Origin of the sequence: Streptomyces sp. NPDC059009, from assembly GCF_042740175.1 — a bacterium.
GTDB lineage: Bacteria > Actinomycetota > Actinomycetes > Streptomycetales > Streptomycetaceae > Streptomyces.
This window is the reverse complement of record NZ_JBHYJB010000060.1, coordinates 1-54387: the sequence shown is the minus strand read 5'-3', so window position 1 is coordinate 54387 and position 54387 is coordinate 1. Positions and strand designations below refer to the sequence as shown.

General features: G+C 73.6%; 53 protein-coding genes and 2 pseudogenes (1 of these 55 only partly in view). 38 read left to right on the top strand and 17 right to left on the bottom strand.

Annotation, left to right across the window (positions count from 1 at the left end):
* Positions 1-419: the 3' portion of an OsmC family protein gene (locus ACFWYM_RS40865; RefSeq protein ID WP_384849417.1), read on the top strand. The gene continues 16 nt to the left of window position 1, outside the view; only the last 419 of its 435 coding nucleotides appear in the window; the start codon falls outside the window, past its left edge; the stop codon is at positions 417-419.
* Between the two features lie 31 nt (positions 420-450).
* On the opposite strand, the gene ACFWYM_RS40860 is transcribed toward ACFWYM_RS40865, so the two are convergent.
* Positions 451-1113: a TetR/AcrR family transcriptional regulator gene (locus ACFWYM_RS40860; protein WP_384849414.1), complete on the bottom strand. Its 663-nt coding sequence runs from the start codon at positions 1111-1113 to the stop codon at positions 451-453.
* Positions 1114-1240: 127 nt separating this feature from the next.
* Between ACFWYM_RS40860 and ACFWYM_RS40855 the strand changes: the two genes are divergently transcribed.
* Complete coding sequence (locus ACFWYM_RS40855; RefSeq protein WP_384849411.1) at positions 1241-2749, top strand: cytochrome P450; 1509 nt, start codon at positions 1241-1243, stop codon at positions 2747-2749.
* Here the strand turns inward: ACFWYM_RS40855 and ACFWYM_RS40850 are convergent.
* Together ACFWYM_RS40850 and ACFWYM_RS40845 are read right to left on the bottom strand one after the other, a co-directional pair.
* Complete coding sequence (locus tag ACFWYM_RS40850; RefSeq protein ID WP_384849408.1) at positions 2746-4236, bottom strand: amidase; 1491 nt, start codon at positions 4234-4236, stop codon at positions 2746-2748. The genes ACFWYM_RS40855 and ACFWYM_RS40850 overlap by 4 nt on opposite strands.
* Positions 4237-4312: 76 nt before the next feature.
* Positions 4313-5059 carry an AraC family transcriptional regulator gene (locus tag ACFWYM_RS40845; RefSeq protein WP_384849405.1) on the bottom strand — a complete coding sequence of 249 codons (747 nt, stop codon included), beginning with the start codon at positions 5057-5059 and terminating at the stop codon, positions 4313-4315.
* A 168-nt stretch (positions 5060-5227) separates the two neighbouring features.
* Here ACFWYM_RS40845 and ACFWYM_RS40840 point away from each other — a divergent pair, with 168 nt between their 5' ends.
* Positions 5228-6478 (top strand): MFS transporter, encoded by a 1251-nt coding sequence (locus tag ACFWYM_RS40840; RefSeq protein ID WP_384849432.1) that lies wholly within the window; start codon positions 5228-5230, stop codon positions 6476-6478.
* Here ACFWYM_RS40840 and ACFWYM_RS40835 read toward each other — a convergent pair.
* A complete protein-coding gene (locus ACFWYM_RS40835; RefSeq protein ID WP_384849402.1) occupies positions 6447-7319 on the bottom strand; it encodes an LLM class flavin-dependent oxidoreductase in 873 nt (290 codons plus the stop codon). The genes ACFWYM_RS40840 and ACFWYM_RS40835 overlap by 32 nt on opposite strands.
* Before the next feature lie 143 nt (positions 7320-7462).
* On the opposite strand from ACFWYM_RS40835, the gene ACFWYM_RS40830 reads away from it, so the two are divergent.
* The 10 genes from ACFWYM_RS40830 to ACFWYM_RS40785 all read left to right on the top strand — a co-directional run bounded on the left by ACFWYM_RS40830 (position 7463) and on the right by ACFWYM_RS40785 (position 19384).
* A complete protein-coding gene (locus tag ACFWYM_RS40830; RefSeq protein ID WP_384849399.1) occupies positions 7463-7969 on the top strand; it encodes a DUF6325 family protein in 507 nt (168 codons plus the stop codon).
* Positions 7970-7973: 4 nt separating this feature from the next.
* Positions 7974-8381, top strand: a complete 408-nt coding sequence (locus ACFWYM_RS40825) for an SHOCT domain-containing protein (protein ID WP_384849396.1) — start codon at positions 7974-7976, stop codon at positions 8379-8381.
* A gap of 175 nt (positions 8382-8556) precedes the next feature.
* On the top strand, positions 8557-9903 hold the full coding sequence (locus tag ACFWYM_RS40820) for an ABC transporter substrate-binding protein (RefSeq protein WP_384849393.1): 1347 nt from the start codon (positions 8557-8559) through the stop codon (positions 9901-9903).
* Positions 9900-10877, top strand: coding sequence for a carbohydrate ABC transporter permease (locus ACFWYM_RS40815; protein WP_384849390.1), 978 nt, complete (start codon positions 9900-9902; stop codon positions 10875-10877). The genes ACFWYM_RS40820 and ACFWYM_RS40815 overlap by 4 nt, the downstream gene beginning before the upstream one ends.
* Positions 10878-10889: 12 nt before the next feature.
* Complete coding sequence (locus ACFWYM_RS40810) at positions 10890-11702, top strand: carbohydrate ABC transporter permease (protein ID WP_384849387.1); 813 nt, start codon at positions 10890-10892, stop codon at positions 11700-11702.
* Between the two features lie 28 nt (positions 11703-11730).
* Positions 11731-14919 carry a glycoside hydrolase family 38 C-terminal domain-containing protein gene (locus ACFWYM_RS40805; protein WP_384849384.1) on the top strand — a complete coding sequence of 1063 codons (3189 nt, stop codon included), beginning with the start codon at positions 11731-11733 and terminating at the stop codon, positions 14917-14919.
* A gap of 35 nt (positions 14920-14954) precedes the next feature.
* Positions 14955-16661: a class I mannose-6-phosphate isomerase gene (locus tag ACFWYM_RS40800; RefSeq protein ID WP_384849381.1), complete on the top strand. Its 1707-nt coding sequence runs from the start codon at positions 14955-14957 to the stop codon at positions 16659-16661.
* On the top strand, positions 16658-17527 hold the full coding sequence (locus ACFWYM_RS40795; protein ID WP_384849378.1) for an ROK family protein: 870 nt from the start codon (positions 16658-16660) through the stop codon (positions 17525-17527). Before ACFWYM_RS40800 ends, ACFWYM_RS40795 begins: the two co-directional genes overlap by 4 nt.
* A gap of 266 nt (positions 17528-17793) precedes the next feature.
* Positions 17794-18795: a LacI family DNA-binding transcriptional regulator gene (locus ACFWYM_RS40790; RefSeq protein ID WP_384849429.1), complete on the top strand. Its 1002-nt coding sequence runs from the start codon at positions 17794-17796 to the stop codon at positions 18793-18795.
* Positions 18796-18931: 136 nt separating this feature from the next.
* Positions 18932-19384 carry a nuclear transport factor 2 family protein gene (locus ACFWYM_RS40785; RefSeq protein ID WP_384849375.1) on the top strand — a complete coding sequence of 151 codons (453 nt, stop codon included), beginning with the start codon at positions 18932-18934 and terminating at the stop codon, positions 19382-19384.
* Here ACFWYM_RS40785 and ACFWYM_RS40780 read toward each other — a convergent pair.
* Positions 19379-19519: a hypothetical protein gene (locus ACFWYM_RS40780; protein ID WP_384849372.1), complete on the bottom strand. Its 141-nt coding sequence runs from the start codon at positions 19517-19519 to the stop codon at positions 19379-19381. The two genes, ACFWYM_RS40785 and ACFWYM_RS40780, sit on opposite strands and share 6 nt — an antisense overlap.
* Before the next feature lie 245 nt (positions 19520-19764).
* Between ACFWYM_RS40780 and ACFWYM_RS40775 the strand changes: the two genes are divergently transcribed.
* A complete protein-coding gene (locus ACFWYM_RS40775) occupies positions 19765-20028 on the top strand; it encodes a hypothetical protein (protein ID WP_384849369.1) in 264 nt (87 codons plus the stop codon).
* A gap of 84 nt (positions 20029-20112) precedes the next feature.
* Here ACFWYM_RS40775 and ACFWYM_RS40770 read toward each other — a convergent pair whose 3' ends face one another.
* The gene (locus ACFWYM_RS40770; protein ID WP_384849366.1) at positions 20113-20523 is read right to left on the bottom strand and encodes an ANTAR domain-containing protein; all 411 of its coding nucleotides are present in this window, start codon (positions 20521-20523) and stop codon (positions 20113-20115) included.
* Positions 20524-20655: 132 nt separating this feature from the next.
* Here ACFWYM_RS40770 and ACFWYM_RS40765 point away from each other — a divergent pair, with 132 nt between their 5' ends.
* The 7 genes and pseudogenes from ACFWYM_RS40765 to ACFWYM_RS40735 all read left to right on the top strand — a co-directional run bounded on the left by ACFWYM_RS40765 (position 20656) and on the right by ACFWYM_RS40735 (position 26153).
* Positions 20656-21027, top strand: coding sequence for a helix-turn-helix transcriptional regulator (locus ACFWYM_RS40765; RefSeq protein WP_384849363.1), 372 nt, complete (start codon positions 20656-20658; stop codon positions 21025-21027).
* 125 nt (positions 21028-21152) lie between these two features.
* Positions 21153-21260 (top strand): annotated as a pseudogene (locus ACFWYM_RS40760) (2-keto-4-pentenoate hydratase); the annotation flags it as partial.
* Positions 21261-21405: 145 nt separating this feature from the next.
* On the top strand, positions 21406-22443 hold the full coding sequence (locus tag ACFWYM_RS40755) for a YihY/virulence factor BrkB family protein (RefSeq protein WP_384849361.1): 1038 nt from the start codon (positions 21406-21408) through the stop codon (positions 22441-22443).
* A gap of 127 nt (positions 22444-22570) precedes the next feature.
* Positions 22571-22990, top strand: coding sequence for a phage holin family protein (locus tag ACFWYM_RS40750; protein WP_384849358.1), 420 nt, complete (start codon positions 22571-22573; stop codon positions 22988-22990).
* Positions 22987-23469: a DUF3618 domain-containing protein gene (locus ACFWYM_RS40745; protein WP_384849355.1), complete on the top strand. Its 483-nt coding sequence runs from the start codon at positions 22987-22989 to the stop codon at positions 23467-23469. Before ACFWYM_RS40750 ends, ACFWYM_RS40745 begins: the two co-directional genes overlap by 4 nt.
* A 141-nt stretch (positions 23470-23610) precedes the next feature.
* Positions 23611-25251 carry a N,N-dimethylformamidase beta subunit family domain-containing protein gene (locus ACFWYM_RS40740; RefSeq protein ID WP_384849352.1) on the top strand — a complete coding sequence of 547 codons (1641 nt, stop codon included), beginning with the start codon at positions 23611-23613 and terminating at the stop codon, positions 25249-25251.
* Positions 25252-25376: 125 nt separating this feature from the next.
* Positions 25377-26153: an alpha/beta fold hydrolase gene (locus ACFWYM_RS40735; protein ID WP_384849349.1), complete on the top strand. Its 777-nt coding sequence runs from the start codon at positions 25377-25379 to the stop codon at positions 26151-26153.
* 61 nt (positions 26154-26214) lie between these two features.
* On the opposite strand, the gene ACFWYM_RS40730 is transcribed toward ACFWYM_RS40735, so the two are convergent.
* Positions 26215-26448: a WhiB family transcriptional regulator gene (locus ACFWYM_RS40730; RefSeq protein WP_384849346.1), complete on the bottom strand. Its 234-nt coding sequence runs from the start codon at positions 26446-26448 to the stop codon at positions 26215-26217.
* A gap of 105 nt (positions 26449-26553) precedes the next feature.
* Positions 26554-28104, bottom strand: coding sequence for a tetratricopeptide repeat protein (locus ACFWYM_RS40725; RefSeq protein WP_384849343.1), 1551 nt, complete (start codon positions 28102-28104; stop codon positions 26554-26556).
* A gap of 198 nt (positions 28105-28302) precedes the next feature.
* On the opposite strand from ACFWYM_RS40725, the gene ACFWYM_RS40720 reads away from it, so the two are divergent.
* From ACFWYM_RS40720 to ACFWYM_RS40710, 3 genes are all read left to right on the top strand, one after another.
* Positions 28303-29628: a M64 family metallopeptidase gene (locus ACFWYM_RS40720; RefSeq protein WP_384849340.1), complete on the top strand. Its 1326-nt coding sequence runs from the start codon at positions 28303-28305 to the stop codon at positions 29626-29628.
* Between the two features lie 162 nt (positions 29629-29790).
* Positions 29791-30603, top strand: coding sequence for a radical SAM protein (locus tag ACFWYM_RS40715; protein ID WP_384849338.1), 813 nt, complete (start codon positions 29791-29793; stop codon positions 30601-30603).
* Positions 30604-30718: 115 nt separating this feature from the next.
* A complete protein-coding gene (locus ACFWYM_RS40710) occupies positions 30719-31411 on the top strand; it encodes a hypothetical protein (RefSeq protein ID WP_384849335.1) in 693 nt (230 codons plus the stop codon).
* 19 nt (positions 31412-31430) lie between these two features.
* On the opposite strand, the gene ACFWYM_RS40705 is transcribed toward ACFWYM_RS40710, so the two are convergent.
* Positions 31431-31988 (bottom strand): DUF2165 domain-containing protein, encoded by a 558-nt coding sequence (locus ACFWYM_RS40705; RefSeq protein ID WP_384849332.1) that lies wholly within the window; start codon positions 31986-31988, stop codon positions 31431-31433.
* Positions 31989-32071: 83 nt separating this feature from the next.
* Here ACFWYM_RS40705 and ACFWYM_RS40700 point away from each other — a divergent pair, with 83 nt between their 5' ends.
* From ACFWYM_RS40700 to ACFWYM_RS40670, 7 genes are all read left to right on the top strand, one after another.
* The gene (locus ACFWYM_RS40700; RefSeq protein ID WP_384849329.1) at positions 32072-32701 is read left to right on the top strand and encodes a VOC family protein; all 630 of its coding nucleotides are present in this window, start codon (positions 32072-32074) and stop codon (positions 32699-32701) included.
* A 70-nt stretch (positions 32702-32771) separates the two neighbouring features.
* Positions 32772-33698, top strand: coding sequence for a TIGR03564 family F420-dependent LLM class oxidoreductase (locus ACFWYM_RS40695; protein ID WP_384849326.1), 927 nt, complete (start codon positions 32772-32774; stop codon positions 33696-33698).
* A gap of 277 nt (positions 33699-33975) precedes the next feature.
* Complete coding sequence (locus ACFWYM_RS40690) at positions 33976-34989, top strand: glycosyltransferase family 2 protein (protein WP_384849426.1); 1014 nt, start codon at positions 33976-33978, stop codon at positions 34987-34989.
* Complete coding sequence (locus ACFWYM_RS40685; RefSeq protein ID WP_384849323.1) at positions 34986-36356, top strand: polysialyltransferase family glycosyltransferase; 1371 nt, start codon at positions 34986-34988, stop codon at positions 36354-36356. The genes ACFWYM_RS40690 and ACFWYM_RS40685 overlap by 4 nt, the downstream gene beginning before the upstream one ends.
* A complete protein-coding gene (locus ACFWYM_RS40680; protein WP_384849320.1) occupies positions 36353-37312 on the top strand; it encodes a class I SAM-dependent methyltransferase in 960 nt (319 codons plus the stop codon). The genes ACFWYM_RS40685 and ACFWYM_RS40680 overlap by 4 nt, the downstream gene beginning before the upstream one ends.
* Positions 37313-37442: 130 nt before the next feature.
* On the top strand, positions 37443-37838 hold the full coding sequence (locus ACFWYM_RS40675) for a hypothetical protein (protein WP_384849317.1): 396 nt from the start codon (positions 37443-37445) through the stop codon (positions 37836-37838).
* Positions 37838-38446: a trimeric intracellular cation channel family protein gene (locus tag ACFWYM_RS40670; protein WP_384849314.1), complete on the top strand. Its 609-nt coding sequence runs from the start codon at positions 37838-37840 to the stop codon at positions 38444-38446. Before ACFWYM_RS40675 ends, ACFWYM_RS40670 begins: the two co-directional genes overlap by 1 nt.
* Before the next feature lie 243 nt (positions 38447-38689).
* Here ACFWYM_RS40670 and ACFWYM_RS40665 read toward each other — a convergent pair whose 3' ends face one another.
* The gene (locus tag ACFWYM_RS40665; protein ID WP_384849311.1) at positions 38690-40102 is read right to left on the bottom strand and encodes a hypothetical protein; all 1413 of its coding nucleotides are present in this window, start codon (positions 40100-40102) and stop codon (positions 38690-38692) included.
* Positions 40103-40410: 308 nt separating this feature from the next.
* On the opposite strand from ACFWYM_RS40665, the gene ACFWYM_RS40660 reads away from it, so the two are divergent.
* On the top strand, positions 40411-40896 hold the full coding sequence (locus ACFWYM_RS40660; RefSeq protein ID WP_384849308.1) for a DUF1579 family protein: 486 nt from the start codon (positions 40411-40413) through the stop codon (positions 40894-40896).
* On the opposite strand, the gene ACFWYM_RS40655 is transcribed toward ACFWYM_RS40660, so the two are convergent.
* The 3 genes from ACFWYM_RS40655 to ACFWYM_RS40645 form a co-directional block, all read right to left on the bottom strand.
* Positions 40880-42085 (bottom strand): FAD-dependent oxidoreductase, encoded by a 1206-nt coding sequence (locus ACFWYM_RS40655; RefSeq protein ID WP_384849305.1) that lies wholly within the window; start codon positions 42083-42085, stop codon positions 40880-40882. The genes ACFWYM_RS40660 and ACFWYM_RS40655 overlap by 17 nt on opposite strands.
* A gap of 100 nt (positions 42086-42185) precedes the next feature.
* The gene (locus ACFWYM_RS40650) at positions 42186-43115 is read right to left on the bottom strand and encodes a sulfite exporter TauE/SafE family protein (RefSeq protein WP_384849423.1); all 930 of its coding nucleotides are present in this window, start codon (positions 43113-43115) and stop codon (positions 42186-42188) included.
* Positions 43116-43138: 23 nt separating this feature from the next.
* Positions 43139-43936 carry a GntR family transcriptional regulator gene (locus ACFWYM_RS40645; protein WP_384849302.1) on the bottom strand — a complete coding sequence of 266 codons (798 nt, stop codon included), beginning with the start codon at positions 43934-43936 and terminating at the stop codon, positions 43139-43141.
* Between the two features lie 225 nt (positions 43937-44161).
* Between ACFWYM_RS40645 and ACFWYM_RS40640 the strand changes: the two genes are divergently transcribed.
* Both ACFWYM_RS40640 and ACFWYM_RS40635 read left to right on the top strand, forming a co-directional pair.
* Complete coding sequence (locus ACFWYM_RS40640; RefSeq protein ID WP_384849299.1) at positions 44162-45511, top strand: rhodanese-like domain-containing protein; 1350 nt, start codon at positions 44162-44164, stop codon at positions 45509-45511.
* Positions 45512-45621: 110 nt separating this feature from the next.
* A pseudogene (locus tag ACFWYM_RS40635) lies at positions 45622-46803 on the top strand (MFS transporter); the annotation flags it as partial.
* A 25-nt stretch (positions 46804-46828) separates the two neighbouring features.
* Here the strand turns inward: ACFWYM_RS40635 and ACFWYM_RS40630 are convergent.
* Together ACFWYM_RS40630 and ACFWYM_RS40625 are read right to left on the bottom strand one after the other, a co-directional pair.
* On the bottom strand, positions 46829-47620 hold the full coding sequence (locus ACFWYM_RS40630) for an alpha/beta fold hydrolase (RefSeq protein ID WP_384849296.1): 792 nt from the start codon (positions 47618-47620) through the stop codon (positions 46829-46831).
* Between the two features lie 150 nt (positions 47621-47770).
* Positions 47771-48394: a TetR/AcrR family transcriptional regulator gene (locus tag ACFWYM_RS40625; protein WP_384849294.1), complete on the bottom strand. Its 624-nt coding sequence runs from the start codon at positions 48392-48394 to the stop codon at positions 47771-47773.
* A gap of 94 nt (positions 48395-48488) precedes the next feature.
* Between ACFWYM_RS40625 and ACFWYM_RS40620 the strand changes: the two genes are divergently transcribed.
* Positions 48489-48923 (top strand): nuclear transport factor 2 family protein, encoded by a 435-nt coding sequence (locus ACFWYM_RS40620; protein WP_384849291.1) that lies wholly within the window; start codon positions 48489-48491, stop codon positions 48921-48923.
* A 20-nt stretch (positions 48924-48943) separates the two neighbouring features.
* Here the strand turns inward: ACFWYM_RS40620 and ACFWYM_RS40615 are convergent, their stop codons facing one another.
* A complete protein-coding gene (locus ACFWYM_RS40615) occupies positions 48944-49990 on the bottom strand; it encodes a winged helix-turn-helix domain-containing protein (protein ID WP_384849288.1) in 1047 nt (348 codons plus the stop codon).
* Positions 49991-50132: 142 nt separating this feature from the next.
* Here ACFWYM_RS40615 and ACFWYM_RS40610 point away from each other — a divergent pair, with 142 nt between their 5' ends.
* From ACFWYM_RS40610 to ACFWYM_RS40600, 3 genes are all read left to right on the top strand, one after another.
* A complete protein-coding gene (locus ACFWYM_RS40610) occupies positions 50133-51404 on the top strand; it encodes an alpha/beta hydrolase (RefSeq protein ID WP_384849285.1) in 1272 nt (423 codons plus the stop codon).
* Between the two features lie 39 nt (positions 51405-51443).
* The gene (locus tag ACFWYM_RS40605; protein WP_384849282.1) at positions 51444-51893 is read left to right on the top strand and encodes a nuclear transport factor 2 family protein; all 450 of its coding nucleotides are present in this window, start codon (positions 51444-51446) and stop codon (positions 51891-51893) included.
* 93 nt (positions 51894-51986) lie between these two features.
* A complete protein-coding gene (locus ACFWYM_RS40600; RefSeq protein ID WP_384849279.1) occupies positions 51987-53144 on the top strand; it encodes an aromatic acid exporter family protein in 1158 nt (385 codons plus the stop codon).
* 18 nt (positions 53145-53162) lie between these two features.
* Here ACFWYM_RS40600 and ACFWYM_RS40595 read toward each other — a convergent pair whose 3' ends face one another.
* The gene (locus ACFWYM_RS40595; RefSeq protein ID WP_384849276.1) at positions 53163-54149 is read right to left on the bottom strand and encodes an SDR family NAD(P)-dependent oxidoreductase; all 987 of its coding nucleotides are present in this window, start codon (positions 54147-54149) and stop codon (positions 53163-53165) included.
* Positions 54150-54387 lie beyond the last annotated feature (238 nt).

Here is a 54387-nt window from a genome sequence, read left to right as displayed (position 1 = left end):
TCGAAACCGTCCGCAACGGCTACCGTGACTGGACCGCCCGCAACGACCGCGGCGCCGAGGTCCGCATCGGCGCCGCCGACGACCCCGGCGCCCAGCCGTCGTTCACCCCCGTCGAGCTGCTGCTCGCGGCCCTCGGCGGCTGTGGGGGACTGGTCATGGACCGGACCGCTCGCGCCGTCGACCACGACGACCTGCGCGTCGTCGTGGAGTCCGTGTCCCGTCCCGAGGACGACGGGCGTGTGGGCGTCGTCCGCGTCTCGTACGAGATGGAGCTGCCCGAAGGCACCCCCGCCGAGGTCTTCGCGCGCGGGGTGCGGCTGACGCACGAGAAGTACTGCACCGTCAGCCGCACCGTGGAGCACGGCGCCCAGGTCGAGGCGGTTCTGCCCGACGGGACGGTGGCCTTCTCGGCGGGGTGACCACACCGGGTGTCATGACGCCGTGGGGTCCTCACGGTGTGATGGCACCCAGCAGGGCCCGCGCACACACCTCCCGCACCTCGTCGCGCGAGAGCTCCTCCGGGCGCTCCAGCCACTCCAGGCAGACCGCCACCAGGAAGGCCAGCCAGCCGCGCACCGCCAGGCGCAGCGCGGGCAACTCCTCGTCGGCGTACGCCGTTTCGGGCGCCGCGGCGAGTGCCTCCAGGATCTGCCGCTCCTGGTTGTCGAGGCCCTCCCGGTAGACCGCGCGCACCGTGGGGTCGCCCGCCGCCTCCGCCCGGTGGAAGGCGCGGAAGCCCTCCGCGTGCGACTCCACATAGCCGAGGAAGGTGTCGAGCCCGGTGCCGATCTGCTCGCGCACCGGGATGCCCGGCACCGCCTGCGTGAGGCGCAGCATCCGCTCGCTCTCGCGGCGCACGACCGCGGCGAAGAAGTCCCGCTTCGTCGGGAAGTAGTGGTAGAGGAGCCCTCGGGAGACGCCCGCGATCTCCGCGACCTGCTCGATCCACACGTCGTCGTACGGGTTGCTGGCGAAGAGGCGCGAGCCCACGCACAGCAGCTGCTCCCGGCGCTCCTCGGAGCTGAGGCGGCGGCGCGTGCGCTCGTGAGGCTGTCCTGCTCCCGTTTGAGCTCGCTCGCCGTGCACGTGAGCCTGCTGTCCCTTCGCCGCCATGCCAGCACCTTACTTGACCTTTCCCCTTCTTACTTGACGTGGATTCAATAGCGGCAGCACACTGGGGACGCTTATTGAATCCACGTACAACAGTCCCAACGGGCCTGTCGCACAAGGGAGATGGCTCATGGCGCAGGTGACGCAGCGGCCGACGGCGGGTGACGGGGATGCGGACGGAGCGGTCGGTCCGGCCGCCGTGCCCAAGGGGTTCCGCAGCGCCGAGCTCGGCTGGCCCGAGCTGCGCCGCATCCCGCACCCGCCGCGCCGCCTGCCCGTGCTCGGCGACGTCGTCGGCGTCAACGTCCGCACGCCCGTGCAGGACTCGATGCGCATCGCCGGACAGCTCGGGCCGATCTTCCGCCGCAAGGGCTTCGGCAAGGAGATCGTCTTCGTGTGGGGCGCCGAACTCGCGGCGGAGCTCGCCGACGAGGCGCGGTTCGCCAAGCACGTCGGCCTGGGCGTCGCCAACCTCCGCCCGGTCGCGGGCGACGGCCTGTTCACCGCGTACAACCACGAGCCCAACTGGCAGCTCGCCCACGATGTCCTCGCCCCCGGCTTCAGCCGCGACGCCATGGCGGGCTACCACCCGCTGATGCTCGACGTGGCCCGGCAGCTGACCGCCCGCTGGGACGCGCAGGAGGCGGCGGGTGAGAGCGTGGACGTGCCGGGCGACATGACGAAGCTGACCCTGGAGACCATCGCCCGCACCGGCTTCGGCCACGACTTCGGCTCCTTCGAGCGCAGCCGCCCGCACCCCTTCGTGACCGCGATGGTCGGCACGCTCACCCACGCCCAGCGCCGCAACGTCGTCCCGCCGCTGCTCACCCCGCTCCTGCTGCGCGGCGCCGAGCGGCGCAACGCCGCGCACATGGCCTACCTCAACCGCACCGTGGACGACGTGATCGCCGCCCGCCGGGCTTCCGGAAAGGGGGAGGGGGCAGGGGCGGAGGCCCGGACGGGAGACCTGCTCGACCGGATGCTGGAGGTCGCCCACCCCGAGACCGGCGAGCGGCTCTCACCGGAGAACATCCGCCGCCAGGTCATCACCTTCCTGGTCGCCGGGCACGAAACCACCTCCGGCGCCCTGTCGTTCGCGCTCCACTACCTGGCCCGCCACCCCGACGTCCTGGCCCGCGCACAGGCCGAGGTCGACCAGGTCTGGGGCGATGCCGACGAGCCCGCGTACGAGCAGGTCGCCAAGCTCCGCTACGTACGCCGGGTCCTGGACGAGTCCCTGCGCCTGTGGCCCACCGCCCCTGCCTTCGCGCGCGAGGCCAAGCACGACACCGTGCTCGGCGGCGTCCACCCGATGCGGCCGGGCGCCTGGGCCCTGGTCCTGGTGGCGATGCTGCACCGCGACCCCGCCGCGTGGGGCGAACACCCCGAGCGCTTCGATCCCGACCGCTTCGAGGCGGCCGCCGTGCGGAGCCGCCCACCGCACGTCTTCAAGCCCTTCGGCACCGGCGCCCGCGCCTGCATCGGCCGCCAATTCGCCCTGCACGAGGCCACGTTGGTCCTCGGTTTGCTGCTGCGCCGCTACGACCTGCACGCGGACCCGGGCTACCGGCTGCGTGTGGTGGAGCGGCTGACGTTGATGCCGGAGGGGCTGCGGCTTGGGCTGACGCGGCGCGGCTAGGCCGACAGCACCGGCCACCGCCCCACCCACGGCCGCGCCGCCTCCACCTGCGCGCACAGCGACAGCAGCGGGCCCTCGCCCGCGGGCCGTCCGGCCAGGCTGACGCCGATGGGCAGGCCCGCCGTGTTCCAGTGCAGGGGCAGGCTCACGGCGGGCTGGCCGGTGATGTTCAGGGCGCTGGTGAACGGGGTGAAGAGGGACTGGCGGCGGAGTTCGGCCACGAGCTGGTCGTCGGTCGGCTCCGTGTCCCGGCCCTCGGGACCCTCGAAGAACGACAGGGGCTGCGGCGGCAGGCCGAGCGTCGGGGTGAGCACGGCGTCGTACGGGCTCGTCGCCTCGATGACCCGGCGGGTGAGCGTCTGGGCGGCGGCGAGCGCCCGGAAGAGCTGCTCGCCGCTGACCGTGCGGCCCTGGCGCCGCCAGAAGCGGGTCAGCGGGCGCAGGAGGTGCTCCTTCTCCTCCGGGACCTCGTAGCGCAGGGACTGGACTCCCCACAGGGGGAAGAAGATGGAACCGATCGCGTCCACAAAGGGGTTGGGGATCTCCTCGACCTCGTGGCCCAGGCCGGTCAGGAGTGCGGTGGCGTCCTCGTAGGCGGCGCGGCAGTCCGGGTCGACGGCCTGGCCGGTCTCGCCCAGATCCGCGTAGCGCGCGATGCGCAGGCGGCCCGGCTCGCGCTGCGCGTGGGCCAGGAAGGTCTCGCCCGGGGGCAGCGGCTGCGCCCAGTACGGGTCGCCGGGCGAGGGGACGCTCAGCACGTCCAGGAGCGCCGCCGCGTCGCGCACCGTGCGGGCCAGCGGGCCCTCGACGGCGAGGCCCGCCACATTGGGCTCCGGGGCCGAACTCACCCTGCCCCGCGAGGGCTTGAAACCCACGATGCCGCACACGCTCGCGGGGATGCGCAGCGAGCCGCCGCCGTCGCTGCCGTGCGCGATCGGGACGATCCCGGCGGCGACGGCCGCGGCCGCCCCGCCGCTCGATCCGCCCGCGGACAGGCGGGTGTCCCACGGCGTACGGGCGATCGGTGCGACGTCGCTGGCCGTGTAGGAGGCGACGCCGAACTCGGGGGTGTTGGTCTTGCCGAGGCTGATCGTGCCCGCGGCCCTCAGCAACTGGACGCTGTGCGCGTCATGTTGGGGGACGTGCTCGGCGAAGGCCGCGGAGCCGTGCATCGTGCGCACGCCGGCGGTGGCGGTGAGGTCCTTGATGGCTGTCGGGACGCCGAAGAGTGGGGGAAGGGTGGCCGGATCCTCGGTGGCCAGGCGCTGTTCGGCGGCCTTGGCCGCGGCGCGCGCGGACTCCTCGGTGAGGGTCACGAAGGCGCCGAGCGCCTCGTTGTGCGCGGCGATCCGGTCCAGTGCGTGCTCGACGAGCTCGACGGGACTGATCTCCTTGGCGCGGACGGCCGCGGCCTGCGCGAGCGCGTCCATCGCGGCGATTCCCTGTGCTCCCGGTGCTGTTCCCGTTGCGGCGTTCCCCTGGTCCATCTGCCCATCTTCCCTTTCGGTGACGGTCGTTGACCTGCCGGTTCGCGGCCTTGCGGCCGTCCGCCGAGGCTACCCGTCACACCGGGCGGCCATGTGTGCCGGGGGTGTAGCCGAAGGCCCGCCGGAACACGTCGATGAAGGCACTCGTCGACGACCAGCCGCAGCGGTGCGCCACCGCGGTGACCGGCACGTCGTCGCCGAGCATCCGCAGGGCGTGGTAGAGCCGCAGCTGGGTGCGCCACTGCGGGAAGGTCATGCCGAGCTCGCGCCGGAAGAGCCGGCTGAGGGTGCGCTCGCCGGCCCCCGCCCCGGCGGCGAACTCGCCCAGCGGGCGCGGATCGGCCGGGTCCTGGTGCAGCAGGTCGCAGACGGCCGCGAGGCGCGGGTCGGTGGGCGCGGGCAGCTGGACGGGCTGCTGCGGCGAGGCGCGCAGCTGGTCCAGGAGGACCGCGCGCAGGCGGCGGTCGGCGGGGGAGTCGGCGTCGGGGTCGCGAGTGCAGGCGAGGATCAGTTCGCGCAGCAGCGGGCTGACGGCCAGGACCGTGGGGGCGTCCAGGCCCAGCGGGTTGGTGGCGGCGGGCAGGCCGAGCAGGTGCAGGGCGAGCTGGCCGTGCGCGCGGTGCGCGTGGACGCAGCCCGCGGGCACCCAGATCGCGCGGGTGCCGGGCGCGAACCAGGTCCCGGCGTCGGTGGTGACGGCCAGGACGCCCGAGCCCGCGTAGATGATCTGGTGCGTGTCGTGCCGGTGCGGGTCGACGTGCTCGCCGGGCGCGAGGGACTTGGTGACGGTGGGGGCCTCGGGAAGGTGGCGGATCTCCGACATAGGTTGGCACTTTATCGGAAGCGCGCCAGGGCGCCGGGCGGCCACGATGAGGCGGTGCCCAAGAAATACGTACAGACGAATCCCGTGTCGCAGACAGCTCCCCCAGAACAGTCGGAACGGGCGGCTCCCCAGGAGACGCGGTCCTCGCCCGCCCGGCGCACCGGCCCCATCACCCTCCTCGCCCTCAGCCACGCCTGCGTCGACGTCTACCAGGGGGCCGTCGCCGCCCTGGTGCCGTTCTTCGTCGCCGAGCGCGCCTACAGCTACGCCGCCGCCTCCGGCATCGTCCTCGCCGCCTCGCTGCTCTCCTCGGTGGTGCAGCCGCTGTTCGGGGCGCTCACCGACAAGTGGGCGCTGCCCTGGCTGCTGCCGGTGAGCACCCTCGCGGGCGGCGTCGGCGTCGCGCTCGCCGGGGTCGGCGACTCGTACGCCGTCACGCTCGCGGTCGTCGCCGTCTCCGGGATCGGGGTCGCCGCCTACCACCCCGAGTCCGCGCGCGTCGCCCGGGCCGCGAGCCGGGGGAGCCACACCGCGATGGGCTGGTTCTCGCTCGGCGGGAACCTGGGCTTCGCCGCCGCGCCGCTGCTGGTCGCCGCCGTCGTCGGGGTGGGCGGCCTGGGTGCCTCACCGCTCCTGGTCGTCCCCGCCGTCGCCGGTGCGGCGCTGTGCCTGGCCGCGCTGCGCTCGGCCGCCCCTCGCGCGGGCGCCGCGACGGCGAGCGGGCCGCGCGCGGTGCGGCCCGCCGTGCGCGACGACTGGCCCTCCTTCCTCCGCCTGACCGGCGCCATCATGTGCCGCTCCATCGTCTTCGTCGGCCTCGGCGCCTTCATTTCCTTGTACGTGCGCCAGCGCACCGGAGGCGGCCAAGTCGCCGGTACGGCCGCGCTGTTCGTGCTCTACATCGGCGGCGCCGTCGGCACCGTCGCCGGGGGGAGGCTCGCCGCCCGGTACGGACGCGTGTCCGTGGTGCGGTGGTCGTACGCGCTGTCCGTGCTCTCCGTCGCGGGCGTCGTCCTCGTGCCGGGGCCCGCGCTCTTCGCCGCCGTCGCGCTCACCTCGGCCGGCCTGTACGTGCCCTTCTCGCTGCACGTCACGCTCGGCCAGGACTATCTGCCCGGCCGCGTCGGCACCGCGAGCGGCGTCACGCTGGGCCTTGCGGTCAGCGTCGGCGGCCTGGCGAGCCCCGCCATCGGCGCCCTCGCCGACGCCACGTCGCTGCGCACCGCCCTCGCCCCGCTGATCGCCCTGCCCGCCCTCGGCTGGCTGCTGCTGCGCACCCTGCGGGAGCCCGAGACGCTCGACGCGGCCGCCGACAGGGCGTCGGCGGCCGCACGTTCAGAGGGTGTGACGGAATCGGGAGGGGGCGCCGCCGAGCCGGCGGCGACCGTCACGGAACCAGCGGGCGAACCTCGTCCGTGACGAACCGCACGAACGCCTCGGGGTCCGGCTCGTCGGCCGTGGGCTGCAGGACGACGGTGTCCGCCCCCGCCGCCGCGAGGTCACGGACGGCCTTCGCCCACGCCTGTGCGTCCCCGGCGACCCCGAGGTCCTCCGTCGCCGCCCGCCCGTCGCGCACGAGCTCGGCGCGCAGCCGCTCGGCGGCGTCCGGCCCGGTCGCCGCGTACAGGTAGACGATCACCGGGTGGGCGCCGGACCGGCCCGCCGACTCACGTCCCTCGTCGATGAGTCGGCGCGCCGCCCGCACCGCCTCCACCGAGGCGCTCGCGTCCAGGATCGTGCCGTCCGCCGCCTCCCCGGTGAGCCGCACCGACCGCGGCCCGCGCGCCCCCGCGAAGACCGGCGGCGCCTCGGCGGGCGGCCAGTCCAGGGCGACGCCGTCCAACTGCACGTACCGCCCCCGCGTGCTGACGCGCTCGCCCGCCAACAGGGCCCGCATCGCGTCGAGATGCTCCCGCAGCAGCGTCACCGGCGACTCGGCCCGCGCACCCACCTGCCCCATCCAGTCCTGCACGCCGTGGCCGACGCCGAGCAGGACGCGGCCGGGGAAGAGGCGGTGCAGGGTGGCCGCCTCCATCGTGGCGAGCGCGACGTTGCGCAGCGGGACCGGCAGCAGGCCCACGCCCACGCGCAGCCGCTCCGACCAGGCGAGCGCCGCCGCCGCACTCGCGATGCCGCTCTCCAGGAAACAGTCCTCCCAGAGCCACAGCTCCTCCAGGCCCGCCTCCTCGGCGGTGCGCACCATGCCACGGAGCCGTTCGGGAGGGAGCTGGGGACGGAACACCACACCGAGAGTCGTCATCCGGCCTTCCTAGCCGTCCCCCGGCGGACGATCAACAGCATTTCGCGGCCGCCGCAGCGGCACGGACGAGATGCGGGCCCGGGTGCCCCGTGGTGTCGTATGCGTGGAAACCAATTGTCTGTACGGGTATGCGGGGTGCGGTCATGGACGGCGCGGGCGACGTGCGCGAGAGCGGCGGTGTGGGCGAGGCGGACGGCACGGGACCGGTGGAGTTCCTGGTCCTGGCCTTTCCCGGGGAGCGGCCCGGGAGAGGGGCGGTCGCGGCCCTCGCCGAGCTGCGGCGCTCGGGCGAGGTGCGGGTCATGGACTCCCTCGTGGTCGCCAAGGCCGCCACGGGCGACACCAGCCGGGCGGAACTGGACGAGTTCGAGGAGTTCGCCGACGTCCTCGCCGGGCGCGAGGAAGAGCCCAACCTGATCGGCCCGGAGGACGCCGAGGAGGCCGCCGCCGTCCTCGAGCCGGGTGGCTGCGCGCTGCTCGTCCTCGTCGAGCACCTGTGGGCGGGGCGGGCCGCGCGGGCGGTGCGGGGTGCGGGCGGGCACATCGCGGCGTCGGTGCGGATCCCGCCGGACCGGGTGGAGCAGGCGCGCGCGGCGTACCGGACGGCGGCCGGGGCCGATGCCCCGGCGGCGGCGATGGAAGGGAGCTGACGCGATGTTCATGCGACGCGGACCGATGATGCGGCCGGTGGTCCGGCCCGCGGGAGCGCCGCTGCTGCGCGGCATGCTGGTGGGCGGCACGGCCTACGCGGCCGGACGGAGCGTGGCCCGCCGGGCCCAGCACGAGCAGGACCAGAACGCGGCGATCGAGGACCTCCAGGCACAGAGCCAGGCGCAGAGCCAGACACAGTGGCAGGCACAGAGCCAGACACAGTGGCAGGGCCCGGCGCAGGCTCCGCCGCAGCCCGTGCCGTCGGTGCCCCAGACCCCGCCCGCCCCGTCGGCCCCGCCTGTGCCTTCCCTCGCCGACCAGCTCACCCAGCTCGCCGCCCTCGTCCAGCAGGGCCTGATGACGCAGGAGGAGTTCGCGGCGGCCAAGGCGAAGCTCCTGGGCGGCGGGTGACACCGCTGACCTGCCGCGGCACGGTCCTCAACAGACCCTGGAACATGGCTCGTTGAGGACCTCCGCCGGTCCCCGAACCGCCCCGGCCATTGACATCCACCCCCGGTGCCGAGAAGCTCCAAGACGCCCGTGTTAACGCTAACACCGGGCCGACTCACGCCTGGGGGAGCCGCCCATGTCAGGTCGTTCCGTGGGGTCGTCGCCGGGGCCCCGGCTCGCCCGCCGCACCTTCCTCGCCGCGGCCGGCGCCGCCGCCGCGGGCGGGCTCACCACCGCCTGCAGCTCGGCCTCCGGGCTGCCCGCGGGCAAGGTCGCCGTGCTCGGTGACAGCGCCGCCTGGGAGAAGCCCATGGCCGCCGCGGGCGCCGCGATGAAGCAGGCGGCCGCCCTCCAGCTGGTGCCCCAGGTCAACCCGTCCCTCGAGTCGTTCGAGCAGATCGTCAAGTCCTCGCTGCGCACCGACCGCACCCCCGACCTCCTCAAGTACTGGTCGGGCTACCGGCTCCAGGACCTCGCCCGCACCGGCGGCATCGTCGACCTGAGCACGCAGTGGGACGCAGCCGTGCGCAGGCGCTGGGTCGACGCCTCGCTGCGGAGCGCCTTCACCTACCAGGACCGGGTCTACGGACTTCCGATGAACCTCGCGTACTGGGTGCTCTTCTACAACCCCGAGGTCTTCCGCGCCCATGACCTCCAACCGCCCGCCACCTGGGCCGAGTTCATGACCGTCTGCGCCCGCCTGAAGAAGAGCGGGATCACGCCGCTGCACGGCACGGCCGCCGACCGCTGGCCCTCCTTCATCTGGTTCCAGGAAGTGCTGAGCCGTCAGGACCCGCAGTTCTACGACGACTTGATGAACGGCCGCGCCCGCTACACCGACCCGCGCGCCGAACGCGCCCTGCGCACCATCGCCTCGTTCTTCGACAAGGACTGGTTCACGCCCATGGACATGAGCCACACCGACGCGGCGGGCGTCCTGGTGCACGGCAAGGTCGGCATGGTGGCGTGCGGCACCTGGTTCGGCGGGATCCTCGGCGGGGTGGGCGGCAAGCCCGGCAAGAACTACGGCGCGTTCGTGCTGCCCATGGCCGAACCGCGCACGCGCCCCTGCGTCATCTTCGAGTCCAGCGCCCTCGTCGCCACCGTGAAGGGCCCCGACCGCACCGAGGCCGTCAAGGCGGCGGGCAACTGGCTGCGGCCCAGCGTGATGAAGGCGTTCTCGCACACCCTCCAGGACGGCTGCCCCAACCCGCGGGTCGCCCCGCCCAACACGGTCATCGCGGGCCTCGCCGAGAAGGTGCGCGGCGACCGGCTGCGGATGCTCAACCGCTTCTGGGAGCAGGGCCCGCCCGAGCTGGTGGAGGCCACCGTGGATGATCTCGCGGGCTTCCTGCTGAACCCGTCCTCGTACCGGAGCGTGCTGCGCACCATGCAGGGCCGTGCCGACGACGCCTGGAAGGTGTGGCGGGAGTCCGAGAAGACCGAGAAGACCGAGCAGGGGGAGGGGGTGAAGGGGGCATGACCGAGGCCGTGACCACCGCCGCGACCGGCGCGCCCGAATCGGTGCGCGCCCGGCGGCGCCGGGTGCCGCTGCGCACCCCGCACCAGGCCGCCCGCACCAGTGGCCGGTTCGGCGGTCCCGTGGCCGCGCTGCCCTGGGCGCTGCCCGCCCTCGCCTTCGTCGGCGTGCTGCTCGTCTACCCCTTCTTCCGCAGCGTCTACGGCAGCTTCTTCGAGGACAACGGCTTCACCAGCAGCTACACGGGCCTGGACAACTACGCCCGGCTCGCCGACGACCCGGTCTTCGGGCGCGCGCTGCTCAACACCCTGCTGTGGGTGGCCGGGACGCTGCTCCTGCCGGTCCTCGCCGGGCTGCTCATCGCGGTCGCCACGCACCGCATGCGCTTCGGCGGCCTCGCGCAGCTCGTCATCGTCCTGCCGTACGCGATCTCGGTGGCCGCCACCGCCGTCCTGTGGAACTTCATGCTGACGTCCGAGGGTGCCGTCAACCAGGTGCTGCGCGGCATCGGCCTCGACTCCTGGGCGCACGCGTGGCTCCTGGAGTGGCCGCAGAACACCCTCGCGATGATCGTGGCCGGCACCTGGCAGGCGACCGGCCTGAACGTCGTGCTGTTCGCGATCGGGCTGCGCGCCATCCCCCAGGAGACCGTCGAGGCAGCCGAGTTGGACGGGGCGAGCGGCTGGCGGATGTTCCGCCACATCACGCTGCCCCAGCTGCGGGCCGTCACCGTCGTCGTGGTCGGCATGGCCGTCGTGAACAGCCTGAAGGCGTTCGACATGATCTGGGTCCTCACCAAGGGCGGCCCCTCGCGCTCCTCGGAGACCCTCGCCCTGAGCATGTACCGGGAGACCTTCCGGCTCTTCCACGTGGGCTACGGCTCGGCGATCGCCCTGGTCCTCTCGGTGGTCGTCGTCGCCTCGTCCTGGCTGTATCTGCGCCGCCAGATGCCGCGCGCCGCCGCGGACGAGAGCTGAGGAGGGCACCCCATGGGACGGACCGTACGGCGTCTCTTCGTCGCGGTGTGCGTGGTGCTCTGGCTGGTCCCGCTCTACCTCCTGGTCGTCAACTCCCTGACCCCGGCGGCCGAATACCAGGGCAAGCCGGAGTGGACCGTGCAGGGCTTCGCGATCTGGGACAACCTCAAAACCGCCTGGGACCAGGCGGGCATCGGCGACAGCTTCCAGTCCTCGCTCCTGTACGCCGTGGTGTGCGGGCTCGTCGCCGTCCTCGTCGCGGCCATGGCGGCGTTCGCGGTGGTCATCCTGCCCATCCCCAGGCCCGCCTTCTGGTTCTGGCTCATCTACTCCGGCACGCTCTTCCCGCTGCAGATGTTCCTCGCCCCGCTCTTCGGCCTGTACGCCGACGCCCACCTCTACGACACCCGGCTCGGCCTGATGCTGGTGTACTCGGCGTGGGCCATCCCCTTCGCCTTCTTCCTGATCCGCAATCAGATGACCACGATGCCCCCGGAGTTGACGGAGGCCGCGCTCATCGACGGGGCGTCCCTGCGCCGGATCTTCTGGCGCATCCACGTGCCGCTGCTGCGCGCCGGTCTCGCCGCCGCCTTCATCTTCCAGTTCACGGCCGTCTGGAACGACCTGCTGCTCGGCATCACGCTCAGCCGCAGCCCCGAAGTCCAGCCGGTGATGGCGGCCCTGACCACCCTCAACACGGCCTACTCCTCGGCCGGTCCGCCCGTCATCCTGGCCGGGGCCCTCATCGTGTCCGTGCCCACCCTGCTGCTCTTCCTGGTGTTCCGCGGCCTGTTCCTGCGCGGCATCACCGCCAACGCCCGCTGACCCCTCACATCCGCCGGGAGACCTCCGCATGACGACACGGGCCCTCGTCCGCACCACCGACTGGGACAACGACCGGATCCGCGCCAGCCTGCGCACGGCCGCCGCGAGCGCGGAAGGGCCCCTGGACGGAGCCGCCGGGACCGACGGCGCCGGGCTCCGGCTCACCGTGGAGCCCCTGATGCGGTACGCGGACGACGGCTCGCTGCTCCAGTCCCTGCGCGTCGAACCCGTCAACGGAGCAGACGTACCGGCCGAGTTGAGCGTCCGTACGGAGTCCGGGACCGTGCTGCCCGCCGAGCGCATCGCGGGACCCGGCCGCTCCGTGCGCCTCCTCCTGCCCGCCGTCGAGACGGCCACCCGCGTCACCGTGAGCCTCCCCCGCGGTGACGAGGGCATCGACGTACAGCTCACCCCGCAGCGCCGCTGGACCGTCCACCTGATCCACCACTCCCACCTCGACATCGGCTACACCGACCCCCAGGGCCACGTCCTCGCCGAGCACCTCTCCTTCCTCGACTCCTGCCTGGAGCTGACCCGGGCCACCGACGACTGGCCCGAGGAGTCCCGGTTCCGCTGGTGCGTGGAGTCGCTGTGGTCGTTCCGGCAGTGGGCCGACGCCCGGCCCGCCGAACAGGTCGAGGAGTTCCTGCGCCGGGTCCGCGAGGGCCGCGTCGAACTCACCGCCCTGCCGTTCAACCTGCACACCGAGACCTGCTCCACCGACGAACTCCACGAACTCCTTCGCCCGGCCCACGACATCCGCGCCGAGCACGGCATCGAGTTCACCTCCGCGATGCAGACCGATGTGCCCGGCGCCGTCGTCGGACTCGTCGACGCCCTCGCCTCCGCAGGCGTCAAGTACCTCTCGGTCGCGCACAATTGGGCCGGACGCTCGGTGCCGCACCTCGTCGGCGGCGAGAGCCTGCCGCGCCTGTTCCGCTGGCGCGCCCCCAGCGGCAACAGCGTCCTGGTCTGGGTCACCGACACCCCGCACGGCCTCGCCTACATGGAGGGCCCGCTGCTCGGCTTCGACACCCGCTACGCCGACGTCGACGACCTGCTGCCCGCCTACCTCACCTCGCTCGCCGACAATCCGTATCCGTACCGGGGCGGCATCTTCGGCTGGGCCATGGACCAGGAGGACATCAAGCGCGAGCCCTACCCGTGGGACGTCCTGCACCTGCGCGTCCAGGGCAAGTTCGGCGACAACGCGCCGCCGCGCCGGATCATCGCCGACACCGTGCGCCGCTGGAACGAGACCTGGGCCTACCCGCGCCTGAGGCTCTCCCGCAACGAGGACTTCTTCCGCGACGCCGAAGCCCGGCTCGGCGACGAGATCCGCACCTTCGAGGGCGACTGGACCGACTGGTGGGTGGACGGCGTCGGCTCGGGGGCCCGGCCCCTGTCCCTGGCGCGCACCGCCCAGTCCGTGGTCGCCGACGCCCAGACCATCGGGACGCTCGCCGGTGTCCTCGGCGCCACGGGGGCCGAGGACGACAGCAGGGACGCCGCCGGGGTCTACGAAGCGGTGTCGCTCTTCGACGAGCACACCTGGGGCGCCGGCGACCCCTGGACCCACGGCGACGAGGGCGGCCACAGCGGCGAGCACCAGTGGCACTGGAAGTACGGGCAGGCGATGCGCGCCCACGACGACGCGAACGCGCTGCTGCGCCGGGCCTCTGCCCGTCTCGGCCAGCGCCTCGCGCCCGCACGGGGCGCCACCGCCTCGTACCACGTGCTCAACACCTGCTCCTGGCCGCGCACCGACGTCGTCGAGCTGTTCCTGGCGGAGAGCACCGTGCCGCTGGAGCAGTCGGTGACGGTCCGCGACGCGCGCACCGGGGAGCAACTCTCGTACGAGGAGCGGGCGCAGAGCAATGACGACCACCGCGACGCAGGGCGCTTCCTGGTGCTGCGCGTGGCGGACGTGCCGGCCTCCGGGTCGGTGCGGCTCGACATCACCGGGGACGCCGACGCCTCCACGGGGGGAGAGGCGCCGGGGTCCCCGGTGGTGCAGGCCGCCACGGGCTGGAACCCGACCGGCGGCACGGAGCGCGAGGACCCCGCCGAGACCGCCGCCGAGGCCCTCGCCCACCCCGACCCCACCCTCCTGGAGAACGAACACCTCGCCGTCCGCGTCGACCTGGCGCACGCCTGCATCGCGTCGGTCGTCGACAAGGCGACGGGCCGCGAACTCGTCCGCGCCGACGCCATCGTCGGCTTCAACGGCTACCTCCACGACAGCTACACGACCGCGGGCGCCTTCAACCACAACTCCAGCCGCACCACCGCCTCCGAGCGGCTCGAACACCTCGGCGCCCGCGCCGTCGCCCCGCCCGCCGCCCTCATCGCCCGCCGCTCCACCGCGACCGCTCAGACCCTCACGTACGAGACGCGCCCGGCCGGCGCCAACCGGCTGCACACCACCCTCACCCTGCCGCACGGCGTGCCGCGCCTCGACATCGAGAACCGCCTCGACAAGGACGCCACGCTCGGCAAGGAGAGCGCCTACTTCGCGTTCCCCTTCGCCTTCGACGAGCCGCACGTGCGCATGGAGGCATCCGGCGGCGCCACCGGCACCTCCCTCCCCGTGGTGCCGGGCTCGGCCCCGCACATGCGGGCCGTGCGCCGCTGGGTGACCCTCGCGGAGCCGGACCTCGCGGTGGCCTGGTCCACACAGGACGCGCCGCTCGTCCAGTTCGGCAACATCGCGCTGCCGTACGCGCCGTTCCCCAAGACCCTCGGCCACGACGAGCCCGCCACCGTCTTCTCCTGGATCCACAACAACCTCTGGGACACCAACTTCCCCAGCTCCCAGGGGTTCGAGTTCACCTTCCGCTACAGCCTCGCCTGCGCGCGCTCGGCGGACGGCCTCGGACCGCGCACCGCCGCGGCCTTCAGCCGGCCGCTGCGCGCCGTACGGGCCAGGGGGGCGGGACCGGACGCGCGGGACACCCATGTCCTGGCCGAGTTGGGCCACCCGCGCGTCCGCCTCGTCGGCGCCACCACTCCGGAGCCGGGCACGGTGCTGCTGCGGCTCCAGTCCTTCGCCGAGGAGCCCGCCGCCTGCCCCGTCCGCGTCCCCTTCACGGTCGCCCGGGCGCACGCCGCCGACTACCTCGGCACACCCCAGCGCGAACTCCCCTGTACGGACGGCGCATTGAGCGTCGACGTGCCCGCGCTCGGCACCGCGGCCGTCCTCCTGACCCGCCCCTGAACGACCCCGCACGACGTACGTCCGAAGGAGAACGTGTGTACCGGCTCGACCCGCGCTACGCCCCGGCCCCGGGGGCCACCCTGACCACCGGATGGGACGCCGTGGCCGCCCGGCTCCCCGAGGGCCCCGCGACCGTCGCCGTCGACGGACCGCCCACCGTGGACTGGGACACCCTCGCCGCCCGCCTCACCCAGGGCCCGGCCGCACGCGGCACGCGGGTGCGCGCCCTGGACGTCCGCGCGCACTACGCATCCGCGGCCGAGATCCGCGCCCGGACCGACGGCGCCCCCGACGACCCGTACTACTGCCCCCTCGCCGACAACCCGCTCAGCGATCTCTTCGAGGAACTGCCCCGCCCCCCGCGCCCCACCGAGGGCCTCCTCCTGCTGTACGGGCCCGGCGCCGCGCTCCTCCCGCACGACCACCTCTGGTACGCGGACCTGCCCAAGCGCCACGCCGAGGCGGCCGTGGCGAAGGGCTCCGGCCGCAACCTCGGACTCCCGGGCGAGCGCGGCGAGTTGAGACGGCTCTTCTACGTGGACTGGCCCCTGCTGGACCGCCACCGCGACGCCCTGGCGCCACGCCTCGACGCCTGGCTCGACGTACAGGAACCCGGGCGGCCGGTGCACCTGGACGGCAACGGACTCCGCGACACCCTGGCGGGGCTGGCCCGCCGCCCCGTACGCACGCGCCCCTACTTCAACTCCACTCCATGGGGCGGACATTGGGCAGAGAGGGAGCTGGGCTTCGACGCCGCGGCGGCACGCAACACCGCGCTCGGCTACGAACTGATCGCCCCCGAGGCAGGCGTCCTCATCGGCCCCGACACCACCCAACAGGCGGAGATCCCCTTCCAGTTGCTGTGCGTCCTGCACCCGCAGGCCCTCCTCGGCCCGTCCGTGCACGCCCGCTTCGGCACCTCCTTCCCGATCCGCTTCGACTACCTCGACACCGTCGACGGCGGCAACCTCTCCGTGCACTGCCACCCCCAAGAGGCGTACATGCGGGAGCGGTTCGGCTGGACCTACACCCAGCACGAGACGTACTACATGACGCTCGGCAGCCCCGACACGCGCGTGTTCCTCGGGCTGCGCGAGGACGTGGACCTCGACCTGTTCCGCAAGGAGATCGAGGAGGCCGTGACCGACGGGGTGCCCATGGACCCGGAGGACCACGTCCTGACCTTCCCCGCCGACCGGGGGCGCCTGTTCATGATCCCGGCCGGCACCCCGCACGCCAGCGGCGCCGGGAACGTCGTCCTGGAGATCAGCGCCACCCCCTACCTCTACAGCCTGCGCTTCTACGACTGGCTGCGCCCCGACGCCGACGGCAACCCCCGCCCCCTCCCGTACGAGCACGGCCTGGCGAACCTCCGCACGGACCGCCGGGGCGAGACGGTCGCCCGCGACCTCGTCCAGGAGCCGCGCACGCTGCGCGAGGGCGCGGGCTGGCGCGAGGAACTCCTCGGCGCCCTGGACGAGATGTTCTATGAAGTACGGCGCTACGCACTGGACGCGGGGGCCGTGGCCGAGGACGACACGGCGGGCCGTTTCCACGTCCTGAACGTCGTGGAGGGGGACGGGGTGACGGTGGAGACGGCGGCGGGGGACCGGCACCCGCTGGCGTACGCCGAGACACTGACGGTGCCCGCGGCGGTGGGCCGCTACCGCCTCACCGCGCCCGCGGACGGCGGCCCGGCCAAGGTCGTCAAGGCCCTCGTGCGCGACCGCACGGCCTCATGATCCCCGTCCTGGACATCGGCGGCACCCATGTGTCGGCCGCCCTGGTGGACGCCGACCGGGCCCGCGTCACCCACCGCGTGCGACGCCCGCTCGACGCGCGGGGCACGGCGGCCGACATCCTCGGCGCGGTGGTGCGGTGCGCCACCGAACTGGAGGCGCCCGAGGGCGAGTTGTGGGGCGTCGCGATACCGGGCCCCTTCGACTACGACAAGGGGATCGCGCGCTTCGAGGGTGTCGGGAAGTTCGACACGCTCTACGGCATCGACGTGCGGTCGGTGCTCCTCGACACCGTCCGGCCGCGCCCCGCCGACGTGCTGTTCCTCAACGACGCGCACGCCTTCGCGCTGGGGGAGTGGGGCGCGGGCGCCGCGCGAGGGCACCGGCGGTGCGTGGGCATCACCCTGGGCACGGGGGTGGGTTCGGCGTTCCTCGCGGACGGGGCGGTGCGCCGGGAGGGGGCCGGGGTGCCGCCGCAGGGCCGCATGGACCTGGTCGAGCACGAGGGCCGCGGCCTCGAGGCGTCGGTGTCGCGGCGGGCGATCCTGGAGCGGTACGGGCAGGACGGGGTGGCCGCGCGGGGGCTCGACGTGCGCGACGTCGCGGCGCGGGCGCGGGCGGGGGAGAAGCGGGCCCGGCGCGTCCTGGAGGACACCCTCACCACGCTGGGCGCGGTCCTCGCCCCGTACATACGGGGGTTCGACGCGTCCGTACTCGTCGTCGGCGGGGCGATGGCGGCGTCCTGGGACCTGGTCGGACCCGCGCTGGGCAGCGGCCTGGGAGATACTCCGGTGCGGGCGCTCGCCGCGGAACTCGGGCCGGACGCCGCGCTGATCGGGGCGGCGAGACATGTGGCCGCAGGGCGCTGAGTTCTTCCGGCCACGGCTCGGCCGGAGTCCGTCGCGCGGCGCTCCACCTGCACCAGATCGCCCGGCCGTCCGGCCGCCGGGCGGAGCACGGAAAGGACAACGGCACCATGTCTCCCGAGTCTCCCGAGTCTCCTGAGTCTCCCGAACAGCTCGGCTCCGACGGACGCGACGGACGCGACGGCCCCGTCGGACGCGACTCGGAGGAGGGGGCGCCCGGGGAAGGGCGGGGGCGGGGCCCGGCTCCCGCTCAGGCTCAGGCGCCGACCCTGCGTGACGTGGCCCAGCGCGCCGACGTCAGCGCCATGACCGCATCCCGGGTGCTGCGGGACGATCCGCGGGTGCTGCCCGCCACCCGCGAGCGGGTCCGGGCCGCGGCCGCCGCGCTCGGGTACCGGCCCAACGAGGTGGCCCGCAGCCTCCGCCTCGGGCGCGGCACGGGACTGGTGGGACTCGTCGTCACCAACCTGGCCAACCCCTTCTACTCCCGGCTCGCCCTCGGCGTGGACTCGGTCGTCGCCGGGGACGGCCTGAAGACGGTCATCGGCAACACGGGCCAGGACCTGGACGCGGAACGGGAGTTGGTGGCCGACCTCATCGCGCGCCGCGTCGACGGGATCATCGCCGTGCCCGCGGCGGCCGACCAGCGCCACCTGGCCGCGGCGGTCGCGGAGGGCGTCCCGGTGGTCCTCGCGAGCCGCCCGCCCGAGGGCTTCGAGGCCGACTGCGTCCTGGTCGACGACTTCGGCGGCGCCCGGGCCGCGACGGCCCGCCTCATCGAGCGCGGCCACCGCCGCATCGGCTTCCTCGGCCCCCCGCCCGCCGTCTACACGGGCACCGAGCGCCTCCGCGGCTACACGGCGGCGCTCGCGGATCGGGGCCTGACGGCCGACGACCGTTACGTGAGCCTGGGCCAGACCGACCCCGACGAGGCGACGGCGGCGGCGACCGCCCTGCTGGCGCTCCCGGACCCGCCCACGGCCCTGTTCTGCTCCAACAACCGCAACACCATCGGGGCGTTCCGCGCGATCCGCCCGCTGCCCCCGACCGGAACGGCCCCGGCTCTCGCGGGCTTCGACGACTTCGAACTCGCCGACGCACTCGGCCTGCCCCTCACCCTCGTCGCCTACGACAGCGACGAACTCGGCCGGGTGGCAGGGCGGTTGCTGGCCGAGCGGATGCGGGGGCGGGGGCCGGGCGGCGGCCCGGCCCCGGGTGGTCCCGTCCAGCGGGTCGTGGTGGCCACGAGCCTGGTGGAGTACGGGGCCTGAGCTCCGGTCCGGGCGAGGGGCCCACGAGGCCGTCTCACATTCCGGCGGGCTGTGTCGTCGTACTACTGGGACTGGGACTGGGACTACTGGGATGGGGACCGGGACTCAGACGGGGACGACACGAAGGAGCAGACCGATGAGCGACTTTCAGGCCGTCGCGGACCGCGTCGAGATCGAGGCGCTGCGCGGGGAGTTCACCGACGCGGCGATGATGCGCGACTACGACCGCGTCGCCTCGCTGTTCACCCCGGACGGGGTGCTGCGGATGCCCGGCATCCCCGTCGAGCTGGAGGGCCGGGAGGCGATCCTCGCCTGGGGCAGGCGGGTGCCGGAGGTCGTGGACTTCCTCGTGCAGAACACGCACCCGGGCGTGATCCGCCTCGACGGCGACACCGCGACCGGCCGCGCCTACATGGCGGAGATCGGACGGCTGCGGGACGGCCGTGGGGGCCTCAACTACGCGATCTACCACGACCGTTACCAGCGCACGGGGGACGGCTGGAAGTTCACCGAGCGGGTCTACGAGATCCGTTACGAGGATTCCTCGCCACTGGCGGGGACGGCGCCCCGCCCGGCCGGGGCTTCATGAGCGGGGCGCCCCGGTGAGCCGGGCCCCGATGCCCGGGAGGGCGTCGGGGCCGTTGTCGCTCTCCACCGACGCGGCGAGGTCGGCGATGGTGACGGCGGCCGGCGAGGCGCGCCACGCGGCGTCCGCGGCGCCCATCACGCGGGCGGTGGGGCACTGCTTCGTGCACTCCTCAGGCAGCGTCGCGAACGGGCCGCGTTGGCGGCGGGCTCTTCCGCGCCGACGAGAAGTACGGCGACGGCGCCGTCATCGCGTGCCCGATCCAGCACACCGTCCATGGCCACGCGACCCTCACCACCGCCGCGGCCAAGGCCGCCGGGAAGACCGTCGTCTCCGCCGATGTCCACGCCGAACTGCGCGGCCTGGGCGACCTGCTGCCCGAGGTGGGCGCCAGCGTCGACCTCGACATCGTGAGCGTCCTCGATCGCTACGACACCGCCACCGACCAGTGGCAGACCGTGGCCTCCGGCTCCCAGCGCGTCAACAAGGGACGCCTGGCCTCCTCGGTGACCGGCGGCAAGCTCACCACCGAGGTACCCACCGGGGAACTGAACCTCTACCGCCACACCTGGCGCGCCGGCGACACCTTCCAGGGCGGCTCCTACGTCGAGGGCGCCATCTTCCCGATCTGCACCACCGGCAAGTAGCCCCCACAGACGGAGCCCGCGCAGCCCCACTCAACTGCTCTATCCGACCGGTGTGTTCGGGTGTGCTCGGGAGTGCTCGGGTCACTAGGTCACGGCAGGGCCTTTCGGTGGGGCCGCGTTCTCCGGGGGGATGGCGCGGACGGCGCCGACAGCGGCAGCGATCTGCTGTTTGACCAGCTCGGACAGGGGCGGCCCCTGCACCGTGCCGACCAGGTCGCTGGCGATGTGATGCAGCTTGATGTTCGTGCCCTGCGACGTCTTGACCAGCACCGCCCAGGCTTCCTCGGGGCTCAGGCCGAAGGAGGCCATGAGGATGCCGCGTGCCAGGTCGATCGCCGGACGGCTCTTGATGGCCCGGCGCAGCTGGCCCACCTCGGTCCGCAGCTCGTGCACGTCCGCCGGGTCCCGGCCTGCCGGGTGCGCCGTTCCCGCGCCACTGTCCGGAGCGGGCTGCCCGGACGTCAACTCATGCCTTCCGTACGAGAGTTCTGGCATGACCACCCTCTCCCAAGTGGGTCCCGCCTGTGCTTCCCCTAACGGTCGCCGTCAATGGGGGACACGTCAACCAATACATGAAAATCGCTTCGTGTCATTGGGTACACGAAAGATCGCTCGTAGACTCGGCCCATGGATGGGTCACCTGAGCCACACACTGGATGGACATTTCTGACCAATCACGCGCGTGTTCTGGCCGCCATCGCGGACGATCACAGCGCCCGCATCCGCGATATCGCCGTGCACTGCCGCCTGACCGAACGCGCCGTGCAGCGGATCATCGCGGACCTGGAGCAGGACGGCTATCTCTCCCACGTCAGAGAGGGCCGTGGGAACACGTACCGCATCGACCCCGGCAAGGTCCTGCGCCACCCCGCCGAGGCGGGACTGACGGTGGCCTCACTGCTGTTGCTCCTCATCCAGGACGAGGCCACCCGCAGCCAGCTCCGCGGTGAACTCCCCGATCTCCCCGAGGGCTCGGGCGACACGGCCCACCGCCCGTGACGGACGCGAGGCCAGGCTGGGGGCGGCCCCCTTCGAACCGCTGACGGAGACGTTCCCCGGCCTGGAGACCGCCGACGCGTACACGATCCAGCGGGGCACCATCGCCCGGCGCACCGCCGCGGGAAGCCGTCGCGCCCGCCCTGGAGATCGTCGACAGCCGCATCCGCGACTGGCGGATCACCCTGCCCGACACCGTCGCCGACAACGCCAGTTCGGCCGGGCTCGTCCGCGGCCCCCGGATGTTCCAGGCGGAGGACTGGCCGAGGCAGGTGTGAGCGAGGTGAGCGAAGTGAGTGCCGGGGGTGTGGTGGGCGTGGTGAGTGCCGCCCCTGTCCACGGTCGGTGCATGGGTGCGGCCTGCCGGGTTACTTCGCTCTCATGAAGCGGACTTCGAAACCCGAGCACCCCACCGGTGGCCCCGACACTCCGATCGAGTTGCCGAAGCGGTCGTGGCGCGCCGTCCTGAAGGGCACCGTGAAGGAGTTCATGGACGACGAACTCACCGACCGGGCCGCGGCGTTGACGTACTACGGAGTGCTGTCGATGTTCCCGGCCCTGCTGGTGCTGGTGTCCCTGCTGGGTCTCGCCGGGCAGTCGGCCACGGACGAGGTCCTGGACAACATCAAGAAGCTGGCTCCGGGATCGGCGCGGGACATCATCAGCGACGCCGTGCGGGAGCTGCAGGGGCGCGGCGGCATCGGCTCGCTCATGGCCGTCGTCGGCATCGCCCTCGCGGTGTGGTCGGCCTCGAGCTACGTCGCGGCCTTCATCCGCAGCGCCAACGCCGTGTACGACATGCCCGAGGGGCGGCCGGTGTGGAAGGTGCTGCCGGTGCGCGTCGGCGTGACGGTGGTGCTGCTCCTCCTCGCCGTGGTCAGCGCGCTGATCGTCGTGTTCACCGGGGCGCTCGCCCACGAGGCCGGAAAGGCGCTGGGGATCGGGGACACGGCACTGCTGGTGTGGGCGATCGCGAAGTGGCCGGTGCTCGTCGTCGTGGTCACGACCATGATCGCGATCCTCTACTGGGCGTCGCCCAACGTGAAGGGCGGCGGCTTCGCATGGGTCACCCCGGGCAGCGTGGTCGCGCTGGCGCTCTGGCTGGTCGCGTCCGCCGGGTTCGCCTTCTACGTGTCCAACTTCGCCTCGTACAACAAGACATACGGGACGCTCGCGGGCGTGATCGTCTTCCTGGTGTGGCTGTGGATCAGCAACATCGCGATGCTGCTCGGCCTGGAATTCGACGCGGAGCTGGCCCGGCAGCGCGCCGTCGCGGAGGGCCTCCCGCAGGACGCGGAGCCGTACGCCCCGCCCCGCGACACCCGCAAGTGGAGCGAGGAGGAGCGCCGCGCCGGGGAGGCCCGACAGGAGCTGGAGGGCGGTGGGGTGATCCGGCCCGAGCCGGGTACTCGGGGGTGACCGAGAGGCGGGCGGAGGGCGCGCACAGCCATTCAGGACAGCGGAACCCGCAAGCGGGACACGACAGCGGGACATGACAGCGGGACACGACAGCGAAACCCCAGACGGAGAAAGGTGGTGGCGGGTCATGACCAGCTCGGTCTCCCGGCCCGGAACGGGCACCACGTCCGAGCACGTCGGCGACCTCGTCCAGCGGGCCTCCCAGCAGCTCACCGAGCTGGTGCGGGGTGAAATGCGGCTCGCACAGGCCGAGTTGACCGAGAAGGGCAGGCGCTATGGGAAGGGCGGCGGGCTCTTCGGCGGTGCGGGGGTGGTGGGTTTCCTCACGCTGCAGGCTCTGGTCGCCGCCGCGATCGCCGGGCTCGCCGTCCCGCTCCCGGTGTGGGCCGCCGCCCTGATCGTCACCGGGGTCCTCGGTGTGATCGGCGGCGTCCTGGCCCTGCGGGGCAAGAAGGAGGTCGGCCGGGCCGCGCCGCCCGTCCCCGCGCAGACCATCGACAGCGTCAAGGCCGACATGGCCGAGATCAAGGAGAGTGCACGGCGATGACGAAGCCGACCCACGACAAGTCCGCCGCCACGCCCGAGCAGCTCCGGGACCAGGTCGAGCAGACCCGGCACGAACTGGGCCGCACGGTCGGGGACTTGGCCGCCAAGGCCGATGTGAAGGCCCGCGCCCAGCACAAGGCGGCCGAGCTGAAGGACCAGGCCGGGGCCCGGACCGCGGAGGTGACCGAACAGGTCAGGGCGAAGGCCACCGAGGCCGCCCACGTGGTGCAGGACAAGCTGCCCACCCCGGTCAAGGACACCGCCACCGCCACCGCCCACCAGGTCAAGGTGCGGGCGGACCAGGCGGGCCACCTGTGGCAGGACAAGGCCGCCGAGCCGGTCCGGCACACGGCCGAACGCGGCGTCACGGCCGCCCGGGACCACCGCGGCACACTCCTCGTGTGCGGTGGCGTGGTGGTCGCGTCCTGGCTGCTGCTGCGTCGCCGCGGCGGCAAGGGGCGGGACCGCCAAAGGCGCTGACCGCGTCGGCGTCGGCGGGCCGGGGCGCCGCGGCCCGAGCGGGCGGCCGCCCACGCGGGGCGGGGTGAAGATCGGTGGGCGCGGGGCCGCCACGTAGCGGATCTTCCCTGGATCCTCGCGTCGGTGACCTAGCGTGCCGCCATGACGCACCACGCGCCCTCGTCCGGCGGAGAAGACACAGGCAGGCGACAGTTTCTGACGCTGACGACGGGGGCGGCCGCCGGGGCCGCCGCGCTCGCCGGCTGCGCGGACCAGGACGCCGGCGGCCGCGGTGGCCCCGCCGCCGCCCGGATCGCGAACGGGCGGGCCGACCACCCCCGGCCCGGCCCGCTCGACACCCGCGCCGAGAACTCCCGTCCGGGCAACGCCGATTGGCGCATCACCACGACCGGTCCCGCGCACGCCATCGAGGGATACGCGGACCGGGTCAGCGTGCTGCCGGGGGAGTCGTTCGGACTCCATGTGTCCACCGTCGCCGCCCGGTTCACCGTGTCCGCGTACCGCATGGGCTGGTACGGCGGGGCGCGCGCCCGCCTCGTGTGGCGTTCGGAGGCCGTGCGCGGCACCCGGCAGCCGGGCCCCGAATTCGACGAGCGGACCCGCACGGTGCGCACCCGCTGGCCGCGCACCCTGGACGTGGACACCACCGGCTGGCCCGAAGGCAGCTACCTGCTCCGGCTCGACGCGATCGACGCGAGCGCGACGGCGAGGGGTGCGCGCGCGACGACGAGGGGTGCGCACGGCACGGCCGGGCAGCGCTATGTGCCGGTCACCGTGCGGTCGGCGGCCACCACCGGGCGGACCGTCCTCGTCAACGCCGTCACCACCTGGCAGGCGTACAACCGCTGGGGCGGATACGACAGTTACGTCGGCGAGTCCGGGCACTACGGTTCGCGCTCCCTCGCCGTCACCTTCGACCGGCCCTACCGCTACGAGAAGGGCGCGGGCCTCTTCCTCGTGTACGAGGCTCCGCTCATCGCCCTGGCCGAGCGGCTCGGGCTGCCCCTCGCGTACACCACCACCGTCGATGTGGCCCGCGAGCGCCACCTGTTGAAGGGCGCCACCACCGTCGTCTCCCTCGGGCACGACGAGTACTGGTCGCCCGAGCAGCGCGCGCACATCACCGCCGCCCGGGACGCGGGCACCAACCTGGCGATCCTGGGCGCCAATTGCTGCTACCGGCGCATCCGCCTGGAGGACACCGAGCTCGGCCCCGACCGCACCGTGGTCTGCTACAAGAGCGCCTACGCGCAGGACCCCGGGTTCCGGCGCGGCCAGCCCGCCACCGTGGACTTCCGCGCCGGGCCGGGCGCGGCCCCGGAGAGCGACCTCCTCGGCGTGATCTACGACGGCTATCCCGTGGACGCCCCCTACGTGGTCACCCACCCCGGGCACTGGCTCTTCGAAGGCACCGGGGTCGCGGCGGGCGACAGCTTCCCGCACCTCGTCGGCGTCGAGTACGACAAGGTCAACACCGACTTCCCCACCCCCAGGCCGATGGAGATCCTCGCCCACTCGCCCGTGATGTGCGCGGGCCGCCCCAGCCACCAGAACAGCGCCTACTACACGCTCCCGGGCGGCGCGGGCGTCTTCGCGTCCGGCACCATGCGCTGGGTGGAGGCGCTCGACGCGCACGGCGACGGGAGCACCGGCGCCAACCACGGCCTCGACGCCCGCGCGGGCGCGCTGACCCGCCGGGTCACCGAGAACCTGCTCCGCACGTTCGCGCGCGGCCCGGCGGCGCACACGCATCCGGCGCGGGACAACCTGGCGGAGGTGTGAGGTCCGGTCGAGGAAGGCGTGCGGTCCGGTCGACGGCGGCCGGGGGAGGCGGTCGGGGCACGAAGCCGCAGCGTGTGGCCGAGTAGGGGCTGGCGATCCGCCGGCATCCCCAGCAGACTCGCGCCATGGAGACGACGGTGACGGTCAAGGACGGCGAACTCTGGGCGGACGACTCGGGCGGCGACGGCAGCCCGCTGGTCCTGCTGCACCCGGGGGTGGGCGACTCCACCCTGTGGGATCCGGTGCTGCCGTACCTGACCGCGCGTCACCGCGTGATCCGCTACGACGTACGCGGCTATGGGCGCTCTCCCGCGCCCACCACCCGCTACTCCCTGGTCGAGGACCTGATCGCGGTCCTCGACCACTTCTCGCTCGCCCGCGCCGTCGTGGTCGGCTCCAGCATGGGCGGCGCCACCGCGCTGAACCTCGCGGTGGACGCTCCCGTGCGGGTGGCCGGGCTCGCCCTCTTCGTGCCCGGCGTCACCGGCTACGCGGAGCTGACCTCGGCGGAGTTCATGTCCGAGCTGGAGCGCCTCGGCACGGCGGGCGACATGGACGGCATCGTGGACCTCGGCATGCGCGCCTGGGGCAGGGCGGGCCAGGGTGAGGACGCCGTGGCGGTCGGCCAGCTCCGGACGGCGGTCCGCGGCTGGTTCGCCAACCACCCGCACCAGGTGCCCGACGCCCCCGTCTTCGAGCGCCTGGGCGAGCTGAGCACGCCGTGCGTCCTGGCGCTCGGCGAGCAGGACCAGCCCGAAGTGGTGCGCTGCAACGAGGAGATGGCCGCCCGCATCCCCGGCTGCCGGCTGGTGCGGCTGCCGGACAGCGACCACTTCCCGACGCTGCGCGTGCCCGAGAAGGTGGCGGAGCTGATCCTGGAGGTGGCGGAGCAGGCCCGCTGACGCGCCGGGCAGGCTCGCTGACGCGCCGGGCCGGACCGCTGAGGGCCTGCCGCCGGCGCCGTCAGGCCATCTCGCGTCGCTCGCGCTCGGTGAGCCCGCCCCAGATGCCGTGCGGCTGCGCGGTGACCATCGCCCACCACAGGCAGGTCTCCACCACGTCGCAGGACTCGCAGATGCGCTTGGCCCGGTCCGTCTGCACCACCACGGCGCTGCCCGAGCCCGCGGGGAAGAAGATTTCCGGGTCGGCCGCGGCACACGCCCCGCGGGAGCGCCACTGATCAGCGCCGGGTTCCATGAGCGACGACTCCTTCGGCTCGGCTCACCTTGTCCCGATCAGCCTCACGAACCCGGGGTAACGCGTCACGACACCAAGGTCCCGTCCTTGGGGGGTCTTTGGTCCCTACAGGGAATCTGGGGGAGCTGCGCGTCCTGGGGGATCCGGGAGTTCCGAGAGTTCCGGGGGTTCCGGGAGTTTCGGGAGATCTCCCATCGGCGGTGCCGCGGGCGCGGGCCCCAGCGTCGTCGTGCCCGGGGCGGCCCGGTGGCCGAGGCCCGTGCGGTAGGCGTCCAGGGCGTCCTCCACCCGGCCGGTGCGACGCAGCAGGTCGCCCAGGAGGCGGCACAGGTCCGCCAGGTCGCCGGCCGCGCTGGTGCGGTGGAGCAGGGTGAGGGCGGCGCGGTAGTGGCGCTCGGCCGCCTCCGTGTCGCCGTCGTCCTCGGCGATGAGGCCGAGGAGCCGATGCGCCCCGCCCGCGTGCACGGCACCGCGGCCGGCGTGCAGGGCGCCACCGGTCGCGCGGCCCTTCGCCCCGCCGGTGCTTTGCGGGTCTCGGCCTTCTCGGTCCGTCTCGGCCTCTTGGCCTTCGGACGTCAGGAGAGGCCGCAGCAGCCCGCGGGCCTCCTCCGTCCTGCCCCGGCGCCGCAGGACGTCCGCCAGCTCGACCGCCACCTGCTCCGTGAACAGGGCCGCCCGCTTGGACGCCAGCATGTCGTGGGCCGTGCGCAACTCCCGTTCGGCGCGGTCCAGATCGCCGTCCTGGGCGTGCACATAGCCGCGCATCCAGTGGCAGTGGGCGAGCTCCGTGCGGATGTGCAGCTGCTGGTAGAGCTCCTGGGCCTTGGCGAGGGACGCGTCGGCCTCGGTGATGCGGCCCGCCGCGATGAGGGTGCGGGCCACCCCGCGGTGCATCGAGGCGACCAGGGCCGGGTCGCTGACGCCCGGCGCGAGAGCGAGGGCCAGCTCCGCGGCGTGCGCGGCACGGGCGTGGGCGCCCATGTCCATGTACGGCGCGATGGACGCCGTATAGAGGAGGAGCAGTGCGTCCGGGTCGTGCAGGCCCGAGACGTTGAGCTCGTCGAGGGTGGACTCCAACAGGTAGCAGGCGTAGCGGAGTTCACCGGCGAGGAGGTGGGCCGTGGCGCGGCCGCGGATGGCGGGGACCCGGTGGGGGAGCGGCTCGTCCGACAGGAGGCGTTCCACGGCCGCGAAGTGGGCGCGGGCCTCGGTGAGTTCGCCCGACTCCAGGAGGCAGTCGGCCAACCCGAGGAGTGCGGCGGCCTGTTCGGGGGCCAGGTCCTGCTCGACGGCCTCCGCGTGCAGTGAGCGGAAGAGTGCGGCCGCGTCCTCGGGCGCGCCCGTCGCGAGTGCGCGGCGCGCGTCCGTGAGGCGCAGGCGGAGCTCGGCGGCGACATGGGCGGGGCGGCCCGTGGCCAGCTCCTCGTAGTCGACGCCGAGGCGCTCGGCGAGGTGGCGGAGGGCCGCCTCCGAGGGGCGCACCTTGCCGGACTCCAGCGTCGACACGTAGGCGGGCGTGTAGGCGGGCTCGGCCACCTCGCGCTGGGTGAGCCCGCGTTCGGTGCGCAGGCGCAGGACGCGGCGGCCGATCTCGGCCGGTAGGCCGTTCCGTCGCGTGTCGCGTGCGTCCTGCTTCTCGCCGCTCGTGGGTGTCACGTTCCTGACCGCCTTCGTCCCTGCGTGGCGTGCGTCCGGCCGTCGTGCCCGTCCGTTCCCGTGATGGCGTGAACTCACCAGCCCCCAGGGTCACTTGTGCCCGAACCATTGCCGGAACCCTCTCAAGTCCCTACGTTGAGCCGCAGCTTAACCCGGTTTAACCCCCCACTTACAGCCCTGAGCCGGAAGGACGGACCCATGCGCAGACGCATGCCCTCGATACCCCGCACCGCCCTGGCCCTCGCCCTCACCGCCGCCGCTGCCCTCGCCGCCACCGCCGGCGCGGCCGCGGACGGCCTCTCCGACCACGAGCCGGACGGCCAGAGCGGCCGGTCCACCCAGAACGTCGAGTACTTCACCGGTCCGAACGGCCACCCCCGCCACACCCGAGTCCCCGCCTCCGCCCCGCTCTCCGCGAAGGAGAAGACCGCCATCAAGGGCGACGGCGACGTCGTCCCGATCGTGCAGAAGGGCCCCGTCGAATCCAAGCTCGACGTCGTGTTCGTCGGCGACGGCTACACCGCCTCGCAGCAGGAGGACTTCCACGCCGACGTGCGCGCCAAGTGGGCGAAGGTCGCCGCCGTCGAGCCGTACGCCTCGTACAAGGACCTCTTCAACGTGTGGGCGGTCGACGCCGTCTCGCGGGACTCGGGTGTCTCCGGCGACCCGACGGCCGACGTCCGCAGGAACACCGCCCTCGGCTCGTACTTCTTCTGCGACAACACCGAGCGGCTGCTCTGCGTCGACACCAACAAGGTCGAGGCGTACGCGTCGAAGGCCGCCGACCCGGACCTCGTGATCGTCCTGGCCAACTCCACCAAGTACGGCGGCGCGGGCTACAACGACATCACCTCGCCCTCCGGCTACGACGGCATCGCCACCGCCTCCTCCGACCACGCACAGTCCGACCAGGTCGCCATCCACGAGACCGGCCACTCCCTGGGCAAGCTCGCCGACGAGTACTGGTACGACGACAGCAGCTACACCGGGCCGGAGCCCGGCGACTCCAACATCAGCACGCTGTCGGCCGCCGACATGAGCGCGCAGCAGAAGAAGTGGTACCGCTGGATCGGCCAGACGTCCCCGGACGGCGGCGCCGTCGGCGCGTACGAAGGCGGTGGCTACCACGCGCACGGGCTCAACCGGCCGACCGAGAACTCGATCATGCGGACGCTGGGGCGCGAGTTCAACCTGCCCGGGCGCGAAGCGATGATCGCGGGCTTCCACCGGCACGCGCCCGTCCTCACCGGTGCCACGCCCACGACCCGCTCCGCCGTCGGCCGCGACCAGCGCTTCGCCGTGCGCGCGGCTGAGGGCGTGCGCCTGCGCTGGTACGTCGACGGTCACCCGGTGTCCGTGGCGGCCCGGGATGCGGCCCGCCCGACCCCGCGCGTGCTCGGCGTGCCCGCCGACGGCCGCCCGCACACGGTCACGGTCCGCGCCACGGACCCGACCCGGTCGGTCCGCGACCCGCAGCTGCGCAAGCTCCTGACCGAGACGCGCACGTGGCGGACGAAGGGCTGATCAGACCCGCTCAAGGGTCTGGTCACGGGCTCGACCGGGGGCCGAAGGACTCGGCGCCGACGGCCCCCAACGTCCCGGCGACCAGGGCCCGTAGCACCGGTTCACGCGGCGCGGCGCGGCGCACACTGGAACGTGGACCCGAAGACGTCCCACGGTTCCCACGTGTCTGGAGGCACCATGCCGTTCCTGCCCCGCCGCGCCGCGCACCCCGGCGCACCCGCCCGGGAGACGGCAGCCGGCGGCCCGCCGCGCGGCGAGGCCGGGTTCGTCCACTCCATCCTGTACGACGCCCGGAACCGCGAGCGCGGGCTGCTGATGTCGGTGCGGATGGCGGGCGACCCGGTGCGCTGCCCCTACGGGGAGCACCCCGAGACCTGGCACCGGGGCGGTGCCCAGCGCCCGACCGCCGTCGAGCTGCTGCAGCGCGCGATTCCTCGGCTGCCCGAGCTCCGGGGCGGCCAGGGCCTGGAGCTCACGGGCGGCGAACCCCTCGCACAGCCCGCGTTCACCGCGTCCGCCCTCGCGCTGTTCAGCGCCGCCGGGGTGCGCACCGTCCTGCGCACCTCGGGCCAGGTCCCCGCGTCGCTCCCCCTGTCCGTGCTCGACGCCGCCGACGAGGTCTTCCTGGACCTGCACACCCCCGACGAGCGGAGCAGCTGGGCGCTGCACCACCGCAAGGCCGGGCCCGCCCTCGCCTTCGCCCGCCGCGCCGCCGCCCACGGGGTGCCGCTGCGGCTGTCGTACCTGCTGGTGCCGGGCGTGACGGACGCACCGGGCGCCGTCGACGCGGCCGCCCGCCTCGCCACCGAGCTGGGCTGCCCGGTGGAGGTGCGCCCCTGCCGCCCCCGCCGCCGCGACTCCTACCAGGAGCTGAACCTCACGCCGCCGCCCGTCCCCGCGAAGGCTCCCGCACCCACGGCCCTCGCGGCGGCTCGCGCGCGCTTCGCCGGGGCGGGACTCGAGGTCGCGGCCTAGGCCGTGTCCGACCCGGATTCCGCATGCCACCTGGCGGGATCAGGTCCATCGGAGAGCGGCACGGGACCAAAGTCCCGGACCGAGGGCCGCGGGCGTTGCATAGGTTGCCAGGGAGATGACCCAGAACCTGACCCAGGACGTGCCCCAGCATCTGGCGCCCTCCGCCGACCTGCCGACCCCGCACCGGCCGCGCGCCGGGCGGGCGCTGCTGTGGGGCCTTGTGCCGCTGCTGTCCGTCGGCCTGCTCTCCTGGCTGCCCCTCGGATGGCTCGCCGTGCGCACCCGGCGGTGGACGCACGGGCTGAGCGCGGCGGCCTACGCGATCGGGGCGCTGGCCTCGCTGATCCTCATTCCGGAGGACGAGAGCGACAACGCGTGGGTCTGGCTGCTCGTCGCCGTCTGGTTCTGCGGCCTCGTCCACACCGTGGTCGCCTTTCTGATGCTGCGCGACGGGACCACGGTCAAGGACACCAACCGGCAGGCCCTGCAGGGCGCCGTCGCCCGCGAGGCCCGACGGCGTGAGGCCCGCGCCATGCTGGCCGGGAATCCCGCGGTGGCCCGCGATCTGCGCATCGGCCGGCCCGACCTGCCCCGTACCTACGACGACGGCGGGCTCGTCGACGTGAACGCGGTTTCCGCCGCCGTCCTCGTCGAGCACGTCGGCTGGACGGCGCACGACGCCGAAGAGCTGGTACGGGTCCGACAGCGACTGGGCCGCTTCGCCGGACCCGCCGAAGTGATCGCCTACACCGAGCTCTCCCCGGACCAGGTGGATGCCGCCCGGGACCTGCTCGTCTTCTCGGCCTGACCTGGCATGGCAGCCCCGGTCAGTCCCGCTGCCGCTCCACCGCCGTCGCCGACGGCAGATGCGTGACCAGCAGCACGATCCCGGTGAGCGTGATGACGCGCGTCGCGGCGTCCAGCCCGTTCCAGTCCTTCGACTGCCACATGGCGAACCACTCGCCGCCGATGCCGATGAACCCGGCGCCGAACAGGAGCAGCAGCATCAACAGGCCCACCGTGCCGACCTGCCTCGCCCGGCGCGCGTCGCCGCCGCGCAGCGCCCCGCCCCACAGCACGGTCGCGTAGATGAGGACCAGGGCCGCCAGGGACTCCCAGACGATGATGGCGACGTACGCCGTGTCCTGGAGCGCCGTCGACTCGATGGCCCGCCACATCAGGTCGTCGTCCTTGAACGTGGTGTCCATCGCGAGGACGTGACGCACGAACTGCTGGTTGCTGTCGAAGTCGGTGATGTTGCCGAACGCGACGAGCGCGATGTAGAGCGCGACGACGCCGGTGAGCAGCGTCGCCGCCACGGGCAGCGCGCCGAGCGAGAGCGCCCGGTCGGCGCGTCTGGATGGCTGTTTCTGTGTCGCGGGCATGAAGTCCCCTTCTGTACTTGGTCGTTGCGCAACGCACCGGCCCTGCCGGTGGGGGTGGTGTGGTCGCGTGATCTCATGCCCTCATGCAGACGCCCGACGCGGAACTGGATCATCTCGTCTACGCCACCCCTGATCTTCAGACTACGGTGGCCGATACGCACCGCCGCACCGGAGTCCGTCCCGTCGAGGGCGGCCGGCACCTGGGCCTCGGCACCCGCAACTACCTGCTGGGCCTGGGCGGTCGCCGCTACCTCGAAATCGTCGGCCCGGACCCCGGGCAGCCCGCCCCCGCGCAGCCGCGCCTGTTCGGCATCGACGCCCTCACCGGGCCCGCCCTGGTGACATGGGCGGTCCGCACCGACGACATCGCCGCACTCGTGGCCGCCGCCCGCCGCGACGGCTACGACCCCGGCGACGCCGAGCCCATGTCCCGGCGCACCCCCGAGGGTGAACTCCTCAGCTGGAGCGTGGCGTTCGCGGCCCCCGGCGTGCTGCCCTTCCTCATCGACTGGGGCGCCACCGCGCACCCCTGCGACCGCGGCCTGCCCGCAGCGAACCTGCTCGCCTTCACCGGCGCCCATCCCGACCCCGCCACGACGGCCCGCCACCTGCGCGCGATCGGCGCCCGTCTCGACGTACGGCAGGCGCGGCAGCCCGCGCTCACGGCCACCGTCGAAGGCCCGGCGGGCCGCATGACCCTGACGAGCGGTTGACGGCAGCGCGCAACACGACTGTCACATGCGTCCCGGAATGCCGCCCCAACTCCCGCTGTTGCGAGGTGACATGACAGTCGGAGTTTCCCTCAACGCCCCGGCGGGCACCGCCAACCAGATCGACGCCGTCCTCGGGCAGGCCGAGGAGGCCGCGGCCGCCGGGCTGCGCACGGCCTGGTTCGGGCAGACCCTCGGCGCCGATTCGCCGCAGCTCGCGGCCCTCGTCGGGCGCGCCGTCCCGAGCCTGGAGGTCGGTACCTCGGCGATCCCCGTCTTCGGCCGCCACCCGCTCACCGTCGCGAGCCAGGCCCTCACCGCGCAGGCCGCCACCCACGGCCGCTACCACCTGGGGCTCGCCCTCGGCTCCCGGCTCATCGCCGAAGGCGCCTTCCGGGAGCCCTTCGAGCGGCCGGTGGCGCGGCTGCGCGAATTCCTCACCGTGCTCAGGGAGTTGATCAACACCGGCTCCACCGAATTCGAGGGGGAGCTGATCCGCGCCGCCACCCCCCTCCCCGCGACCGTGCCCGGCGCCGAGCCGCCCGTGCCGCTGCTCGTGGCCGCCATGGGCCCGCAGGCCCTGCGCGTCAGCGGGGAGCTCGCCGACGGCATCCTGCCCTACCTCGCCGGTCCCAAGGCGCTCGGCGAGCACATCGTCCCGGCCCTCACCGCCGCCGCCGAGGCCGCCGGACGGCCCGCGCCGCGCGTCGTCGCACTCGTCCACGGTGTCGTCACCGACGACGCCGACGCGGTGCGCGCGCGGGTCGCCGAGAAGCTCGCCTTCTACGAGCAGATCCCGTCGTACGCGCGCGCCATCGAACTCTCCGGCGGGCAGCGCGCCGTCGACGTGGCCGTCATCGGCGACGAGGAGACCGTCGCCGCCGAGATCCGCCGCTACCGGGACGCCGGGGCCACGGAGGTCGTGTTCGCCGGGACGGAGGAGGCGGGCGAGGCGGCCCGGCTGCGCACCTGGAAGCTGCTGGGCGAACTGGCGGGCTAGCGACGGCCGTTCGGGCCCCGGAGCCCCCGCGTCGCACGGTCCGTCAACCTCCGTACGGCGCACCTGTCCTCCGCGCGAGTGTCCGGCCCCTCGCCGCCCCGCCGTCCCTACTAGTGGGCTTGGCCCACCGGGGCGCGGGCGCCGGGCGGCACCCCGGCGAGGGCGGCATGATCCACGGGTGAACGGGCGGCGAACCCCCGGGGGCCGTGCCGATTGTCGGGCCGGTGCCCGGGGGGTGCCCGTTCGCGTGCCGGGCGGTGCCCAGCACCTAGCGTCGCTGCCCGTGAACGTGAAGCTGTCCGTCGTCGTCCCCTTCCACAACGTCCAGGCGTACGCGGCCGAGACCCTGCGCAGCCTGCTCCTGAACGCCCGCTCCGACTACGAGTTCATCCTGGTCGACGACTGCTCGACCGACCGCACCCCCGACGTCATCGCGCACCACCGGCCGCGGCTGCCCGGCTGCGTCGTGCTGCGCCACCCCGAGAACCGGGGCCTCGCCGACGCCCGCAACACCGGCCTCGACGCGGCCCGCGGCCGCTACCTCACCTTCCTCGACGGCGACGACTGGCTGGCCCCCGGCCACCTGGACCGGCTCGTCGCCGCCATCGAGCGCTACGCCTGCGAGTTCGTGCGCACCGACCACGTCCAGGTCACCGGCCGCAAACGGGTGCTGCACCGGGCCCCCGAACCGCGCCGCCACCAGGTCCTCGACCCGCGCTCGGGCATCCTGCCCGCCGACCGCACCACGATGACCGACTACCCGTACGCCTGGGCCGGGATCTACGACCGGGCCCTGCTGGAACGCGGCGTGCTGCGCTTCGACCCCGGGCTGCGCATGACCGAGGACCGGCCCTGGATCTGGCGCCTGCACCGACAGGCCCGCAGCTACGCCGTGGTGCCCCTGGACGGCGTCCGCTACCGGCGCGGACTGCCCGGCTCCCTCACCCAGACCGGCGACGAGCGCCGCCTCGACTTCTTCCGCGCCTTCGACCTGCTCCTCGACCAGCTCCAACAGGACGCCCGGTACGAGGAGTTGCTGCCCAAGGCCGTCCGCACCTACTGCTCCATCATGGCCGCGCAGCTGCACACCCTGGACCGCTGCGCCCCGGCCGTGGCCCGCCGCACCCCGGCGCGCGCCCGCGAGGCCCTCGACCGGCTGCCGCGCGCCGCCCTGCGCGAGACCCTGCGCACCCTGCCGCCGGACCGGGCCGCCGCGCTGCGCGCGCTGTACGGGGTGCGCGGCGTCCTCAACCGGGGCCTGGCGAGCGCCCGTCGGGAGGCCGTCGCATGAGCCAGGTCTTCGCCGTCTCCACCGGCTACGGCGCCGCGACCCTCGCCGCGGCCCTCGACGCGGGCCTGTTCGGCGGCGCCGGCGCCCGCCCGCGCATCCTGCTGGTCACCCACAACGCGGGCAACCCCGAAGTGATCCCGCCGCCGACCCGGCTGCCCGGCTTCGAGCGGCTGCGGGCCCGCTTCGACCGCGTCGCGCACTGGAACGAGATCATCCACCCGCACCACCCCGCCGCCTGGTCGCCCCGCGCCCAGGACGTGCCCGCCTGGCAGCGGCTGCTGCGCACCACCTGGCTCCTCGACGCCGACGAGCCCGTCGAACTCGTCCTGGAATCCATCCAGACCGAACCCGCCCGCGCCATCGCCGCGCTCTTCCCCGACAGCCCCGTCGACCTCTACGCGGACGGCCTGATGAGCTACGGGCCCACCCGCAACGCCCTGCCGCACACCCTGCACGGCCGCATCCGCCGCCTCCTCCACCCCGACCTGGTGCCCGGCCTGTGGCCGCTGCTCCTGTCCGAACACGACATCCCGACGGAGACGGTGCCGGACGCCCAGTTCACCGCCGTACTCGACGAACTCGCCTTCTGCGCCCCGTCATTGGGGGAGTATCCGCAGGGCGCCGCGCTCATCCTCGGCCAGTACCTCGCCGCCACCGGCATCCTCACCGAGACCGAGGAGCACGAGCTGTACGCGCGCATGGTGCGGGCCGCCGCCGCGCACGGCCACCGCCAGGCGGTCTTCAAACCGCACCCCGCCGCCCCGCCCGCCGTCACCCGCGCCCTGCACCGCGCCGCCGACGACAGCGGGATCACGCTCACCGTCTGCGAGGCGCCCGTACTCGCCGAGAGCCTGGTGCGACGGCTGCGCCCGGCCCTCGTCGTCGGCTGCTTCTCCACGGCGCTCCTGACCACCGCCGTGCTCCACCGGGTGCCCACCGCGACCGTCGGCACCGACCTGCTCCTGGAGCGCCTCACCCCGTACGAGAACAGCAACCGCATCCCAGCGACGCTCGCCCGCGCCCTCCTGCCCGACCTGGAACACGACACCGCAGCAGGCCGCCCGGTCGGGCCCATCGACCTGTCCCCGGCCCGCATCGGCGCCGAGGTCGAACCGCTGCTCGCGGCCGTCGGCCACTGCATGCAGCCCCAGCGCTGCGCCCACCTGCGCGAACAGGGCGAACGCTTCCTCGCCGCGCACAGCGAGGGCGGCCTCGGCCTGGACGCCGCCACCGCCCCGTACTTCAAACGCCGCCGGCTGCGCAGCCTCGGCCTGCCCGGCGCCCCGCCCCCGAGCACCCCCACGTCCCGGCTGCTCGCCGCCGCCCGCCACCACCTCGACCGACTCAAAGGAACCGCAACCCGATGACCACGACGCCCACGACGCCCACGACGCCCACGACGCTCTCCCTCGGCGCCCGCTCCGGCCGCCGCCTCCTCCAGCCCGCCCTCGACCTCCTCGACCGGCGCATCGACCGCCGACTGCGCACCGCCCGCCATGAGATCGCCGCCCTGCGCCGCGAACTCACCGCCACCCGCGAGGAGTTGACCAAGGCCCACCTGCGCCCGCACTCCTTCGACATGCTCTACGGCCGGGACGGGCGCGCGGGCCACCGCATGCCGAGCCGCGCCGACATCGACCGGCTCGCCGCCCGCATCGCCGCCGTCACCGGCCGCGACGGCGCCTACGCCGAGACCGTGCAGGCATACCGCACCCTCGTCGAACTCGAGTCACGCGGCGTCGGCCGCATCGCGGGCTCCACCGCGAACATCCTCGGCAAGCTCGCCACCACCCCGCTGCTCGACCCACCGGGCGGAGACCTCCTGGAGATCGGCACCCTGTACGGACTGTTCGCGGGCGGCATGACCCGCCAGCTGCTGCGCCGCGGCCTCAGCTACCGGCTGACCATCGTCGACCCCATCGCCCCCGTCCAGCTCCAGCCCGGCGTGGCCATCACGCACGACCCGTCCGGGACCCCCGTCACCGAGGACGTGATCCGCGCCAACCTCGCGTACGCGGGCGTGCGGGCCGAGCGGGTGCGGCTGCACCGCGGCTTCTCCGAGGACCCCGACGTGCGCGCGGCACTCTCCGACCGGCGCTACGGCGTGATCGTGATCGACGGCGACCACTCGGCGCAGGGCGTCGCCCGAGACCTGGAGTGGGCCGAGGAGATCGCCGCGAGCGGGGCGATCGTGGTCATGGACGACTACGGCGACGCCAAGTGGCAGGGCGTGCAGGAGGCCACCGACCGGCACCTGGCGGGGCGCACCCGGCTGCGGATGGTGGGGACGGTGTCGACGAGCGCGTTTCTGCGGGCGGAGTGAGCTCCCCGGGGTCCGGACCCGGGTCCGGGTCCGGACGCCCGTGACCTGGGCTTTCTGGTCCTTTCGGCCGATCGGTTCTGACCGGTCGGCCGATGGCGCGAGCCCGCGCCCGACCCGGATCGTTGAGGGCATGAACATGGCGCGCAACCCCTGGTGGTGGCTGGTCGCCGCGGGAGTCGTCGCCTTCGCAGCGGTACTCGCGCTGCACACCGGCGACGGAACGGCGGCCCCGCACGGGCACGACCGGGCCGCCATGGCCCACGCCCAGGCGCGCCCCGCCGACGCGTCCGACCCGGCCCTCGACGCGTCCGCTCTCGGTGCGACCGCGCTGGCCTCCGCCGGGGTGCTCGGACTGCTGCGCCGCCGCGGCACGAGCACGGCGAAGACCACGAGGGCCGCTAAGACCACGAGGGCCGCGAAGACCGTGAAGGCGGTGAAGCCCGCGCGGACCGCGACGGCCCCGCAGCCCGCACAGCTCACGAAGGTCACGAAGGTCACGAAGGTCGCGAAGGGGGTCACCGGCTGATGCTGCACACCCTCTACCTGGTGGGCATCGCCGCCTTCGCCGCCAGTGGCGTGCTCGCCGCGCACCGCGCCCGCATGGACCCGTTCGGCGGCCTGGTCCTCGCCTTCGTCGCCTCCATCTCCGGCGGCACCCTGCGCGACCTGATCCTCGACCGGCACCCGCTCTACTGGACCCACGACTGGCAGCTGCTCACGGTCATCGCCGTGACCGGCGTCGCCACCATGCTCTACCTGCGCCGCCGCGAGCTGCCGCAGCGCAGCCTGATGGTGGTGGACGCCATCGGCCTCTCCGTGGTCACCGTCATGGGTGCCCAGGCCGCCGTCGAGGCGCACGTCACCCCGCTCGCGGTGATCATCCTCGCCGTGCTCACCGGCGTGACCGGCGAAGTGATCCGCGACGTCCTCTGCGGCGAGTTCCCGCCGCTGCTGCTGCGCGAAGAGGTCTACGCGACCGCGGCCCTCGCCGGGGCCGCCTGCTACCAGGTCCTGCACTTCGCGGGCGCGTCCTCGACCGTCACGACGTACGCCGCCGCCGGGCTGGTCCTCGCGCTGCGCCTCGCGGCGATCACCAAGTCCCTGCATCTGCCGCGGCTTTCACGCGTCGACTAGGACCTGTCCGGCGGATCTTGCCGCGGTCGCGGGCTGTGCCACGCCGATCTGCGGCGTTGTCGTCGGTTGCCAACGCTCCGCGTTGTCGCCCTCCTCCGCCTTGCATCTCGACGCACCACAGCCCGCTCACCAGCGACGGACGGCACAGCTCGGAATCATGCGGCCTGATCCGCCGGACAGGCCCTAGCCCTGCCCGGAGCCGGTGGCCGGTCGTCGGTCGCCGGCCCGTCGGTGCTCGCGGCGTCAGAACCGCCCGAGGAGGACAGGCGGCCGCCCGGGTGACCTGCCGTCGATGACGTACACCTTCGCGCCCTTGCGGAGGACGACCTCGTCGCGGCCGTCGCCGTCGAAGTCCCGGACCGTGTCGAGCGCGGTGTTGCGGGGAACGTGCGGCAGGGCGTGCGGAGAGCGGGCGCCGGGCAGAACCGTCACGCCGAGCGTGGTGTAGCCGCCCGCCGGGTCCTCCAGGGTGTCCTTGGGGTCGCCGTGGCCGATGAGGAGCTCGTCGGGGCCGGTGCCGTCGAGGTTTCCGGTCGCCATGGGGGCGGCGGACTTGGGGATGGTGACGGTGCGGGAGAGCCGGGTGCCGTCGAGGACCTTGACCGTGGTCGCGGCCCCACGGGGCGCCCGCCAGTCGGGCCCGGACTCCTCCTCGACGTAGTAGTCGCAGGTCGGATCGTTCGCGACGGCCAGTTCGCGGCGGCCGTCGCCGTCGAAGTCGCCCCAGGCGGGCAGGTCGCCCGCGGGGAGCTCGCGGGCCGGGCCGAGGCCCGAGGGCCCCGCCGCGAACAGCAGGTCGGCGTCCTCGCTCCCGGTGTTGCAGGAGGGGGCCACGACGCTCGTGGCCCGGCCCTGCGCGATCTCGTCGACGACCACGCCCTCGTCGTCGGCCGCGTCCCGCAGCCCGCCGTGCCGGGTGACCCTGGCGGGCTTGCCCGAGCGGCTGAACGGGCCGTAGAGGACGTAGAACCGCTCCGTGTCGCCGTCCTCGTCGGCGGCGTAGGCGAGCAGGTCGTGCTTGCCGTCGCCGTTGAAGTCGCCCCGCTCCAGGCCGAGTCCGAGGTTGACGCGGCGGTCGCCCAGCTGGATCCGGGTGGCCTTGCGGCCGGGGCGGGGGCCCTTGGGGGTGCCCCAGCTGATGTACGCCTCGGTGGTGGAGTCGTCGCCTGCCGAGCCGCCGTCGGGCTTGCCGCCCCAGGTGGTGGAGAGGTCGGCGTAGCCGTCGCCGTCCAGGTCGGCGGGGACGACGCCGGAGCCCAGGTCGGCGTTCTTGCCGTAGTCGGTGTGGCCGACGTGGCCGAAGGGCAGCCCGAGGCTGGTGGCGTTGAGGACCGTCCGGGTCCTGGGGTCCAGGCCGTGGCGCGAGCCGAAGACGACGGCCAGCCGCTCGGGTGTCTGCGGGTCGGGGCCGCCCCCGGGCACCAGCAGCTCCGGGTGGCCGTCGCCGTTGAGGTCGTCGGGCAGGTGGCTGCCCTTGCCCGCGGGGATCGGCTCGCTGGACACCGAGGGCGGCGCGGGCGGCCGGGCCGGCCCTTGCCCGTCGTGCCCGGACCCGCCGCCGGAGCAGCCCGCGAGCAGCAGGGCCGCGCAGGCCGCCGCCACCGATGTGCGCGTCGTGATCCTCGGCGTCGTGATCCGCAGCGTCGTGATCCTCATGGGTTCAAAGATCATGTCGCGGGCGCACGTAGTTGCGGCGGTGCGGTTGCGATCCGACAACGGGTGCTCCGCGAAAGGGACTTACCGGACGAGAGGGGAGCCGTGCGTCGTGGGGCGCGGGTGCCGCCGACGCCGCTGGGCGCCCTCGGGGTCCCCGCCTCGGGGTCCCAGCCTTTCGGCGGCGAATAGGGCCCTTGGGCCCGGCCTCCTCCCGGGGGCCACCTGCACATACTGGGCGGCGCCGGGCGCACGGCGCACCACGCGCGCCCCTTCGCCCGGCCCCCCACAGCACCAGGAGAACCCCCCGCATGTCCGCAACCGCCGCCGAACTCCAGCTGCCGTCCCCGCCCCCGGAGCTGAAGCGCCTCGACTTCCTCGTCGGCACCTGGCAGATGACCGGGCGCACCGAGGACACCCCGATGGGGCCGGGCGCCGAGATGTCCGCCACCGAGACCTTCGAGTGGATGGAGGGCGGCTTCTTCCTGCTGCACCGGTGGGAGGGCGGCTTCGAAGTGGGCGGCCGGAAGATCGCCGATGTCGGGTACGAGTTCTTCGACTACGACGTGGAGAAGGGCCGGTTCCGCAGCCGCTACTTCAACAGCTTCGGCGCCTGGGACGACACGGACAGCACCTATAAGGGCCACTTCCACGGCGACTCCCTGGTCATGACCGGCCCCGCCCGCATGACCCGCACCCTGACCGCCGACGGCACCATCACCTGCGACTCGGACAGGCCCGAGGACGACGGCGGCTGGGTGCCGTTCATGCGGGCCACCCTCACACGTATCCCTTGAGCATCCCCTTCCAGTACATCTGCGGCAGCCCGTACCGCTTCAGGTACCACATGCTGGTGCGCTCCTTCGTCGTGTCGATGAGGGGGAGCGACGGCGCCGGTTCGAGGTCGTAGTCGAACTCCGCGAGCAGCATCTTGTGGCGCGCGGTGACCAGGGGGCAGGAGGTGTAGCCGTCGTAGCGGGCCGTCAGGGGGCGGCCGCGCAGCGAGGAGTGGAGGTTGTCCACCACGACGGGGGCCTGCTTGCGGACGGCGGCGCCCGTCTTGGACGTGGGCAGGTTCGCGACGTCACCGAGCGCGAAGACCTCGGGGTGGTCGGGGTGTTGGAGCGTCGCCCGGTCCGCGCGGACGTAGCCGAAGGGCGAGTCGGGGTCGGCCAGGGGGCTCTCGGCGATCCAGCGGGGCGCGGCCTGCGGGGGCACGGCGTGCAGCAGGTCGTAGCGGATCGTCTCCTTCGTACCCGTGGCGTGGTCGGTGACGACCGCCTCGCGGGCCGCGCCGTCCAACGCGGTGAGTTCCGACTGGAGGCGGACCTCGATGCCGTAGCGCCGGGCCGTCTCGGCCAACTCCCTTGAATACACCGGCACCTTGAACATGGCCGGTTCGGGCAGGACGAGGATCACGCGGATGTGGTCGAGCACCCCGCGCTTGCGCCAGTGGTCGGCCGCCAGATACGCGATCTTCTGCGGCGCGCCCCCGCACTTCACCGGCCCCGAGGGCATCGTGAACAGGGCTGTCCCGCTCCGCATCGAGCGGATCAACTCCCAGGTCAGCGGGGCGAGATCGGGCCGGTAGTTGCTGGAGACGCCGTCGTGCCCGACGGCCTGGGCGAGCCCCGGGACGCCGCCCCAGTCCAGGCGCAGGCCCGGCGCGACCACGAGCCGGTCGTAGCCGATGGTGCGGCCGGAGCCGGTGGCGACCGTACGGGCTTGTGGGTCGACGCCGGTCGCGGACTCGTGCAGCCAGTGCACGCCGGGCGGCATCACCTCGGCCTGCGTGCGCATGGACGCCCGCAGTCGGGCCTGCCCGCCGCCGACCAGCGTCCACAGCGGCTGGTACCAGTGGGTGGCGGACGGCTCGAGCACGGCGACGTCCGGGGCCCCGGCGCGCCGCAGCCGGGCGGCGACGGTGATCCCGGCGGTGCCCCCGCCGATGATCACGATCTGGTGGTGAGCGGACGCGGTGGTCATGCGGGTCCTCCCTGAAGGGTGTGCGGTCGTAAGGGTGTTGAGGCGCTCCCAGAAGCCCAAGAAGCGCAAGGGGGCCGGGCGGTACCGGGATCCCGGGCCGTCACAGGCTCGCGATGCTGGTGACCGCCATCGACACGGCGAGGACGGTCACCAGCGAGGCGAAGGCGGTCGAGAGGGTGCGGGGGTGCAGGCGCCCGGCGATCCGGTTGCCGAGCCAGCTGCCGAGTGCCGCACAGACCGCGAACGAGGCGAGCAGCGGCAGTGCGGGGACGGCGTCCCCCGCGCGCAGGGCGAACGCCGTCGCGGAGTTGATGAGGATGACGATCAGCGAGGTGCCGACCGCGGCGGGCATCTCCATGCCGAGGACGAGCGTGAGCGCGGGCACCACGACGAAGCCGCCGCCCACCCCGAAGAACCCGGTGAGCAGGCCGACTCCGGTGGCGGCGGCCGCGATCGCCGCCAGCCGCCGGTGGCGCGCCGGGGCGGCAGGTGCCGTACGGGACGATGTCGTACGGGGGGTGTCCTCGGCGGCGGAGTCGGTACGGGTGCCGGAGCCGGCCGTCCTCGTACGGGCGTCGCCCCCGGCCCCGCCCCCACCCGGACGCGCACCGCCATCGGCCGCGCCCACGCGGGCATCGCGCCCGACAGGCAACCGCTCCCGACCCGTTCGCGGACGCCGGTCCCGTACCAGCATGGCCACCGCCACCACCAGCATCAGCCCCGCGAACGCCACCATCAGCACGGACGGATCGAGGGTCCTGCTCCACCGCGCCCCCACATACGTCCCGACCGTGCCGAGCGCTCCGAAGACCGCACCGGCCGTCCACCGCACGTGCCCCGCGCGGGCGTGACAGGCGAGACCGGAGGCCGCCCCCACGGCGACGACGACCAGCGCCCCGGTGGCCGCCTCGTGCGGCGAACGGCCAAGGAGATAGACGAGGGCGGGCACGGCGAGGATCGAGCCGCCGCCCCCGAGCGATCCCAGCAGCAGCCCGATCAGCAGGCCGCACGGCACGGCTATGAGCGGCATCGTCGCCACGCGTGGCCCGGCTCTCAGGACGGACACGCAGCGCGCGGCGCGAGCGTGACGTCGGGGCTGGTGCCCGACCACTGCGCGACGAACGCGAAGCGGTCGCCGCGCACCACCGTCTCCCGCCACTCCACGACCCGCCCGCCCGCGCGGCCGGTCCGCTCGATGAAGAACGCCGCCTCGCGCGCGGCAAGGCCGAGCAGCCAGCACTGCCGGATGTCGGGCAGAAAGGGCAGGATGCGCTCCTGCCCGCCGTCGACCTTGAGCCCGCAGCGGCGGCTCAACTCCGTGTACAGGGCGGTGTGCCGGAAGTCGGCCTCCAGGATCGGCTCGGCGAGCTCGGCCGGTAGGTAGCTGGTGTCGTGGGCGAGCGGTTCGCCGTCCGCGAGCCGGAGCCGCTCCAGGACGACCAGCGGGGCGTCGGGCAGCAGCCCCATGCGCTCGGCCACGGTGTCGTCGACGGTGTGCTCCAGGCGCACCACCTCGCTGCGCTGCTCCACGCCCCGGCTCTCCAACTCCCGGAAGAGGCTGTAGAGGGAGCCGAGGGGCTGCTGGATGCGGCGGGTGTCCAGTCGGCTCGCGCGGCCCCGCTCGGCGATCACCAGGCCGTCGGCGCGCAGTCTGCGCAGCGCCTCGCGGACGGTGTGCCGGCTCACCTCGTACTCGGCGGTCAGGCGGTGCTCGGCCGGGAACTCGGCGGTGAACGCGCCCGCTTCCATGCGCCGCCGCAGGTCGTCGCGGAGCTGGGCCCACAGGGGGAGGGGTGCGCGCCGGTCGAGGGGGCGCGGACCGAAGTCGTCGGCCGCCTGCTGCTGGGACATGGCGCTTTCTCCTTGAACGGGACGGACGATGTGAACGGGGCCGGGTGGATGTCAACGGGACCGGTGATGCCAACGGGACCCGAGGTCCGGTTACTTGAACGGGGCCGGATCAACCGGGCTGTCCCGGACCCGAGTTGTCGTGGGCGGGCTCGGCTGCCTAATGTACGTACATCCGTGCATCCGCACAACACGCCCGTGGACCCCCCTTGCTCCCGGAGGCCGACCGTGCACTTCGCGCAGTACTACCTCGACTGTCTGTCCCAGGCGTCGTACCTGATAGGCGACGAGACCACCGGACGAGCCGTGCTCGTCGACCCGCGCCGCGACATCGACGAGTACCTGACCGACGCCGAAGCGGCGGGCCTGCGCATCGAGCTGGTCATCGAGACGCACTTCCACGCCGACTTCCTCTCCGGCCACCTCGAACTGGCCCGTGCCACCGGCGCCGCCATCGCCTTCGGCGCCGCCGCCGAGACCGGCTACCCCATCCGCAGGCTGGCCGACGGCGAACGCGTCAGCCTCGGCGAGGTGACGCTCACCGCCCTGGCCACGCCCGGCCACACCCCCGAGTCCATCTGCGTGGTGATCCATGAACACCCGGACGCCGACGTGCCGTTCGGGGTGCTCACCGGCGACACCCTCTTCGTGGGCGACGTCGGCCGCCCCGACCTGCTCTCCTCTGCCGGACTCAGCGCGCAGGAGATGGCCGGCCGCCTCCACCGCTCGCTCCACGAAAAGCTGCTCACGCTGCCCGACGCCACCCGCGTCTACCCCGCCCACGGCGCGGGCTCGTCGTGCGGCCGCAGCCTCTCCGCCGAGACCAGCTCCACCATCGGCGAGCAGCGCCGCCTCAACTACGCGCTCCAGCCCATGCCGGAGGCCGACTTCGTCCGCCTCGTTACCGCGGGCCAGCCCGCGACCCCCGGCTACTTCGCGCACGACGCGATCCTCAACCGCGACGGCCACCCGCTCCTCGACGCCGCGTCCTCGCCACCCGCCCTCTCCCTCGACGAGGCGCTGGCCGCCCGTACGGAACGAGGCGCCGTCCTCCTCGACAGCCGCCCCCTGTCCGCCTACACCACCGCGCATCTGGCGGGATCCCTGCACGCGGGCCTCGACACACGCTTCGCGGAGTACGCGGGCAGCGTCGTGCCGCCGGGCACCCCGATCGTCCTGGTGGCCACGCCCGGCACCGAGCACGAGGCCCGCGTCCGGCTCGCCCGCATCGGCTACGACCACGTCATCGGCCATGTCGCGGACCCGGCCGCCGCCCTCGCCGACCGCCCCGAACTCACCGCGTCCACCCACCGGTCGGACCCGCACGAGACCCCGCCCGCCGACGCCCAGCTCGTCGACGTCCGCAACCCCGCCGAGTACGCGGCGGGCGCGCTCCCCGGCGCCGTCAACCTCCCCCTGGCCACGCTCGCCGCCCAGGCCCACCGCCTGGACCCGGCCCGCCCGGTGGTCCTGTACTGCCGCAGCGGCAACCGCTCGGTGATCGCGGCGGCGCTGCTGGAGGCGCGGGGGTTCGCGGATGTGCGGGACATCATCGGGGGGTACGAGCAGGCGGCCTGAGCCAGGGACCACCACCCGTCCGCTGTGGCGGGGCGTTGTCAGCGGTGAGGCGGGACGTCGGCAGTGGTGCTGCGGGGCGTTGTCAGTGGTGCCGTCTACCGTCACCGACCATGACAGCTCCCACCGCGGCCGCCCCTGCCCCGACCGGCCGCCTCCCGCGCACGTACATGGCCTGGCTCGCCGGAGCCCTGGCGTCCCTGCTGGGGGACGCGGTCCTGTACTTCGCGCTGGGCTGGGCGGCCGCGGCGCACGGCGGCTCCGTGGCGGGACTCGTCCTCACCGCGATCACGCTGCCGCGCACGCTGCTCCTGCTCATCGGCGGCGCCGTGGCCGACCGCTACGGCGTCCGCAGGGTGATGCTGCTCGGCGACGCGGCGATGATCGTGGTGACGGTCGCGCTGGCCGCCACGACCCGCCAACTGGGCTCCCCGGTCTGGCTGTTGATCGCGGCGGGCCTGGCGATCGGCATCGTGGACGCCTTCTACCTGCCCGCCTCCGGCTCCATGCCCCGCCGCCTCGTGGGGACCGCGGCCCTGCCCCAGGCGCTGGCGCTGCGCCAGACCGGCGGCCAGCTGGCGTCCCTCGCGGGCGGTGCGGCGGGCGGCTTCCTGGTGGCGGCGGTGGGCCTGGGCGGCGTGGCCCTCCTGGACGCGGCGAGCTTCGTCGTCATGCTGGCGGTGCTGCTCGCGATCCGCCCTGAGTGGCCGACGCCGCCGCCCGTTCCCGGCGAGGGCAGTGTGCTGCGGGACGCACTGGAAGGACTGCGAGTCGCCTGGCGGGAACCCGTACTGCGCCCGGCACTTGCCCAGATCGCGGCGGCGGCCGGATTCCTGCTGCCCGTCATCTCGCTCCTGGTTCCGCTGCTCGGCCACCACCGGGGCTGGAACACCGGCGCCACCGGCCTGGTCGTGGGCGCGCAGAGCTTCGGCATCGTGGCCGTCGCCGTCCTCGTGGTCCGCAAGGGCGGCAGCGACCGCCCCGGCCGCGCGGCGGCGCTCGGCCTCCTCGTCGCCGGTACGGGCACCGCCGCCCTGGCGCTCTCGGCCGCCGCACCGCTCGCCACGGCCGCGGCGCTTGCGGTGGGCCTGGGCTCGGGCCTGTTCAGCACGCACGTGGCCCCGCTCGTCCTGACGGCGACACCCGAGCCCTTCCTCTCCCGCATCCAGGCGCTCCTCGGCGTCGTCCAGAGCGCCGCGCTGCTGCTGATGAACAACGTGCTCGGCAACCTCGCCGCGCTCACCGGCCCGCCGGTCACACTGGGCGTCTGCGCGGCCGCCGTCGCGCTCACGGGCGGCGCGGGACTCGCCTCGGCCGCTCTCAGGACGGTGACGCGGGCGACGACGGGGGCGATGACAGGGGTGGCGACGGGGGCGGTGCCGCAGGGAGCTCCCGCCGGTACGCCTCCAGGCGCCCGGCCAGCTCCCGCGGACGGACGAGCATCGGAAAGTGCCCGCCACCGTCCATCTCGCCGATCTCCGAAGAACTGAGCGGCAGCCGCTCCTCAACGGCCTTGCGCAGAAAGGCAGCCGGAAAGAAGGCGTCGTCCCGGCAGAGCAGAAACCGCGTCGGAACGGCGGGCCACGCGAGCAGCGGCCACGGCTGCTCCATGGGCGTGCCGGACTGCGGGCGCCACCGGGTGTCCACCTCGGCGGCGAGCGCGTCCGGGAGCCCGCGCAACAGGGCGTTGGGATCCTCCTCGGGCGTCGTCCCGTCCAGCGCGGCCCGCTCGCGCCGCGCCTCGGCGTGACCGGTGGCCGCCCACCAGTCGGCGGGCGGCTCCCCGGGGCGGGGCGGCATGGCATTGAGCATCACGAGAAGGTCGACCGGGAGCCGGTCGCAGGTGAGAGGGGCGACGAGGCCGGCGAACGAGTGGGCCACGAGGACGAGTTGACCGGGCGCGCTCGTGGCGTGGCCGACGGCGTGCACGGCGTCCACGGTTTCCACAGCGTCCACGACCGCGTCGGCGTACTCGGCGAGCCCCGCGCGGTCGTCGTCGCAGGGCAGGTCGACGGTCACGACGTCGTGCCCCAGGGCGCGCAGCTCGGGCTCCAGCAGATGCCAGTGCCAGGGCCCGCAGGCGGCGCCGTGGATGAGTACGTAGGTGGCCATGGGGCGCATCATGCCAGGGGAGTTGGGCACGGCCGGGTGGGGGCGCGGCGAGCGGAGCGTGGTCAGCGGGGCACGGCCGCGTAATCCGGTCGCCCTGCCGCGCCCTTGATCCGTACGCTCGGCGGCAGCGGGATCGCGCGGAGGGGCGTCTCAGGACTCGGCGCCGAGCACGCGCAGCAAGGTGACGCGGAGCGCGTCCGCCGCCTCGTCCTCCGTCATACGCCCCGCCGCCGCGTCGTCGCCCGCCGCGTGGCCGAGCAGCACGACGACGGTGACCAGCCAGTCGAGCGGCAGCCGGTCGTGGAACTCCTCACTGTCCTGGCCGCGTTGAATGATCCGCCGCAGCCGGTCGGTGACCGCCTCATGGCGTGCCCGGTCGGTCTGCGGGGGCACCTGGAGCGAGGCGGCCCGCCGCATCAGGACCGGGTACCGCCCGGCCGTCCGGCGGCCCGCGTCCAGGAGCCGGAGCAGCGCCTCCGCCGCCGGCCCCTCGTCGAGGCGTGCGGCGTCCATCGCGGCGACGGCGTCCTCCGTGACCCGGTCGAGGGCTCCCGCCCACAGGTGCTCCCGCGAAGGGAAGTGGGCGTAGACGGTCTGGCGCGTCACGCCCGCCACGGCAGCGATGGCCTCGATGCTCGCGTCAGGCTGTGCGTTCAGGAGCTGGACCGCCGCGTCCAGGATGGACTGCCGGCTGCGGCGGGCGTCGGCGCGACGGCGGGGCCGGGGCCGGGCCTGCGGCGGGGACTTGGGCTCGGTCTTGGGCGAGTCACTCATCTCTTACACCTTGTCAAAAATATTGGGCGGTGCATATCTTACAGAGCGTAAGAGATAGTCCAGGTGAACGTGTGATCCATCCGACGGGAGCACCGTGAGCGGCAACCCCCCGACAGGCACCGGCCCCTTCGACGGCATCGACCCGAAGAAGTTCATCGCCGAGTTCCACGCCTCCTTCCATGACGACCTGGTGCACACCGACGAGGACGCGGGCGCGATCGTCGACCGCTATCACACGCCGGACGTCCTGCAGTTCGCCGACGGGCACCGCATGGACCGCGCCAAGCTCATCGCCCACGCCCGCCCCATCCGCAAGACCCGGCCGACCGGCCGCATGGAGGTCCACGAGGCGTTCGTGGACGGCGACCGGATCGCGGCCCGCAGCACCCTGCACGTGGCGTACCCGGACAAGGAGCCGGTGAAGGAACTGGCCCTGGAGATCTGCTTCTTCGGCCAGTACGCCCCCGACCGCCGACTGCGCCGCGCTCACATGCTCACCCGCGTGATCCCCGCCGAGCGGGAGGAGTGACCGGCGTCGCCGTCGGCGGGCTACGAACTCTCCCCGCCGCGCCCCTGAACCAGCAGATCCCCCATCGCCGTACGCCGATGCCGCACCGCCCGGCCCGCCCGCACCGTCGCCACCAGGCCCGCACCGCGCAGTGCCGCCGCGTGCGCGGACGCCGTGGCGTTGCTGACGCCGAGGCGCCGGGCCAGGTCGGTGGTGGTGTGGCCTTCGGCGAGCAGGAGCAGGGCGTCCGCGCGTGTGCGGCCCAACACCCCTGCCAGGGCGCCCTCTTCGGGGATCTCGGGGCCGTCCGGAGCGAGCGGATGTCCCGGACCGGCCGGGTAGGTCACCACGAGGGGCCGGCCGGGGAGATCCGCGAGGAGCGGGCCACCGGTCCAGTGGAAGGTGGGCATCAACAGCACGCCGCGTCCACCGAGCACGATGTCACCGTCGCGCTCACCCCCTGCACCCCCTGCACCCCCTGCACCCCCTGCACCCCCTGCACCCCCTGCACCCCCTGCATTCCGCCCCAACTCCCATACGGTGCCGTGCAGTCGAGCTCCGGCCGTCAGTCCGGACAGTGCGGCCCCGACCCCCTCCTCGGCCACCGCCACCGCATGCCGGGTGAACTCCGCCCGGTGCAGGTCCTGCACCACCGGCCACACGGGCCGCACGACCGTCTCGAACGCCGCGCGCTCGGCCCGCAGCAGCACCCGCCAGGCATCCTCGGAGCCGCGGTGCAACTCCCGCACCCACGAGGGCGCCGCAGTCGGATGCGGGGCGTAGACGCGCTGGAGCTCCGCGCGGACCAGGTCCGGACGCGCAGCCCGTAGGGCATCGAGGCCCTCTGCCAGGTCATCGCTGAACACGTCCAGGAAGCGGGGAGCCTGCCCGGCGGGCACCAGGTCCCGCAGCGGCAGGACGGCCTGCGGCAGCGCGCGCAGCGTCCGGTGCCGCCAACGGGCCTGCTGGGGAACGTCAGTGGGGTGCGACATCGCCAACAGGGCGGTGTGCAGGGCCTGGAGCGGCGCCGGCCGGGGCGCGAACCGGACCCGCGCGAAGTCGCTCGCCGTGAAGTGGATCCGGACCAAGGTTCCCTCGTTCCTTACGTTCGGTGGGCGCTGCGCGCCAACGTTTCGGGCAGGGCCTGAACCTTCGCCCGCGTCCCCACCCCCACGACAGCATCGCAAGGAAAGAAGGAAAGACGGAGCGAGGGAGTGTGTGGGGATGGTCATGTCGTGGCACGAGGATGCCGCCGTCACCGGCCGAGGGGGCGTCGATCGACGTACGGCCCTCAGGAATTCGACGGCGCTGGCCACCGGACTGCTGATCGGCGGAGCCACGGCTGTCCCCGCACACGCAGGGGACAAGGAGGGCCGCCCGTCCCAGCCGTCGGCTGAGGGAATCACCCTCCACCTGCCCGCCCCAACAGGCCCCCACCGCACGGGAGTCACCACCCTCCACCTCGTCGACCACCGCCGAGGCGACCCCTGGGATGCCGGACTCCGTGCCCGCGAACTGATGGTCACCGTCCACTATCCGGCTGCCCGAGCCACCGCCCCCTTCCCGCTCGCACCCCACATGACCCCCGTGTCGGCGCAGCGGTTCGCGACCTTCGACCCCGTGTACCTGCACCCCCAACTGCCCAAGAACGGCGTCAACTGGGGTGCCACGATGACCCGTTCCCGCGCAGGCGCCCCCGCGCAGCCCGTACGACGCCCCGTGCTCCTCTACTCCCCGGGCGGCTGCGACCCGCGCACCCTGGGCACGGGCCTGGCCGAGGAACTGGCCAGTCACGGCGCGGTGGTCGTGACGATCGACCACCCCGGCGAACCGGGCGCCGTCGAGTTCCCCGACGGCAGCGTCCGGCAGTTCGCCCTGCCCGGCACGCCTGACGACCCCCAGGTCTTCCGGACGATGCTGCACACCCGCATCGCCGACACCCGCTTCGTCCTCGACGCGCTCACGTCCCTGGCCGACGGCCACAACCCCGACGCGTCCGCACGCCCCCTCCCCGAGAACCTGCACCGCGCCCTCGACCTGCACCGCGTCGGCGTCTACGGCCACTCGGTGGGCGGCGAGACGGCGGCGGAGGCCCTGTACGAGGACCGACGCATCGCCGCGGCGGCCAATCTGGAGGGCTACCTCGACTACCCACCCCAACGTCCGGGGGAGAAGGGCGAGTTGCTCCCCGTCACGCGCCACGGCGTGGACCGCCCCCTGCTGCTCCTCGGCACCGACGGCTTCCGCAACGCGCGCTTCGACCGCTCCTGGTCGGCCATGCTCCGCCACCCCCACGGACACACACGCAGGCACCGGCTCCACGACGCCAACCACTGGATCTTCACCGACTACGCCGCCCTGGCGCCCCAACTCCAGGACGCCGGGCTGATGACCGCCCCCGACCGCGCCGCCCTCATCGGCGCGCTCCCCCCGGACCGCTCCGTCCCGGCGGTACGCCACCGTGTGCGCACCTTCTTCGCCCGCCACCTCGATGTCCGATGACCGCCAGTACACACCGCACCCTGTGAACACACTGGCCCCATGACGGCAACACCCACACCCCCACGCACGCAGGGTTCCGCCACGGCGGTGCTCACCGGCATGTACGCCGCCGAGGCCGAGTACCTGGCGGCCGGCGGCCCCGGCCTGGCCTCCTTCGACCTGCTGGCGCCCTACTTCGCGCCGGACGTCGTCCTGCACCAGGCCGAGGCCCTGCCCTACGGCGGGACGTGGCGCGGCCACGCGGGCATGGAACGGTTCTTCCTCGCCATGGGGGAGACCTGGGAGCGCTTCGACATGGTGGCGCAGCAGTTCCTCGCCACGGGCCCAACCGCCGTCGTGCTCACCCAGATCCAGGCCCGCTCCCGCACCACCGGCCGCGAACTCGGCTTCCCGATCCTGCAGACCCTCCACATCGAGGACGACCGCATCTCCGAAGTCCACCCCTTCTACTGGGACACGGCGGCGATCGCGGCGGCGTGCAGGCCGTAGGACGGGGCGGGGATCAGGCAGGTGAGCAGAGTCGCCGAATCCCATACAACAGCGTGCGCTGAATACCCCAAAACGGGATGTAGCGTGCGGCGCATGGACGCTCACCTGCGTACCGCCGAGGTGCGCGCCAGGATGGTCGCCGGGTTCGGGGACGGCGTGATGGTGGCGCGTACCGCCGTCGCGGCCGCACTGTCGTGGTGGATCGCGACCGCGCTGCTGCACTCCGACGCGGCGTCACTCGCCCCGGCGGGCGCCATCCTCGGTGCGCAGACGACGCCCTTCGCGACCGCCCGCAAGAGCCTTCAGCGCGCGGCCGGGATCGGGCTCGGCTTCCTGCTCGGCATGGCCGCGGCCGCCTCCCTCGGCGTGAACACCCTCACGGTGCTGCTGGCCGTTCTGCTGGGCATGTACGCGGGGCGGCTGCTGCGGCTCGGGCCGCAGATGCATCAGATCGCCCTGACCGCCGTCCTGGTGATGGGGACCGCTCAGCACTTCGGGTACGGGGCCACGCGCCTGGAGGACAACGTCGTCGGCGTCCTGATCGGCACCGTCGTCGGCCTGCTCGTGCCCGCGCCCGGCTTCCCCCGCCGTGCGGGCGAGGAGCTGGCCCGCCTGGCCCGGCAGGCCGCCGACCTCCTGACCGAGATCTCCGGTCAACTCGCCGACGGGGACTGGGCGTCGCACGCCGGGGACTGGGTCAACCGGGCCCGGGCCCTGTCCCAGCGGCTCGAGCTGGTCCGCAAGGCGGTACGGGACGCGGAGGACTCGATCCGCTGGCGGCCCCGTTCCGGCCGGGCGCGCTCCCGCATCAACCGGCTCGCCGAGGCCACCCGTTGCCTCGACCACGTCGGCCACCAGGTCCGGGGCATCAGCCGCGGCCTGTACAACCTGACCTTCCGCGAGGGCCGCCCGCCCGCGCTCCACTGGGACCAGCACGACAGCCATCTGCTGCCCGAACCCGCCACCGCCCCGGACGGCCTCGACCGCGTCCTCGGCGACCTCGCCACGGTCCTCGCTCTTCTCGCCGACGTGCACACCCTGGAAGAAGCCCCGGACCCCGGGCTGCTGCGGCGCCTGGAGGCCCTGGTCGGCGCCGCCGAGACCAGCTTTCTGCGCACCGCCCTCGACCAGTCCACCGCGTACGAGGACTGGCGGGTGCTGTGCACCGCGGGCATCCTCGAGGACGCCCGCAAGATGATCCACGAACTCGACCCGGACATCGGCCCCCATCGGGGGGCCTTTCATATGTGACGGCCTGCACCCCCATTGTCAGCGGCAACGCGAGCGGAAGCCGAGGTCCGGGTCGGCGCCGACCAGTTCGGCGCTGATGGACCACAGGCGCGAGGCCACCTCCCGGTCGGCCATGTGCGCGGGTACCGGCTCACTCCGGGGGCGGCCGCGCAGGCCGAAGACCCTCGGGCCCCACAGCTGTCCGCCCCGCACCTCCGCGTCGAGCACGGCGCGCACGACGGGCCGGGCCCCGGCGTGCTTGCCCTGCACCAAGAGACCGGCGGGCAGGGTGCGCAGCCGTCGGGCGGGGCTGGTCACGTGGACCGGCGGTCGCGACGGGGTGAGGCCGTCGAGGGCGCCGCCGGGGTGGGCCACCACGCTCAGGACCGGGCTGCCGAGGGCGCGCAGATGGCGGTCGAGAGCGAAGCCGAAGCTCATCTGCGCCAGCTTCGACCGGCCGTACGTGCGCTTGGGGCGGTAGTCCTCGGCCGACTGCAGATCGTCCAGGTCCAGCCGCTCGGAGCGGGCCGCGAAGCTCCCCACGGTGACGACGCGGGCGGCCGGGGCCGCGGACAGCAGGGGCGCCAGCCCCTGGGTGAGGGCGAAGTGGCCGAGGTGGTTGGTGCCGAACATCAGCTCGTGGCCGTCCTTGGTCTGCCGACGCGGCGGGTCGTCGAGTGCGACTCCGGCGTTATGGACGACGGCGTCGAGACGGTCGATTGCCGGATCGGGGGCCGAGCCGTGAGTCGAGCCGTGGGCCAGTCTGTCTCCCGCTGTCCTCACGGATGACAGATCGGCGAGGTCCAGTGGCAGATGGCGCACGTGCGCGCCGGGGACGCGCGAGCGGAGCGCGGCCATGGCGGCTTCCGCCTTCGCTGCGTCCCGGCTGCCGAGCACGACGAGGGCACCCGTGGCGGCCAGCTCCTCGGCGACGAAGTAGCCGACCCCGGCGTTCCCGCCGGTGACCAGGAAGGTCTTGCCTTGGTTCCGATGGTCCCGTTGGTTCCGGGGCGGGGCGGGTGCCATGACGGGCTCCTTGCGGTGGGCGGTGGCGTGCTCGTCGGGAGCACCGGCCCACCCAAGGTCGCAGAGCCCGCCGACATATCGCCGACAGGCTTCCGATACGTCTCGGGGCATGCCTCCGAGCCCTGGCCGACCTCGGCCCGGTGCCGGGCGCCGCCGCATAACGGGGGATCGGTGGCGCCCGGCGGTCTGGTCAGGTGTCAGGAGCAGGTCTTGTAGAAGTGCTTCCAGCCGTCGGTGG

Excerpts from the sequence above, each read along its gene's own strand:
- ACFWYM_RS40720 (WP_384849340.1), top strand. The coding sequence starts at position 28,303 with ATGCGCAGACGCATGCCCTCGATACCCCGCACCGCCCTGGCCCTCGCC.
- ACFWYM_RS40795 (WP_384849378.1), top strand. The coding sequence starts at position 16,658 with ATGATCCCCGTCCTGGACATCGGCGGCACCCATGTGTCGGCCGCCCTG.
- ACFWYM_RS40830 (WP_384849399.1), top strand. The coding sequence starts at position 7,463 with ATGGACGGCGCGGGCGACGTGCGCGAGAGCGGCGGTGTGGGCGAGGCG.
- ACFWYM_RS40610 (WP_384849285.1), top strand. The coding sequence starts at position 50,133 with ATGTCGTGGCACGAGGATGCCGCCGTCACCGGCCGAGGGGGCGTCGAT.
- ACFWYM_RS40825 (WP_384849396.1), top strand. The coding sequence starts at position 7,974 with ATGTTCATGCGACGCGGACCGATGATGCGGCCGGTGGTCCGGCCCGCG.
- ACFWYM_RS40750 (WP_384849358.1), top strand. The coding sequence starts at position 22,571 with ATGACCAGCTCGGTCTCCCGGCCCGGAACGGGCACCACGTCCGAGCAC.
- ACFWYM_RS40595 (WP_384849276.1), bottom strand. The coding sequence starts at position 54,149 with ATGGCACCCGCCCCGCCCCGGAACCAACGGGACCATCGGAACCAAGGC.
- ACFWYM_RS40770 (WP_384849366.1), bottom strand. The coding sequence starts at position 20,523 with ATGCCAGAACTCTCGTACGGAAGGCATGAGTTGACGTCCGGGCAGCCC.
- ACFWYM_RS40670 (WP_384849314.1), top strand. The coding sequence starts at position 37,838 with ATGCTGCACACCCTCTACCTGGTGGGCATCGCCGCCTTCGCCGCCAGT.
- ACFWYM_RS40855 (WP_384849411.1), top strand. The coding sequence starts at position 1,241 with ATGGCGCAGGTGACGCAGCGGCCGACGGCGGGTGACGGGGATGCGGAC.
- ACFWYM_RS40815 (WP_384849390.1), top strand. The coding sequence starts at position 9,900 with ATGACCGAGGCCGTGACCACCGCCGCGACCGGCGCGCCCGAATCGGTG.
- ACFWYM_RS40700 (WP_384849329.1), top strand. The coding sequence starts at position 32,072 with ATGCAGACGCCCGACGCGGAACTGGATCATCTCGTCTACGCCACCCCT.
- ACFWYM_RS40810 (WP_384849387.1), top strand. The coding sequence starts at position 10,890 with ATGGGACGGACCGTACGGCGTCTCTTCGTCGCGGTGTGCGTGGTGCTC.
- ACFWYM_RS40780 (WP_384849372.1), bottom strand. The coding sequence starts at position 19,519 with ATGGGCGCCGCGGACGCCGCGTGGCGCGCCTCGCCGGCCGCCGTCACC.
- ACFWYM_RS40850 (WP_384849408.1), bottom strand. The coding sequence starts at position 4,236 with ATGGACCAGGGGAACGCCGCAACGGGAACAGCACCGGGAGCACAGGGA.
- ACFWYM_RS40835 (WP_384849402.1), bottom strand. The coding sequence starts at position 7,319 with ATGACGACTCTCGGTGTGGTGTTCCGTCCCCAGCTCCCTCCCGAACGG.
- ACFWYM_RS40845 (WP_384849405.1), bottom strand. The coding sequence starts at position 5,059 with ATGTCGGAGATCCGCCACCTTCCCGAGGCCCCCACCGTCACCAAGTCC.
- ACFWYM_RS40785 (WP_384849375.1), top strand. The coding sequence starts at position 18,932 with ATGAGCGACTTTCAGGCCGTCGCGGACCGCGTCGAGATCGAGGCGCTG.
- ACFWYM_RS40695 (WP_384849326.1), top strand. The coding sequence starts at position 32,772 with ATGACAGTCGGAGTTTCCCTCAACGCCCCGGCGGGCACCGCCAACCAG.
- ACFWYM_RS40625 (WP_384849294.1), bottom strand. The coding sequence starts at position 48,394 with ATGAGTGACTCGCCCAAGACCGAGCCCAAGTCCCCGCCGCAGGCCCGG.
- ACFWYM_RS40820 (WP_384849393.1), top strand. The coding sequence starts at position 8,557 with ATGTCAGGTCGTTCCGTGGGGTCGTCGCCGGGGCCCCGGCTCGCCCGC.
- ACFWYM_RS40665 (WP_384849311.1), bottom strand. The coding sequence starts at position 40,102 with ATGAGGATCACGACGCTGCGGATCACGACGCCGAGGATCACGACGCGC.
- ACFWYM_RS40605 (WP_384849282.1), top strand. The coding sequence starts at position 51,444 with ATGACGGCAACACCCACACCCCCACGCACGCAGGGTTCCGCCACGGCG.
- ACFWYM_RS40645 (WP_384849302.1), bottom strand. The coding sequence starts at position 43,936 with ATGTCCCAGCAGCAGGCGGCCGACGACTTCGGTCCGCGCCCCCTCGAC.
- ACFWYM_RS40765 (WP_384849363.1), top strand. The coding sequence starts at position 20,656 with ATGGATGGGTCACCTGAGCCACACACTGGATGGACATTTCTGACCAAT.
- ACFWYM_RS40745 (WP_384849355.1), top strand. The coding sequence starts at position 22,987 with ATGACGAAGCCGACCCACGACAAGTCCGCCGCCACGCCCGAGCAGCTC.
- ACFWYM_RS40655 (WP_384849305.1), bottom strand. The coding sequence starts at position 42,085 with ATGACCACCGCGTCCGCTCACCACCAGATCGTGATCATCGGCGGGGGC.
- ACFWYM_RS40650 (WP_384849423.1), bottom strand. The coding sequence starts at position 43,115 with ATGCCGCTCATAGCCGTGCCGTGCGGCCTGCTGATCGGGCTGCTGCTG.
- ACFWYM_RS40685 (WP_384849323.1), top strand. The coding sequence starts at position 34,986 with ATGAGCCAGGTCTTCGCCGTCTCCACCGGCTACGGCGCCGCGACCCTC.
- ACFWYM_RS40735 (WP_384849349.1), top strand. The coding sequence starts at position 25,377 with ATGGAGACGACGGTGACGGTCAAGGACGGCGAACTCTGGGCGGACGAC.
- ACFWYM_RS40740 (WP_384849352.1), top strand. The coding sequence starts at position 23,611 with ATGACGCACCACGCGCCCTCGTCCGGCGGAGAAGACACAGGCAGGCGA.
- ACFWYM_RS40660 (WP_384849308.1), top strand. The coding sequence starts at position 40,411 with ATGTCCGCAACCGCCGCCGAACTCCAGCTGCCGTCCCCGCCCCCGGAG.
- ACFWYM_RS40680 (WP_384849320.1), top strand. The coding sequence starts at position 36,353 with ATGACCACGACGCCCACGACGCCCACGACGCCCACGACGCTCTCCCTC.
- ACFWYM_RS40630 (WP_384849296.1), bottom strand. The coding sequence starts at position 47,620 with ATGGCCACCTACGTACTCATCCACGGCGCCGCCTGCGGGCCCTGGCAC.
- ACFWYM_RS40705 (WP_384849332.1), bottom strand. The coding sequence starts at position 31,988 with ATGCCCGCGACACAGAAACAGCCATCCAGACGCGCCGACCGGGCGCTC.
- ACFWYM_RS40675 (WP_384849317.1), top strand. The coding sequence starts at position 37,443 with ATGAACATGGCGCGCAACCCCTGGTGGTGGCTGGTCGCCGCGGGAGTC.
- ACFWYM_RS40600 (WP_384849279.1), top strand. The coding sequence starts at position 51,987 with ATGGACGCTCACCTGCGTACCGCCGAGGTGCGCGCCAGGATGGTCGCC.
- ACFWYM_RS40805 (WP_384849384.1), top strand. The coding sequence starts at position 11,731 with ATGACGACACGGGCCCTCGTCCGCACCACCGACTGGGACAACGACCGG.
- ACFWYM_RS40730 (WP_384849346.1), bottom strand. The coding sequence starts at position 26,448 with ATGGAACCCGGCGCTGATCAGTGGCGCTCCCGCGGGGCGTGTGCCGCG.
- ACFWYM_RS40710 (WP_384849335.1), top strand. The coding sequence starts at position 30,719 with ATGACCCAGAACCTGACCCAGGACGTGCCCCAGCATCTGGCGCCCTCC.
- ACFWYM_RS40860 (WP_384849414.1), bottom strand. The coding sequence starts at position 1,113 with ATGGCGGCGAAGGGACAGCAGGCTCACGTGCACGGCGAGCGAGCTCAA.
- ACFWYM_RS40755 (WP_384849361.1), top strand. The coding sequence starts at position 21,406 with ATGAAGCGGACTTCGAAACCCGAGCACCCCACCGGTGGCCCCGACACT.